Source organism: Pantoea sp. ANP04 (assembly GCF_041982285.1).
Lineage (GTDB): Bacteria > Pseudomonadota > Gammaproteobacteria > Enterobacterales > Enterobacteriaceae > Pantoea > Pantoea eucalypti.
Window position 1 is genome coordinate 57,672 of the sequence record NZ_JAUTYS010000016.1, and the last position, 57,671, is coordinate 115,342.

Annotated in this window: 53 protein-coding genes and 7 tRNA genes (2 of these 60 cut by a window edge); 25 read left to right on the top strand and 35 right to left on the bottom strand. The window is 54.5% G+C overall.

Translation table 11 applies throughout. The annotated features are described in order from the left end of the window. The 8 genes from mrdB to leuS form a co-directional block, all read right to left on the bottom strand. Positions 1-235, bottom strand: partial view of a peptidoglycan glycosyltransferase MrdB gene (gene mrdB / locus Q7C21_RS19105; RefSeq protein WP_033743010.1) — the start only. The gene continues 878 nt to the left of window position 1, outside the view; only the first 235 of its 1,113 coding nucleotides appear in the window; the start codon lies at positions 233-235; its stop codon lies beyond the left edge, outside the window. Positions 236-243: 8 nt separating this feature from the next. After that, a complete protein-coding gene (gene mrdA / locus Q7C21_RS19110; RefSeq protein ID WP_003854026.1) occupies positions 244-2,148 on the bottom strand; it encodes a peptidoglycan DD-transpeptidase MrdA in 1,905 nt (634 codons plus the stop codon). Positions 2,149-2,182: 34 nt separating this feature from the next. After that, positions 2,183-2,653, bottom strand: a complete 471-nt coding sequence (rlmH, locus tag Q7C21_RS19115; RefSeq protein ID WP_003854025.1) for a 23S rRNA (pseudouridine(1915)-N(3))-methyltransferase RlmH — start codon at positions 2,651-2,653, stop codon at positions 2,183-2,185. Between the two features lie 3 nt (positions 2,654-2,656). Further along, positions 2,657-2,974 carry a ribosome silencing factor gene (rsfS, locus tag Q7C21_RS19120; RefSeq protein ID WP_003854023.1) on the bottom strand — a complete coding sequence of 106 codons (318 nt, stop codon included), beginning with the start codon at positions 2,972-2,974 and terminating at the stop codon, positions 2,657-2,659. Between the two features lie 92 nt (positions 2,975-3,066). Then, positions 3,067-3,711: a nicotinate-nucleotide adenylyltransferase gene (nadD, locus tag Q7C21_RS19125; protein WP_003854019.1), complete on the bottom strand. Its 645-nt coding sequence runs from the start codon at positions 3,709-3,711 to the stop codon at positions 3,067-3,069. Further along, positions 3,704-4,735, bottom strand: a complete 1,032-nt coding sequence (holA, locus tag Q7C21_RS19130; RefSeq protein ID WP_003854017.1) for a DNA polymerase III subunit delta — start codon at positions 4,733-4,735, stop codon at positions 3,704-3,706. The genes nadD and holA overlap by 8 nt, the downstream gene beginning before the upstream one ends. Continuing rightward, positions 4,732-5,331, bottom strand: a complete 600-nt coding sequence (gene lptE, locus Q7C21_RS19135) for an LPS assembly lipoprotein LptE (protein WP_003854016.1) — start codon at positions 5,329-5,331, stop codon at positions 4,732-4,734. The genes holA and lptE overlap by 4 nt, the downstream gene beginning before the upstream one ends. Before the next feature lie 14 nt (positions 5,332-5,345). Continuing rightward, on the bottom strand, positions 5,346-7,928 hold the full coding sequence (gene leuS, locus Q7C21_RS19140; protein WP_140915983.1) for a leucine--tRNA ligase: 2,583 nt from the start codon (positions 7,926-7,928) through the stop codon (positions 5,346-5,348). 222 nt (positions 7,929-8,150) lie between these two features. Between leuS and Q7C21_RS19145 the strand changes: the two genes are divergently transcribed. Continuing rightward, positions 8,151-8,633, top strand: coding sequence for a zinc ribbon-containing protein (locus Q7C21_RS19145; RefSeq protein WP_003854013.1), 483 nt, complete (start codon positions 8,151-8,153; stop codon positions 8,631-8,633). A gap of 45 nt (positions 8,634-8,678) precedes the next feature. Here the strand turns inward: Q7C21_RS19145 and Q7C21_RS19150 are convergent, their stop codons facing one another. From Q7C21_RS19150 to miaB, 9 genes are all read right to left on the bottom strand, one after another. Then, positions 8,679-9,404 carry an amino acid ABC transporter ATP-binding protein gene (locus Q7C21_RS19150; protein ID WP_003854011.1) on the bottom strand — a complete coding sequence of 242 codons (726 nt, stop codon included), beginning with the start codon at positions 9,402-9,404 and terminating at the stop codon, positions 8,679-8,681. Further along, on the bottom strand, positions 9,405-10,082 hold the full coding sequence (gene gltK, locus Q7C21_RS19155) for a glutamate/aspartate ABC transporter permease GltK (protein WP_375151031.1): 678 nt from the start codon (positions 10,080-10,082) through the stop codon (positions 9,405-9,407). Beyond that, a complete protein-coding gene (locus tag Q7C21_RS19160; RefSeq protein ID WP_003854005.1) occupies positions 10,082-10,822 on the bottom strand; it encodes an amino acid ABC transporter permease in 741 nt (246 codons plus the stop codon). Before Q7C21_RS19160 ends, gltK begins: the two co-directional genes overlap by 1 nt. 285 nt (positions 10,823-11,107) lie before the next feature. Beyond that, entirely contained in the window at positions 11,108-12,004 is an 897-nt protein-coding gene (locus Q7C21_RS19165; RefSeq protein WP_003854004.1) for an amino acid ABC transporter substrate-binding protein, read from the bottom strand. Positions 12,005-12,632: 628 nt separating this feature from the next. Next, positions 12,633-14,156: an apolipoprotein N-acyltransferase gene (gene lnt, locus Q7C21_RS19170; protein ID WP_375151032.1), complete on the bottom strand. Its 1,524-nt coding sequence runs from the start codon at positions 14,154-14,156 to the stop codon at positions 12,633-12,635. 4 nt (positions 14,157-14,160) lie between these two features. Continuing rightward, positions 14,161-15,042, bottom strand: coding sequence for a CNNM family magnesium/cobalt transport protein CorC (corC, locus tag Q7C21_RS19175; protein ID WP_008925004.1), 882 nt, complete (start codon positions 15,040-15,042; stop codon positions 14,161-14,163). Positions 15,043-15,124: 82 nt separating this feature from the next. Then, positions 15,125-15,598: an rRNA maturation RNase YbeY gene (gene ybeY, locus Q7C21_RS19180; protein WP_039659164.1), complete on the bottom strand. Its 474-nt coding sequence runs from the start codon at positions 15,596-15,598 to the stop codon at positions 15,125-15,127. Beyond that, positions 15,595-16,656 (bottom strand): PhoH family protein, encoded by a 1,062-nt coding sequence (locus Q7C21_RS19185; protein WP_013357113.1) that lies wholly within the window; start codon positions 16,654-16,656, stop codon positions 15,595-15,597. Before Q7C21_RS19185 ends, ybeY begins: the two co-directional genes overlap by 4 nt. A 209-nt stretch (positions 16,657-16,865) precedes the next feature. Then, positions 16,866-18,290: a tRNA (N6-isopentenyl adenosine(37)-C2)-methylthiotransferase MiaB gene (gene miaB / locus Q7C21_RS19190; RefSeq protein WP_003853992.1), complete on the bottom strand. Its 1,425-nt coding sequence runs from the start codon at positions 18,288-18,290 to the stop codon at positions 16,866-16,868. Positions 18,291-18,462: 172 nt separating this feature from the next. Here miaB and ubiF point away from each other — a divergent pair, with 172 nt between their 5' ends. Continuing rightward, positions 18,463-19,635, top strand: coding sequence for a 3-demethoxyubiquinol 3-hydroxylase (gene ubiF, locus Q7C21_RS19195; RefSeq protein ID WP_039659165.1), 1,173 nt, complete (start codon positions 18,463-18,465; stop codon positions 19,633-19,635). 112 nt (positions 19,636-19,747) lie between these two features. On the opposite strand, the gene Q7C21_RS19200 is transcribed toward ubiF, so the two are convergent. The 12 genes from Q7C21_RS19200 to nagB form a co-directional block, all read right to left on the bottom strand. Next, positions 19,748-19,822, bottom strand: a tRNA-Gln gene (locus tag Q7C21_RS19200). 29 nt (positions 19,823-19,851) lie between these two features. Then, positions 19,852-19,926 (bottom strand) — tRNA-Gln (locus Q7C21_RS19205). Positions 19,927-19,932: 6 nt separating this feature from the next. After that, positions 19,933-20,009: transfer RNA gene (locus tag Q7C21_RS19210), tRNA-Met, on the bottom strand. Between the two features lie 24 nt (positions 20,010-20,033). Continuing rightward, a tRNA-Gln gene (locus Q7C21_RS19215) sits at positions 20,034-20,108 on the bottom strand. A gap of 35 nt (positions 20,109-20,143) precedes the next feature. Then, positions 20,144-20,218, bottom strand: a tRNA-Gln gene (locus Q7C21_RS19220). Positions 20,219-20,240: 22 nt separating this feature from the next. Next, positions 20,241-20,325: transfer RNA gene (locus Q7C21_RS19225), tRNA-Leu, on the bottom strand. A gap of 9 nt (positions 20,326-20,334) precedes the next feature. Further along, positions 20,335-20,411, bottom strand: a tRNA-Met gene (locus Q7C21_RS19230). A 218-nt stretch (positions 20,412-20,629) separates the two neighbouring features. Beyond that, on the bottom strand, positions 20,630-22,297 hold the full coding sequence (asnB, locus tag Q7C21_RS19235; protein WP_375151033.1) for an asparagine synthase B: 1,668 nt from the start codon (positions 22,295-22,297) through the stop codon (positions 20,630-20,632). A 308-nt stretch (positions 22,298-22,605) separates the two neighbouring features. After that, complete coding sequence (locus Q7C21_RS19240; RefSeq protein WP_003852790.1) at positions 22,606-23,358, bottom strand: HAD-IIA family hydrolase; 753 nt, start codon at positions 23,356-23,358, stop codon at positions 22,606-22,608. A 39-nt stretch (positions 23,359-23,397) separates the two neighbouring features. Then, positions 23,398-24,618, bottom strand: a complete 1,221-nt coding sequence (locus Q7C21_RS19245; protein ID WP_003852792.1) for an N-acetylglucosamine repressor — start codon at positions 24,616-24,618, stop codon at positions 23,398-23,400. A gap of 7 nt (positions 24,619-24,625) precedes the next feature. After that, positions 24,626-25,774, bottom strand: coding sequence for an N-acetylglucosamine-6-phosphate deacetylase (gene nagA, locus Q7C21_RS19250; RefSeq protein WP_182630015.1), 1,149 nt, complete (start codon positions 25,772-25,774; stop codon positions 24,626-24,628). Between the two features lie 62 nt (positions 25,775-25,836). After that, a complete protein-coding gene (nagB, locus tag Q7C21_RS19255) occupies positions 25,837-26,637 on the bottom strand; it encodes a glucosamine-6-phosphate deaminase (RefSeq protein WP_003852796.1) in 801 nt (266 codons plus the stop codon). Between the two features lie 327 nt (positions 26,638-26,964). Here nagB and nagE point away from each other — a divergent pair, with 327 nt between their 5' ends. From nagE to Q7C21_RS19270, 3 genes are all read left to right on the top strand, one after another. Beyond that, positions 26,965-28,992 carry an N-acetylglucosamine-specific PTS transporter subunit IIBC gene (gene nagE / locus Q7C21_RS19260; RefSeq protein ID WP_375151034.1) on the top strand — a complete coding sequence of 676 codons (2,028 nt, stop codon included), beginning with the start codon at positions 26,965-26,967 and terminating at the stop codon, positions 28,990-28,992. Between the two features lie 152 nt (positions 28,993-29,144). Beyond that, positions 29,145-30,812 (top strand): glutamine--tRNA ligase, encoded by a 1,668-nt coding sequence (gene glnS, locus Q7C21_RS19265; protein WP_008925009.1) that lies wholly within the window; start codon positions 29,145-29,147, stop codon positions 30,810-30,812. Positions 30,813-31,046: 234 nt separating this feature from the next. Further along, the gene (locus tag Q7C21_RS19270; RefSeq protein WP_003852803.1) at positions 31,047-31,442 is read left to right on the top strand and encodes a hypothetical protein; all 396 of its coding nucleotides are present in this window, start codon (positions 31,047-31,049) and stop codon (positions 31,440-31,442) included. 64 nt (positions 31,443-31,506) lie between these two features. Here the strand turns inward: Q7C21_RS19270 and fur are convergent, their stop codons facing one another. The 4 genes from fur to ybfF all read right to left on the bottom strand — a co-directional run bounded on the left by fur (position 31,507) and on the right by ybfF (position 34,170). Then, the gene (gene fur, locus Q7C21_RS19275) at positions 31,507-31,950 is read right to left on the bottom strand and encodes a ferric iron uptake transcriptional regulator (protein WP_003852805.1); all 444 of its coding nucleotides are present in this window, start codon (positions 31,948-31,950) and stop codon (positions 31,507-31,509) included. A 348-nt stretch (positions 31,951-32,298) separates the two neighbouring features. Continuing rightward, positions 32,299-32,829: a flavodoxin FldA gene (fldA, locus tag Q7C21_RS19280; RefSeq protein WP_003852808.1), complete on the bottom strand. Its 531-nt coding sequence runs from the start codon at positions 32,827-32,829 to the stop codon at positions 32,299-32,301. Positions 32,830-32,961: 132 nt separating this feature from the next. After that, a complete protein-coding gene (ybfE, locus tag Q7C21_RS19285; protein ID WP_003852811.1) occupies positions 32,962-33,237 on the bottom strand; it encodes a LexA regulated protein in 276 nt (91 codons plus the stop codon). Between the two features lie 168 nt (positions 33,238-33,405). After that, the gene (gene ybfF / locus Q7C21_RS19290) at positions 33,406-34,170 is read right to left on the bottom strand and encodes an esterase (RefSeq protein WP_375151035.1); all 765 of its coding nucleotides are present in this window, start codon (positions 34,168-34,170) and stop codon (positions 33,406-33,408) included. Positions 34,171-34,420: 250 nt separating this feature from the next. On the opposite strand from ybfF, the gene seqA reads away from it, so the two are divergent. Together seqA and pgm are read left to right on the top strand one after the other, a co-directional pair. Beyond that, entirely contained in the window at positions 34,421-34,966 is a 546-nt protein-coding gene (gene seqA, locus Q7C21_RS19295; RefSeq protein ID WP_008925010.1) for a replication initiation negative regulator SeqA, read from the top strand. Between the two features lie 27 nt (positions 34,967-34,993). Continuing rightward, on the top strand, positions 34,994-36,634 hold the full coding sequence (gene pgm / locus Q7C21_RS19300) for a phosphoglucomutase (alpha-D-glucose-1,6-bisphosphate-dependent) (protein ID WP_008925011.1): 1,641 nt from the start codon (positions 34,994-34,996) through the stop codon (positions 36,632-36,634). Positions 36,635-36,908: 274 nt separating this feature from the next. Here the strand turns inward: pgm and kdpE are convergent, their stop codons facing one another. Beyond that, the gene (gene kdpE, locus Q7C21_RS19305; RefSeq protein ID WP_003853190.1) at positions 36,909-37,583 is read right to left on the bottom strand and encodes a two-component system response regulator KdpE; all 675 of its coding nucleotides are present in this window, start codon (positions 37,581-37,583) and stop codon (positions 36,909-36,911) included. Positions 37,584-37,839: 256 nt separating this feature from the next. Between kdpE and Q7C21_RS19310 the strand changes: the two genes are divergently transcribed. The 11 genes from Q7C21_RS19310 to nei all read left to right on the top strand — a co-directional run bounded on the left by Q7C21_RS19310 (position 37,840) and on the right by nei (position 47,068). Continuing rightward, entirely contained in the window at positions 37,840-38,040 is a 201-nt protein-coding gene (locus Q7C21_RS19310) for a YbfA family protein (protein WP_003853189.1), read from the top strand. A gap of 154 nt (positions 38,041-38,194) precedes the next feature. After that, complete coding sequence (locus tag Q7C21_RS19315) at positions 38,195-39,151, top strand: YbgA family protein (protein WP_375151036.1); 957 nt, start codon at positions 38,195-38,197, stop codon at positions 39,149-39,151. Positions 39,152-39,163: 12 nt separating this feature from the next. Then, positions 39,164-40,588, top strand: a complete 1,425-nt coding sequence (gene phrB / locus Q7C21_RS19320) for a deoxyribodipyrimidine photo-lyase (protein WP_375151037.1) — start codon at positions 39,164-39,166, stop codon at positions 40,586-40,588. Positions 40,589-40,606: 18 nt separating this feature from the next. After that, positions 40,607-41,350, top strand: coding sequence for a type 2 GTP cyclohydrolase I (locus Q7C21_RS19325; RefSeq protein WP_003853180.1), 744 nt, complete (start codon positions 40,607-40,609; stop codon positions 41,348-41,350). 160 nt (positions 41,351-41,510) lie between these two features. Further along, positions 41,511-42,167: a 5-oxoprolinase subunit PxpB gene (pxpB, locus tag Q7C21_RS19330; RefSeq protein ID WP_375151038.1), complete on the top strand. Its 657-nt coding sequence runs from the start codon at positions 41,511-41,513 to the stop codon at positions 42,165-42,167. After that, entirely contained in the window at positions 42,161-43,090 is a 930-nt protein-coding gene (gene pxpC, locus Q7C21_RS19335) for a 5-oxoprolinase subunit PxpC (protein WP_078804198.1), read from the top strand. The genes pxpB and pxpC overlap by 7 nt, the downstream gene beginning before the upstream one ends. After that, complete coding sequence (pxpA, locus tag Q7C21_RS19340; protein ID WP_375151039.1) at positions 43,080-43,817, top strand: 5-oxoprolinase subunit PxpA; 738 nt, start codon at positions 43,080-43,082, stop codon at positions 43,815-43,817. The genes pxpC and pxpA overlap by 11 nt, the downstream gene beginning before the upstream one ends. A gap of 52 nt (positions 43,818-43,869) precedes the next feature. Then, complete coding sequence (locus Q7C21_RS19345; RefSeq protein ID WP_008925018.1) at positions 43,870-44,598, top strand: DUF969 domain-containing protein; 729 nt, start codon at positions 43,870-43,872, stop codon at positions 44,596-44,598. Further along, complete coding sequence (locus tag Q7C21_RS19350) at positions 44,598-45,614, top strand: DUF979 domain-containing protein (RefSeq protein WP_033762882.1); 1,017 nt, start codon at positions 44,598-44,600, stop codon at positions 45,612-45,614. Before Q7C21_RS19345 ends, Q7C21_RS19350 begins: the two co-directional genes overlap by 1 nt. Positions 45,615-45,620: 6 nt before the next feature. Continuing rightward, entirely contained in the window at positions 45,621-46,268 is a 648-nt protein-coding gene (gene pcp, locus Q7C21_RS19355) for a pyroglutamyl-peptidase I (protein WP_008925020.1), read from the top strand. A gap of 11 nt (positions 46,269-46,279) precedes the next feature. Then, on the top strand, positions 46,280-47,068 hold the full coding sequence (nei, locus tag Q7C21_RS19360; protein WP_105099405.1) for an endonuclease VIII: 789 nt from the start codon (positions 46,280-46,282) through the stop codon (positions 47,066-47,068). A 347-nt stretch (positions 47,069-47,415) separates the two neighbouring features. Here nei and Q7C21_RS19365 read toward each other — a convergent pair whose 3' ends face one another. Then, entirely contained in the window at positions 47,416-48,699 is a 1,284-nt protein-coding gene (locus Q7C21_RS19365) for a citrate synthase (RefSeq protein WP_003853167.1), read from the bottom strand. 633 nt (positions 48,700-49,332) lie between these two features. On the opposite strand from Q7C21_RS19365, the gene sdhC reads away from it, so the two are divergent. The 7 genes from sdhC to sucC form a co-directional block, all read left to right on the top strand. Beyond that, positions 49,333-49,722: a succinate dehydrogenase cytochrome b556 subunit gene (gene sdhC / locus Q7C21_RS19370; RefSeq protein ID WP_033742984.1), complete on the top strand. Its 390-nt coding sequence runs from the start codon at positions 49,333-49,335 to the stop codon at positions 49,720-49,722. Then, positions 49,716-50,063 carry a succinate dehydrogenase membrane anchor subunit gene (gene sdhD, locus Q7C21_RS19375; RefSeq protein WP_008925023.1) on the top strand — a complete coding sequence of 116 codons (348 nt, stop codon included), beginning with the start codon at positions 49,716-49,718 and terminating at the stop codon, positions 50,061-50,063. Before sdhC ends, sdhD begins: the two co-directional genes overlap by 7 nt. Further along, positions 50,064-51,830: a succinate dehydrogenase flavoprotein subunit gene (gene sdhA, locus Q7C21_RS19380; protein ID WP_039659182.1), complete on the top strand. Its 1,767-nt coding sequence runs from the start codon at positions 50,064-50,066 to the stop codon at positions 51,828-51,830. 14 nt (positions 51,831-51,844) lie between these two features. Beyond that, the gene (locus Q7C21_RS19385) at positions 51,845-52,561 is read left to right on the top strand and encodes a succinate dehydrogenase iron-sulfur subunit (RefSeq protein ID WP_003853156.1); all 717 of its coding nucleotides are present in this window, start codon (positions 51,845-51,847) and stop codon (positions 52,559-52,561) included. A gap of 200 nt (positions 52,562-52,761) precedes the next feature. Beyond that, positions 52,762-55,569, top strand: coding sequence for a 2-oxoglutarate dehydrogenase E1 component (gene sucA, locus Q7C21_RS19390; protein WP_003853155.1), 2,808 nt, complete (start codon positions 52,762-52,764; stop codon positions 55,567-55,569). Between the two features lie 15 nt (positions 55,570-55,584). After that, positions 55,585-56,808 carry a 2-oxoglutarate dehydrogenase complex dihydrolipoyllysine-residue succinyltransferase gene (gene odhB / locus Q7C21_RS19395; RefSeq protein ID WP_003853153.1) on the top strand — a complete coding sequence of 408 codons (1,224 nt, stop codon included), beginning with the start codon at positions 55,585-55,587 and terminating at the stop codon, positions 56,806-56,808. 67 nt (positions 56,809-56,875) lie between these two features. Further along, positions 56,876-57,671, top strand: partial view of an ADP-forming succinate--CoA ligase subunit beta gene (gene sucC, locus Q7C21_RS19400; protein ID WP_003853151.1) — the 5' portion only. Its footprint extends 371 nt past the window's final position; only the first 796 of its 1,167 coding nucleotides appear in the window; it begins with the start codon at positions 56,876-56,878; its stop codon lies beyond the right edge, outside the window.

Here is a 57,671-nt window from a genome sequence, read left to right on the forward strand (position 1 = left end):
AGAGATAGGGCGCCCAGCCTTCATAAACGCGCGGCGGCACCTGCGCCAGCACAATCATGATCACCAGACCCATCGCGATCTGCCCGAGTTTACGCTCCATCATGCCAGGATCCTGTCCGCTGGCACTCCAGATCACCACGGCGCTGTAGGTCAGCAGCGCGAGAATGATCAGCATAAACATCGGATCGATGTGGATGCGCATCCAGATCGATCGTTTCTGCGGACTATCTTGCATCGACATGTTTATTCACCTTCATAACCGGGCGGCACAGGGGCGGCGTCCGGCAGAACTGTATTGTTATCACCCAACATAATGTGATCCAGAATCTGGCGCATGACGGTGCCGACAGCCGGACCGGCGCCACCGTTTTCCAGGATAATGGTCACAGCGACCCGAGGTTTGTCATAAGGGGCAAACGCGGTCATTAATTTATGGTCGCGTAATCGTTCAGCAATTTTATGGGCGTTATACGTTTCGTTCTCTTTCAGGCCGAAGACCTGTGCGGTACCGGACTTGGCGGCGATTTTATAGGGCGCATCAGCAAAACTCTTGTGCGCGGTACCATTAGGGCGATTCGCCACGCCGTACATGCCATCTTTGGCGATTTCCCAGAAGCCGGAATGGATATCACCAATAGGGGCCTCAGGCGGCTGACGATAGGGCACCAGGGTACGACCTTCGCGGGTAGCACGCAGCATATGCGGCACCTTGACGACACCGTCATTGATTAAAATCATCATCGCTTTGTTCATCTGCAGCGGGGTTGCCGTCCAGTAACCCTGACCGATCCCCACCGGAATGGTATCACCCTGATACCACGGCTTTTTAAACCGTTTCATTTTCCAGTCGCGGGTAGGCATATTACCGGCGCTCTCCTGCGGCAAATCGATGCCGGTACGGCTGCCATAACCAAATTTGTTCATCCACTCCGACAGGCGGTCAATACCCATGTCGTAGGCGACCTGATAGAAGAAGGTATCAGCAGACTCTTCCAGTGCTTTGGTGACGTTCAGACGGCCGTGGCCCCACTTTTTCCAGTCACGAAAACGCTTTTCTGAACCCGGAAGCTGCCACCAGCCGGGATCAAACAGACTGGTGTTACGGTTGATCACGCCCGCACTCATGGCAGAAACCGCGACATAAGGTTTGACTGTGGAAGCCGGTGGGTAAGCCGCCTGAATGGCGCGGTTGTAGAGCGGGCGGTTTTCATCTTCCAGCAGTCCACGGTAATCCTTACTGGAAATACCGTCGACAAATAAGTTGGCATCGTAGCTCGGCGTAGAGACCATGGCGAGAATTTCGCCGGTGCGCGGGTCGCTGACCACCACTGCTGCGCGACTTCCCGCCAGCAGAGTCTCGACATATTGCTGCAGTTTGAGATCGATCGTCAGATAGATATCACGTCCAGCCTGAGGTGACTCCTCATGCAACTGGCGAATAACGCGGCCACGATTGTTAACCTCTACCTCTTCAAAGCCGGTTTTGCCGTGCAGCAAACTCTCGTAATACGCTTCAATCCCCAGCTTACCGATATCGTGTGTTGCGGCATAGTTCGGCCATATGCCCTCTTTATCGAGGCGGGCAACGTCACGGTCGTTGATTTTTGACACGTAGCCGACGACATGCGTCAGCGTGGCACCGTAAGGATAGTAGCGGCGCTGATAACCTTTCACTTCCACGCCGGGGAAACGGTACTGATTAACCGCAAAGCGCGCCACCTGCACTTCATTCAGACCGGTTTTAACCGGGATAGAGGTGAAACGACGTGAGCGTTTACGCTCTTTCTGGAAATTCTCGAGGTCTTCATCCGTCAGCTCAAGAACCGGACGTAAGTTTTCCAGCGTCTGTTGCAGGTTATCGACTTTTTCCGGGACAAGTTCAGCCTGATAGATGGTGCGGTTCAGTGCCAGCGGGGTGCCGGTACGATCGTAAATTATGCCGCGACTGGGCGCGACAGGCACCAGTTTGATGCGGTTCTGGTTAGAGCGGGTGCTGTAATCATCAAAGCGAAGAATCTGCAGGTGGTAGAGGTTAACCACCAGAATTGACGAGAGCAGTAAGATACCGACGAAGGCGATAAACGCCCGACGGACAAAGAGTTTCTGTTCGGCGCTGTAATCGCGAAAGGCGTTGCTTTGTAATTTCATCCGCTACTTGTCATGTCTGATGTGGGCTGATCGGTCATTCACGATGATAAGGATGATTTGTCGTTATACTCCAGGCACGATACAGACTTTCGGCTACCAGCACGCGCACCAGCGGATGGGGCAACGTCAATGCTGACAGTGACCAGCTCTGTTCTGCCGCCGCTTTACAGGCGGGGGCCAGGCCTTCGGGCCCGCCAATCAGCAGGCTGACATCGCGACCATCAAGCTTCCAGCGTTCAAGCTGCTGTGCCAGCTGCGGGGTTTCCCACGGTTGGCCCGGAATATCCAGCGTGACGATGCGATTACCTTTGCCGACCGCCGCCAGCATCGCTTCACCCTCTTTTTCAAGAATGCGTTTGATATCAGCATTTTTACTGCGCTTACCTGCGGTAACTTCGATCAGCTCAAACGGCATATCTTTCGGGAAGCGGCGCAGGTATTCCATAAAACCGGTCTGCACCCAGTCAGGCATTTTGGTGCCGACGGCAACGAGTTGCAGTTTCACCGATTAGCTCCAGAGTTTTTCCAGCTCATACAGCTGGCGACTCTCTTCCTGCATCACATGCACGATGACATCGCCCAGATCAACCACGACCCAGTCTGCCGCGCTTTTACCTTCAATGCCTAATGGCATCAGGCCAGCTAAACGGGATTCCTGCTCAACGTGTTCTGCGATCGAAGTCACATGACGCGTGGAGGTACCGGTGCAGATGATCATGTAATCGGTGATGCTGGATTTGCCCTGAACGTCGATGGTAACAATGTCCTGGCCTTTAAGATCATCAATCTTATCAATAACGAACTCTTGGAGTGCTTTACCTTGCAAAAGGTTCCCCTTGGAATCTGGTAGTAACGAGCCGGCTGTAAGCCCGGAGAGTGCAGCCAAAAAATTAAGCGGCGCAGTATAGCATGCCCGGATCAGTCGCGATATAAGCCTTCGCGGTCGATATAGTCGATAACCGCAGCGGGTAACAGGTCATCGCAGGGCTGATTTTGATGGCGACGGCGGCGAATTTCGGTCGCCGAAATATCATAGAGTGGGGTTTCCGCCAGCCAGATATGCCCCGCGGGCTGCTGATGCAGCTGCCGGATATCCTGAGCGACGTGTTGCTCAAGCCACGCCTGCATCTCTGGAGAGTCGAACCGGGTCGGATAGCCGGGACGCTGGCAGACCAGCAGATGGCAGAGTGACAGCAGATCCTGCCAGCGATGCCATTTGGACAGGCTCAGCAGGGAATCCTGACCAATGATAAAGGCCAGCGGCTGCTCTGCACTGCGTTCTGCGCGCCAGGCTTCCAGGGTGGTCACGGTCCAGGAGGGTGTGTCACGTTCCAGCTCCCGGGTATCAATTTCAAACAGCGGTAAGCCACGGATAGCGCAGCGCAGCATAGCAACCCGCTGAGACGCGCTGGCTTCCGGTTGTGGACGATGCGGGGGCACATTATTGGGCAGCAGCGTCACACGCTGTAAGCCGGTCTGCTGAGCCAGCGCTTCCACCGGGCGCAGATGGCCAAAATGGATCGGATCGAAGGTGCCACCAAACAGTGCGTGTAACTCAGACATGGGCAAAGCTCGTCGGAAAAGCGCGACTGCTGAGCAGCAGCGTCAGGGTTTGCAACTGCGGCCACACTGACTGACCATAATCCTGCTTCAGGGTGATCTCAATCTGACTCAGCAGATGGATGGCGCGTTGCAGACGGGTGGCATCCAGTCGCTGGAGTGCGTCGGTGAACAGCGCGCGGCGGTTTTGCCAGATACGCTGCTGATCCATCAGCGTGCGCAGTGGTTGCCGGGCCTGATGGCGTTGCAGATGCAACAGCGTCAGCAAATCGCGCTGCAGCGTACGCAGCAGAATCACGACTTCGCTCTCTTCTTTCTCCAGCTGATGCAGGATATGCAGCGCGCGACGACTTTTACCTGCCAGCAGGGCATCCACCCAGTGGAAGGGCGTGAAGTGCGCGGCATCACTGACTGCTTCTTCGACCCGTGGCAGTGTCAGCTTGCCGTCCGGCCACTGGAGTGAGAGCCGCTCCAGCGCCTGCGCCAGCGCCAGCAGATTACCCTCATAGCAGTAACACAGCAGCTGTACTGCCGCGTCATCCACGGATAATTTCAGCGCTTTCGCGCGATTTACCACCCAGCGTGGCAATTGTGCCTGCTCTGGCGTCTGGCAGGGCACGACAACCGCAGAGGCAGCCAGTGCCTTAAACCAGGCGCTGTTTTCCTGCGCTTTGGTCAGCTTTGGCATCCGGCAGATCAGCAGAATATCGGCGTGCAGCAGCTGAGAGAGCTTAACCAGCTGCTCGGCCATGGCGGCGTTGGGGCCATTCTCGGGGAATTGCAGTGTCATCGTCTGACGCTGTGCAAACAGACTCAGTGACTGGCAGCTGACGAACAGGCTCTCCCAGTCGGTCTGGGCATCCAGCGTAAAACTAAAATGTTCGTCGAATCCCTGTGTGGTTGCGGCGGCACGGATGGCATCCGCGCTTTCCTGCAACAGCAGCGGTTCGTTACCGGCTAACAAATAACAGGCGCGCAGCCCCTCACGGAGCTGCGCGCTGAGTTGCTCAGGATAAATCCTGATCATTGCAGGCTGGTAGCAGAGGAAGAGGGCGCTTCCTGTGAACCCTGACCCGGCACCGAAATCACTGACGCTGGCAGAGTATCTTTGCTGTTCATCTGCGCGGCATGCACCGACAGCAGCTTACGAACCAGCTGTTCAGCTGCACGCTGACGCATCTCCTGCGTAATCAGGTCCTGCTCGGCATCTTTTGCCAGCGCCGCATTCGGGTTATCGAAGAACGAACGATAAACCGTGGTGCTGATGGGATAGATACCTTTGCCCGGCAACAGCACCTGCGCAGTGAGGGTCATCACCAGCTGATACTCGGCAGTGGTGCCGCTGATAAAGACCGAGGCTGTGTTACGCCCTGACATTTCAGGACCCAGACGCAGTGTCGGAATATCGGTACGGGTCTGCTTGCTGTCTTCAACAATGGTGACATCGTTGATGCGCAGTTGCTGACGTACAGTACGTGCCAGCGGACCATAAGGATCGCCGGTTGAAACAATCAGGGTTTTCAGTTCGCTGGGCACCTGCGTGGTGCCGCGCGGATGAAAACCACAGCCAGCGGTGATCACCACCGCCAGCATGACAAACAGCCTGATAATCGGATGTCGCACAGTTCCTCCTGAACTTAACCTACGACCAGGTTAAGCAGTTTGCCCGGTACATAAATGACTTTACGGATAGTCACGCCGTCCAGGTACTTCGCCACCAGATGCTCCTGCGCAGCGCGTGCCTGAACCTGTTCCTGTGTTGCATCGGCGGGTACGGTGATTTTGCCGCGCACTTTACCGTTAACCTGTACCACCACCAGCAGTGAATCTTCAACCATAGCGGCTTCATCAGCAACCGGCCAGCTCGCTTCATCAATGGTGCCTTCGCCGCCCAGCGTCTGCCACAGAACATAGCAGGCGTGCGGGGTAAACGGATAGAGCAGACGGACGATAGCCAGCAGCGCTTCCTGCATCAGGGCGCGATCCTGCTCGCTCTCCTGCGGAGCGCGGGCCAGCTTGTTCATCAGCTCCATGATTGCCGCAATAGCGGTGTTGAAGGTCTGACGACGGCCGATATCATCCGCCACTTTGGCGATGGTTTTGTGCAGGTCACGACGCAGCGATTTCTGCTCGTCATTCAGGCTGTCCACATCCAGTGCCACGGTCGCACCCTGTGAGGTGTGCTCGTAGACCAGCTTCCAGACACGTTTCAGGAAGCGGTTAGCCCCTTCAACGCCCGATTCCTGCCACTCCAGCGTCATATCTGCTGGCGAAGCAAACATCATAAACAGACGTACGGTATCGGCGCCGTAACGCTCAACCATCAGCTGTGGATCGATGCCGTTGTTTTTCGACTTCGACATTTTGCTCATGCCCGCGTAGATCACGTCGCGGCCCTGCGTGTCGGTCGCTTTAATAATGCGGCCTTTCTCGTCACGCTCAACTTCAACGTCAACCGGGGAAACCCAGTTACGTTCGCCGTTGTTGCCCAGGTAGTAGAAGGCATCAGCAAGTACCATGCCCTGGCACAGCAGACGTTTTGCTGGCTCATTAGAGTTCACCAGGCCCGCGTCACGCAGCAGCTTGTGGAAGAAGCGGAAATACATCAGGTGCATGATGGCGTGTTCGATACCACCCACATACTGATCGACCGGCAGCCAGTAGTTTGCTGCGGCCGGGTCCAGCATGCCTTCCTTGTAGCTGGCGCAGGTATAACGCGCATAGTACCAGGAGGACTCCATAAAGGTGTCAAAGGTGTCCGTTTCACGCAGCGCTGGCTGACCGTTTACTGTGGTTTTCGCCCACTCCGGATCCGCTTTGATCGGGCTGGTAATGCCATCCATCACCACATCTTCCGGCAGGATAACCGGCAGCTGGTCTTCAGGTGTCGGCATCACAGTGCCATCTTCCAGCGTCACCATCGGGATAGGTGCACCCCAGTAGCGCTGACGGGAAACACCCCAGTCGCGCAGACGGTAGTTCACTTTACGTACGCCCACGCCTTTTGCCGCGAGTGAATCCGCGATAGCGTTAAAGCCAGTTGCGTGATCCATGCCGTTGAACTCACCCGAGTTGAACAGGGCGCCTTTATCCGTCATCGCCGCAGCGCTGACGTCAGGAATGGAGCCATCCAGGTTGAGTATGACCGGCTTGATCGACAGATCGTATTTAGTGGCAAACTCCCAGTCACGCTGGTCGTGTGCCGGAACCGCCATCACGGCACCGGTGCCGTATTCCATCAGGACGAAGTTGGCGACCCAGACCGGAAGCAGCTCACCGGTCAGCGGATGAATAACAGACAGGCCGGTCGCCATGCCTTTCTTCTCCATGGTCGCCATATCGGCTTCGGCCACTTTGGTATTACGGCATTCAGCAATAAAATCGGCCAGTGCCGGATTATTTACCGACGCCTGAGTCGACAGAGGATGGCCTGCTGCGACAGCCACATAGGTTGCGCCGATAAAGGTATCCGGGCGGGTGGTGTAGACAGTAACTTTCTCTTCGCTCTCTGCCACGTCGAAAGTGATTTCGACGCCTTCAGAACGACCAATCCAGTTACGCTGCATGGTTTTGACCTGTTCAGGCCACTCTTCCAGCGTATCCAGATCGTTCAGCAACTCTTCCGCATAATCGGTGATTTTGATAAACCACTGGGGGATCTCTTTACGCTCAACCTTGGTGTCGCAGCGCCAGCAACAGCCATCGATCACCTGCTCGTTCGCCAGCACCGTCTGATCGTTCGGGCACCAGTTCACTGCGGAGGTTTTTTTATAGACCAGGCCTTTTTCATACAGTTTGGTAAAGAACCACTGTTCCCAGCGGTAGTACTCAGGCTGGCAGGTGGCCAGTTCACGACTCCAGTCATAGCCAAAGCCCAGCAGTTTGAGCTGGTTTTTCATGTAGGCGATGTTGTCGTAAGTCCACGGGGCAGGTGCAGTATTGTTTTTAACCGCAGCGCCTTCCGCAGGCAGGCCGAAAGCATCCCAGCCAATCGGCTGTAGTACGTTTTTGCCGAGCATACGCTGATAGCGCGCGATTACGTCGCCGATGGTGTAGTTACGAACGTGACCCATGTGCAGGCGGCCAGAAGGATAGGGCAACATGGAGAGGCAATAGTATTTCTCTTTACCTTCCTGCTCAGTCACTTTAAACGTTTCGTTTTCATCCCAGTGCTGCTGCACACGGGATTCAATTTCTTCCGGGCGGTATTGCTCTTGCATGGCTGCCTGTGGTCCTTTATGAAAAACATTTTTCTGGCTCTAAGATCCGCATAGCATACCCATAAGGCCGCGTATCAACAACACTTCCCACTTTTGCTGGCACGATTTCTGCCGAAAGCGTCAGCCTCTTCACCCTTTTGTAATTCACTGTACAGACGACACGGCAAAAGCAACATTACGACTAAACTTAAGTCAGCGAGGGTCTGCATAAAGGAGAACAAAATGAATAAAGTGGCTCAGGAGTATCGCGAGTCGTTAGCCGTATTGACTGAACGTCTTCGTCAGGGCGATCGTAACCTTGATGAGCTGATTGCCGGGCGGCGAAGTCAGTTGCTGGTGCGCGATGATATGTCAGAAAGTGAGATTGACCAGGCGCTGCGTTCGGTGCGCCGTGATTTAGGCGAGTTTGCCCGAAGTTACAGCGATGCTGAAGAACCGCTGGCGGACTCACTGTTTATGCGCATTATCCGCGAGAGCGTCTGGAAAGAGCTGGCGGATATTACGGATAAAAGTCAGCTGGAGTGGCGTGAGGTCTTTCAGGATCTGCATCACCATGGTGTCTATCAGAGCGGTGAAGTGGTCGGTCTTGGCAATCTGGTGTGTGAAAAGTGCCAGTTTACCCGGGCAATCTATACGCCTGAGACCTTATCCCGTTGTCCGGAGTGCGGCCACGATCAGTTCCAGCGTCAGCCTTTTGAACCCTGATAACAAACATTATGCGGGCCACATTGAGTGACCCGCATACGTTGTTTAGTGCAGAATTTTAGCGAGGAAATCTTTAGCGCGGTCAGACTGCGGATTATTAAAGAAGTCATCTTTGTTGGTGTCTTCGATAATTTTCCCTTCATCCATAAAGATCACGCGATTGGCGACTTTACGGGCAAAGCCCATCTCGTGTGTCACCACCATCATCGTCATCCCTTCCTGCGCCAGTTCAACCATCACATCCAGCACTTCATTGATCATTTCCGGATCCAGCGCGGAGGTCGGTTCATCAAACAGCATCGCAATAGGATCCATGCAGAGCGCACGCGCAATGGCCACGCGCTGCTGCTGACCGCCGGAGAGCTGGCCAGGAAACTTCTCCGCATGGGCTGACAGTCCCACACGCTTCAGCAGCTTCAGCCCTTTATCGCGGGCCGCCGCTTTGTCTCGCTTCAGCACTTTTACCTGCGCCAGCACCAGATTGTTAATAATGCTCAAATGCGGGAACAGCTCGAAGTGCTGGAACACCATTCCGACCTGACTGCGAAGCTGCGCCAGATTGGTTTTTTTGTTGTTCACTTCGGTGCCGTTGACGGAAATCACACCCTGCTGAACGGGCTCAAGTCCGTTCACGGTTTTGATGAGCGTCGATTTACCGGAGCCGGACGGGCCGCACACTACCACCACTTCACCGGTTTTGACTTCGGTTGAGCAGTCGGTCAGCACCTGAAAGTGACCATACCACTTAGAAACATTTTTCAGGCTAATCATTTAAACCGTCCTTTTTCTTTTTAGATAGCTGACCAACAGCGATGCGCTCAGGCTGATAACGAAGTAGACCAGACCTGCAAACAGAACCATTTCAACCTGGGTGCCGTCGCGCTCACCGATAGTCGACGCGGTACGGAAGAAGTCCGCCAGGCTTAACACATAAACCAGAGAGGTATCCTGGAACAGCACGATACCCTGCGTCAGTAACAGCGGAACCATGGCCCGGAATGCCTGCGGCAGAATAATCAGTTTCATGGCCTGCCACTGCGTCATACCCAGCGCCAGCGCGGCATTACCCTGGCCGCGTGAGATACTGATGATGCCGGCACGAATGATCTCTGAGTAGTACGCCGCTTCGAACAGTGAAAAGGCGACCATGGCTGAAATCAGGCGGATATCGGTTTTAGGCGACAGGCCCAGCACCTGTTGCAGGAAACTCGGCACCACCAGATAGAACCACAGCAGCACCATCACCAGCGGTACTGAGCGGAACAGGTTGACATAAATTTTGGCGAACCAGCTGATGGGCTTAAAGGTCGACAGACGCATTACCGCCAGCAGGGTGCCCCAAAGAATGCCGAAAACCACGGAGGTAATCGTGATCTTAAAGGTAATCACTAAGCCGTTAAGCAGATAGGGCAGGCTGGGCGCAATCGAACTCCAGTCAAAGTCGTACATTACTTGCCTCCCGCATTGCCTGGCAGCCGGACTTTGCGCTCGACCAGACTCATCAACAACATAATCACCAGGTTAATCGCGACGTAGGCCAGCGTAATGGCGGTAAAGGATTCATAGGCGTGAGCAGAATAGTCGAGCAACTTGCCCGCCTGTGCTGCCATATCCACCAGACCAATGGTGGAGGCGATAGCGGAGTTCTTGACCAGGTTCAGCATTTCCGAGGTCATCGGCGGAACAATCACGCGATACGCATTCGGCAGCAGTACATAGCGGTAAGTCTGCGGCAGGGTTAATCCCATCGCCAGGCCAGCATTCTTCTGTCCACTCGGCAGTGACTGAATCGCCGCGCGCACCTGCTCGCAAACGCGGGCGGCGGTAAACAGGCCGAGACAGATCATGGAAGAGAGGAAGAACTGAATGTTGGGGTCCAGCTCAGACTTAAACCACATGCCGAGATTCTCGCCCACCAGCTCGGGCGCCACCAGATACCAGAAGAAGAACTGGACGATCAGCGGGATGTTACGAAACAGTTCGACATAGCAGGTGCCAATGGTCGACAGCAGGCGATTCGGCACGGTGCGCAGAATGCCAAAAAATGAACCCACGCAGAAAGCGATAATCCAGGCGCAGCAGGAGACGGCTATCGTCACCTGAAAACCGGACCACAGCCAGCCGAGGTAGGTCGTGTTACCGAACGGGGCCTGTTCGAGAAATATGCCCCAGTTCCAATCGATACCCATAACGAGCTCCGGAAAAAAAGGGTAGCTAAGCTACCCTGAAGATTGATGAACGGCGTTTTATGTCCTGACGCAGGGGAACGACCCGTGTCAGTCTGTCTGTCCATGCCGCGGTTTCAGCAATCGAGAGGGCAGCCAGGCCGCCCTTGTTATACCCGCCGTCTTTCAGGCTGCATTTTGTTGGCTATGTATGTCCACGCACCCGAATCATCTACCTGAGTAAGTTCCCCGGGATGCATGCTCTCCTGCCGACTCAATGTGACCTGAAATCCATTGGGTATTTTTTTGTTAATTGAGTGCTTTGTCGTTTGGCGTTTTGAACAGCGCTTTCATGTCATCAGACAGCTCAAAGTTCATGTTCAGGTTCTTAGGCGGAATAGGCTTTTTGAACCAGGTATCGAACCATTTTTCTGCCTGACCCGACGTCTGGGCTTTGGCGATGGTTTCATCTACCAGCGCTTTGAACTGCGGATCATCTTTACGCAGCATGCAGCCATAGGCCTCTTTAGACTGTGGCGTGCCTAAAATTTCCCAGTTGTCCGGCTTTTTGGCTTTAGCGCGTTCGCCAGCCAGCAGGGCATCATCCATCATAAAGGCCACGGCACGGCCGGTTTCCAGTGTACGGAACGAGTCGCCATGATCTTTTGCGCTGATGATGCGCATATCCAGTTTTTGTTCATCGTTGAGTTTGTGCAGCAGCACTTCAGACGTGGTCCCTGAGGTTACCACCACGGTTTTGCCTTTCAGGTCGGCGAAATCTTTGATCGGGCCATCTTTCTTAACCAGCAGACGGGTGCCAATAACAAAAATTGTGTCAGAGAAAGCCGCCTGTTTCTGGCGCTCAAGGTTATTGGTGGTGGAGCCACACTCATAATCGTAGGTGCCGTTTTGCAGCAGTGGAATACGGTTTTGTGAGGTGATTGGAATCATTTTGACCTGCAGGTCAGGCTTGTTCAGCTTCGCTTTGATGGCTTCCACAATGGCGTTTGAGTAATCCTGTGAATAGCCGACGACTTTTTGCTGGTTGTCATAATAAGAAAAGGGAACTGATGATTCGCGATGCCCGACCACAATGACGCCATTGTCATTGATTTTCTTCAGGGTGCCGCTGAGATCTTCCGCCTGGGCCGCTCCCGCCGCTGCACCGATCAGCAGAAGAGATAATGCCACTTTGCGTAGTTGCATGTTCCAACTCCTTCGTATGAAAAAGGCACAGGATATAACCTGCGCTGATTATGATGTTGTGTCTGTTTTGTGCTGCGTTTCTGCTCATTCTGCGGATTAAATGGGCGCAGAAGAGTCACTAACATAGCGGATTGTTAACGCAATGAAACAAAAAAGTTTCTTTTTTGCGAGGTGATCCGCACCAAAAAAAGGCAAATTTCTCACACTGCGCGTTTACGGTGCAGGAGGTGCGACAGTTTTGGTGCAATCCGCCTCGCGGCAGCGTCTGCAATCAGGCCGTTAGCGAAAAACAGTGAAACATTTTGCAATCATCGTGCCAGATTGCAATCATCGTGCCAGAAAGCGGTGCAGGGTGAGAAAGGCAGCAGAGTATGCGGTCAGGGAGTGGGAGTATCAGAAAATAACAAGGAGAAAAGGCGAAACTTGCACCTCGCACCTACGGCAGACAAACGTCAAGCGAGGGGAGCTTTCGCCTGTAGCAGCGCATCGCGGGCCATAGATGGCCCGCGATGCGCAAGGCAGGGATGGCGGTGTTTGCGTCTCTGCGTAAGGCGTTTACTCCCTGAGCACCGCGCGTTTTCAACAACCTCAGGCGAAGCATTCGCTTCGCCATGACGCCTCTGCGCTGTTATCGGCGTCGGCGCAGCAGGGCAATCAACGCCGCCAGCAGCGTCAGTGACCAGACAGGCCAGATGCCAGCCCGCGCGTACGGGGTTTCTCCCTGCGTAGGCGTAACTTTGCTGGTCAGGACATCGCGCGTAAATTGCGGCAGCATGGCTTCCACATCACCACTGGCATTCACCACTGCAGTTACGCCATTGTTGGTACTGCGCAACAGCGGACGACCCAGTTCCAGCGCCCGCATCCTCGCCATCTGGAAGTGCTGCCACGGGCCGATAGAGTGGCCAAACCAGGCATCGTTCGAAACGGTCAGCAGGAAGTTGGTGTCGGGATGGAAGTTGGCCCGCACCTGTTCACCCAGCACGATCTCATAACAAATGGCGCTGGTCAGGTTATAGCCCGCCACGCGGAGTTGCGGCTGGAGATAGTTGCCACGGCTGAACGCCGACATCGGCAGATCAAAGAACGGAGCCAGCGGACGCAGCAGATCGGCCAGCGGCACAAATTCGCCAAATGGCACCAGGTGATTTTTCTGGTAACGATTGCCGCTGAAGTAGTTGTACGGCGTCTTGCCACCCAGCACGATCACGGTGTTGTAATCGTGATAGCGGTTCTGCTCCAGTCGGGAGTCTACGATACCCGTGACCAGCGAACTGCCGCGTTCACGCAGTTCATCATCCAGTGAATGCAGGAACGGCTGCTGATTACTTTCCAGATCGGTAATCGCCGATTCAGGCCAGATAATAATCGGCGCTTTGCCCATGAGCGGCTGGCTCAGACCGTGATAAATGCGCAGGGTGTTGAGCAGTTGCTGCGGATCCCACTTCATCGACTGCGGGATGTTTCCCTGCACCAGCGCCACTTCGACGGCACGCTCGGGCATCGGCTGAACCCACTGGATATAGCGCAACGGCCACGGCAGGGCCAGCAGCAGCAATGCTGCGACCAGACTTCTGACGTTGCGCTGCTGCAGGGCATATGCCAGCAGGCCAGCCACCACCATCAGCAGGAAGGTCAGGGTCTCGACCCCCGCCAGCGGGGCCAGACCTTTTAACGGGCCGTCAATCTGGCTGTAGCCAAACTGCAGCCATGGAAAGCCGGTCAGCACCCAGCCGCGCAGGAATTCCGTGATCTGCCACAAAGCCGGTGCGGCCAGCGCCAGTCGCCACAGCGTTGTGCGCGGCCAGATGCGATTCAGTACACCGGCAAACAGCGCCGGGTAGATCGCCAGATACGCCGCCAGCAATGCCACGATAAAGACATTCACCGGGCCAGGCATGCCACCAAAGGTGGCGACACTGACATAAACCCAGTTGATGCCGCTGCCGAATAAGCCCACTCCCCAGACAAAGCCGATTGCCGTAGCCTGCGGACTTGAGCGGTTCAGGGTCAGGAGCTGTAAGCCGCACAGCGACAGCAGTGCGGCGGGCCAGAAATCGTAAGGAGAGAAGGCGAGGGTGCCCAACGCACCCGTCATTAAAGCCAGCAGCAGGCGAACCCGCTGGCGCGGGTAGAGTGAGGCTAAAGCCATAGACTTATTCGTCTTCCAGTTGAGGTTGTGGCGAGTTTTCCGGAATGGTCACGTGAACCTGGATGATGCGGCGGCTGTCAGCCATTGCTACCTTGAACTGGTAACCCTCAATCTCAATGCTTTCACCGCGCGCGGGCAGATGGCCGAAGCCCTGCATCACCAGACCACCAATGGTATCGACTTCATCGTCACTGAACTGCGTGCCAAACACCTCATTGAAATCTTCAATGGCGGTCAGAGCGCGCACCGTAAAGGTGTGACGGTTGAGCTGACGGATATCACGATCTTCTTCATCGTCATACTCATCTTCAATCTCACCGACAATCAGCTCCAGAATATCTTCAATGGTCACCAGACCAGAGACACCACCAAACTCATCGATAACGATCGCCATGTGGTAGCGCTGGGAGCGGAACTCTTTCAGCATCCGGTCAACGCGCTTACTTTCAGGCACAACCACCGCAGGACGCAGGACTTTCTCAATGCTGAAAGGCTCAGATTCGCTGCTCATAAACGGCAGCAGATCTTTCGCCATCAGAATCCCTTCCACATGATCTTTATCTTCGCTGATCACCGGGAAGCGGGAATGGGCGGATTCGATAATGACATCCAGACACTCTTCGAGGCTCTGATTACGTTTCAGGGTGATCATTTGCGAGCGCGGGATCATGATGTCACGCACGCGCTGCTCCGCAATATCCAGAACCCCTTCGAGCATGTCGCGGGTGTCCTGGTCAATCAGCTCTTTGTTATTCGAGTCGCGGATCAGCTCCAGTAGCTCATCACGGCTTTTCGGTTCACCGTGAAAAAGTTGGTTGATCAACAGGGAGAAAAATCCCTTTTTACTACTGGGTGCATCGCTGTTTTGAGAATGGTCGTCGCTCATGGCGGTTTTTATAGATCTCTCTGGTGAGGAATAGGTGCTGTCAGCAAACCGTGCTGACAGCCGGATAGCCAGAATTCGGGATTCAGGCGTCTTCTTTCTCCGAAATGTACGGATCAGGATACCCAAGAGCAAGCATTATCTCGGTCTCCAGTCCTTCCATCTCGTCCGCTTCGTCGTCTTCAATATGGTCGTAACCCAGCAGATGCAGCGTGCCGTGTACCACCATATGCGCCCAGTGGGCTTCAACGCTTTTGCCCTGTTCTGCGGCTTCCTGCTCAACCACCTGGCGGCAGATGATCAGATCGCCCAGCAGAGGTAACTCAATACCCGGTGGCGCTTCAAACGGGAAGGAGAGAACATTTGTCGGCTTGTCTTTGCCGCGATAAGTCAGATTTAACTCATGACTCTCCGCTTCATCGACCAGACGGACGGTGACTTCACTTTCGGGCTGAAAAGGGGTAACAGCCGCGGAAAGCCAGCGATGAAACAGGCTTTCATCCGGCAGGTCCGCCGTGTTCTCACAGGCGACCTGCAGGTCGAGAATGACCTCACTCATTTGCTCTCCTGCGTGGCGCTCTGTGCAGCCAGTGCTTCACGTTTACGCTCTTCAGCCTGCTGATCGCGACGGGTCTGATCGGCCGCTTCCCAGGCTTCATAGGCGGTAACAATGCGGGCAACCACCGGATGGCGCACCACATCTTCACTGTGGAAGAAGTTAAAGCTAATCTCTTCAACGTCTGCCAGCACTTCAATGGCATGCCGCAGGCCCGACTTAACGTGACGTGGCAGGTCAATCTGGGTGACGTCGCCGGTAATTACCGCTTTGGAGTTAAAGCCGATGCGCGTCAGGAACATCTTCATCTGCTCGATGGTGGTGTTCTGGCTCTCATCAAGAATGATAAATGCATCGTTCAGGGTACGACCACGCATGTAAGCCAGCGGAGCCACCTCAATAACGTTGCGCTCCATCAGCTTTTCTACCCGCTCAAAACCGAGCATTTCAAATAGGGCATCGTAGAGCGGACGCAGATATGGGTCGACTTTCTGGCTCAGATCGCCAGGCAGGAAGCCGAGTTTTTCACCCGCTTCGACGGCAGGGCGCGTCAGCATGATGCGGCGAATCTCCTGACGCTCCAGGGCATCCACTGCGGCTGCCACCGCCAGATAGGTTTTACCGGTACCCGCCGGGCCGACGCCAAAGGTGATGTCATGGTCGAGCACATTCGCGATGTACTGCGCCTGGTTCGGCGTGCGTGGTTTAATCACACCACGCTTGGTCTTGATATTGACCGCTTTGCCGTACTCCGGCACGCTTTCGGCGGTTTGTTCCAGTACCCGGCTCTCTTTGATGGCCAGGTGAATCTGGTCAGGCTCAATATCCGGGATCTCACCACGCATCGGCGCGGTGTCGACATAGAGGGTTTTCAGAATATCTGCGGCGGCATTGACGCACAGTGGACGTCCCACCAGCTTAAAGACATTGTCGCGACGATTGATCTCAATGCCCAGACGACGCTCAAGCTGTTTCACATTATCGTCGAACGGCCCGCACAGGCTCATCAGTCGACGGTTATCAGCCGGTTCAAGGGCGATTTCACGAGTTTCGATATTCAAACGAATCCTTTGGGTCACTCAGGGCCAGTTATGGGATGTGTCTGACGCACCGTTGGGCTTAACCGTGTGCACCATAACGAAATTATTTATGCCGTAACGCCTGGGCGCAAGCTTAAGGAGAGATATTTGGGCGACACTTTCAGAAACCAAGTGTCGCGGCGTGAAATTGGCGGCAACGCGCTGCGCGCTGCCGCCCGGTAGTGCAGGGATCACGGCTGGAACAGGCTCACGCCGATTTCGTTTTCTTTGCGGGTACGGGCAATCACAGAGGCCGGGCTTTCCGCCATACGCAGGCCCATCTCTTCTTCGGTACGCACCAGTTTGCCGCGCAGCGAGTTGGTGTAGACATCGACAATTTCAACATCCACAAAACGGCCAATCATCTCAGGTGAGCCTTCGAAATTAACCACACGGTTATTTTCGGTGCGGCCGGAAACTTCCATGACGTTCTTGCGGGAGATGCCTTCCACCAGAATACGCTGCACGGTGCCCACCATGCGGCGACTGATCGCCTGCGCCTGCTGGTTAATGCGGTCCTGGAGGATCCACAGACGCTGCTTTTTCTCCTCTTCGCTGACATCATCCGGCAGGTCAGCGGCTGGCGTGCCAGGACGGGCAGAGTAGACAAAGCTGAAGCTGACATCGAAATTGATCTCGGCGATAAGCTTCATGGTCTGCTCGAAATCCTGCTGCGTTTCACCCGGGAAGCCGATGATGAAGTCAGAACTGATCTCAATATCGGGCCGCGCTGCGCGCAGCTTGCGGATAATCGCCTTATATTCCAGCGCGGTGTGCGCACGCTTCATCAGCGTCAGAATACGGTCCGATCCACTCTGAACGGGCAGATGCAGGAAACTCACCAGCTCCGGGGTATCGCGGTAGACCTCGATAATGTCGTCAGTAAACTCAATCGGGTGGCTGGTGGTGAAACGAATACGGTCGATACCGTCGATAGCAGCGACCAGGCGCAGCAGCTCGGCGAAGGTACAGATCTCACCGTCAAAGGTGGCGCCACGATACGCGTTGACGTTCTGGCCAAGCAGGTTAACTTCACGCACACCCTGCGCCGCCAGCTGCGCGATTTCCAGCAAAATGTCATCGCTGGGACGGCTCACTTCCTCGCCGCGTGTGTAAGGAACCACGCAGAAAGTACAATATTTGTTGCAGCCTTCCATGATAGAAACAAAGGCTGTGGGACCTTCTGCGCGCGGATCCGGCAGGCGATCGAATTTCTCAATTTCCGGGAAACTGATGTCGACCACCGGACTTTTGGTGCCGCGCACGGTGTTAATCATTTCCGGCAGACGATGGAGTGTCTGCGGACCAAAAACGATATCGACGCAGGGAGCACGCTGGCGAATATGGTCCCCTTCCTGCGACGCGACGCAGCCGCCAACGCCGATAATGACATCCGGATTGCGCTCTTTGAGTTTTCTCCAGCGTCCCAGCAGGTGGAACACTTTCTCCTGCGCTTTTTCACGAATAGAACAGGTGTTAAGCAGCAGGATATCCGCCTCTTCAGGGACCTCGGTCAGCGTGTAGCCGTGCGTCGTGTTCAGCAGATCAGACATCTTGGATGAATCATACTCATTCATCTGACATCCCCAGGTTTTGATATGCAGTTTTTTTGTCATCGCGCTAGCCATTGATTCAGTGCAGTGAAGTGAGGGGCGCGTATTGTAATGCTTTGATGCTGTTGTGACCAGCCTGAGGGCTTTTCTGCCAGCCTTCGGGTTTTCCGGTACACTTTGCTCTATTCAGACCCGTGTTGCGCAGGCTGGCGGGAATAAGAGAGGGATATAAGCAATGCAGGATAATCAGTTTGATGTCGTGATTGTCGGCGGTGGCATGGTCGGTGCTGCGCTGGCCTGTGGACTGACACAGCAACATTTTCGCGTGGCGGTCATTGAGCGTGCCGAACCCGCTCCATTTGAGGCCGACAGCGATCCCGATTTGCGAATTTCAGCGATCGGATCCTCCTCGGTGGCGTTACTGAAGCAACTTAACGTCTGGCCGCGGGTAGACGCGATGCGCAGCGCGCCCTATCGGCGACTGGAAACCTGGGAGTGGCAAGCGGCGCAGGTAAGTTTTGATGCTGCCTCGCTGGGCTTACCTGAACTGGGTTTTATGGTTGAGAACAGCGTGCTTCAGCGGGCGTTGTGGGAGGAGATGCAGTCGCTGGGCGTGACCTGCTATTGTCCGGCCACGCTGGAAAATCTGCAGCCAGAAAATGGCGGCTGGCGCGTTGATCTTAACGACGGCGTGGCCTTACACACCCGGCTGGTGGTTGGCGCAGATGGTGCGAACTCACAGGTGCGGCAGATGGCCGGCATCGGGATTCATGGCTGGAGCTATGCGCAGTCCTGTTTACTGATCAGCGTGACCTGCGAACATCCGGCAGGAGATGCCACCTGGCAGCACTTTACGCCGCAGGGGCCGCGCGCCTTCCTGCCGCTGTATGGCAATCGCGCCTCGCTGGTCTGGTACGACGCGCCTGCAAGAGTGCGCCAGCTACAGGCGATGCCGATGGCCCAGCTGGAAAAAGAGATTGCCAGCCACTTCCCGGCGCGGCTGGGACGTTTCAAAGCCCATGCGGCAGGGGGTTTTCCGCTGGTGCGTCGCCATGCTTCACGCTATGTCCTGCCAGGACTGGCGCTGGTTGGCGATGCCGCGCATACCATTAACCCGCTGGCCGGGCAGGGCGTGAATCTGGGCTATCGCGATATTGATGCGTTGATTGAGGTGCTGGTCAGCGCACGCGGTGCGGCGGAAGACTGGGCGTCAGAGCGGATATTGCAGCGCTATCACCGGCAGCGTCGTAAAGACAATATGCTGATGCAGGGCGGAATGGATCTCTTTTACTTTGCTTTCAGCAATCAGCTGGCACCACTGCGCTTCGCGCGTAATCTCGGACTGATTGCTGCCGAGCATTCCGGTGTCCTGAAGCGACAGGTATTACGATACGCACTGGGTTTATAGACCATTGCGCATTGAGGCTCGCCGCAGGGCGGGCCGGCAATCAGGAAGCGTGGAACGTTTCAGAAGGGACAAAAACAACAAAGCCCGCAAAAGCGGGCCTGGTTGTGCAATTTGGCTGGGGTGCAGGGATTCGAACCCCGGAATGCTGGTATCAGAAACCAGTGCCTTACCGCTTGGCGACACCCCAATAATGGTGTTTTTCAAATTGTCTTTGTATGGCTGGGGTGCAGGGATTCGAACCCCGGAATGCTGGTATCAGAAACCAGTGCCTTACCGCTTGGCGACACCCCAATTATATGGTGGCTACGACGGGAATCGAACCTGTGACCCCAGCATTATGAGTGCTGTGCTCTAACCAGCTGAGCTACGTAGCCTAATTGTACTGCATTTTTCAATGATGGCTGGGATACCTGGATTCGAACCAGGGAATGCCGGTATCAAAAACCGGTGCCTTACCGCTTGGCGATATCCCATTCGTCCGTTCTCAGCATACAAGAATCATCGAAATTGGCTGGGATACCTGGATTCGAACCAGGGAATGCCGGTATCAAAAACCGGTGCCTTACCGCTTGGCGATATCCCATCCACGCTGCCGAATAATGAAATGGTGCGGGAGGCGAGACTTGAACTCGCACACCTTGCGGCGCCAGAACCTAAATCTGGTGCGTCTACCAATTTCGCCACTCCCGCAAAAAAAGATGGTGGCTACGACGGGAATCGAACCTGTGACCCCAGCATTATGAGTGCTGTGCTCTAACCAGCTGAGCTACGTAGCCATCTTTTTTTCGCGTTACCTTCATCGGCGTTGCGGGGCGCATTATGCGGAGTTGACCAGACAGCGTCAACAAGTTTTTTACCGTTTTTTGCCAGATAATTGCTGTTTGACTGGCTTATAACCAGCCTGGCGGTTTATTCGGCAATTTTTCAGTGAATACAACGCTAATCGTAAAAAAAATGGGCCGCAGCGGGCCCATTCTGACGGCTCTCTGCCTGCTTATTTGTAAGCTGACTGATGCACACCGACGGCACGTCCGGATGGATCGTCCATGTTTTTAAACGCTTCATCCCACTCAATTGCTTTGGCAGAAGAACAGGCGACCGATGGACCACCAGGCACACATTCTGCCGCGCTCGCTAATGGGAACAGCTCTTCGAAGATCTCACGATAAAGATACGCTTCTTTCGAACCTGGCGTGTTGAACGGGAAACGGAAGTGGGCGGTTGCCAGCTGCTGATCGCTGATTTGCTTCGCCGCGACTTCTTTCAGTGAGTCGATCCAGCTGTACCCCACGCCATCCGAGAACTGCTCTTTCTGACGCCACGCCACGCTCTCTGGCAGGTAAGAGGAGAAACATTCACGCAGAATGTGCTTCTCCATTTTACCGTTGCTGCCACACATTTTGTCGGCCGGGTTAATCCGCATCGCCACATCCAGGAATTTTTTATCCAGGAAGGGTACACGTGCCTCAACGCCCCAGGCTGACATCGCTTTGTTAGCACGGGCGCAGTCGAACATATGCAGCGCCTGCAGTTTACGCACGTTTTCTTCGTGGAACTCTTTGTCGTTTGGCGCCTTATGGAAATAGAGATAGCCGCCGAAGACTTCATCTGCGCCTTCGCCAGACAGCACCATCTTAATGCCCATCGCTTTGATTTTACGCGACATTAAATACATCGGCGTAGAGGCGCGAATAGTGGTGACGTCATAAGTTTCAATGTGATAAATCACATCGCGAATCGCATCCAGTCCTTCCTGAACGGTGAAATGAATTTCGTGGTGCACGGTGCCCAGATGTTCCGCTACGGTTTTCGCCGCTTTTAAATCGGGTGAACCTTCCAGTCCGACTGCGAAGGAGTGCAGTTGCGGCCACCAGGCATCACTTTTGTCCTGATCCTCAACCCGCTTTGCTGCAAAACGCTTGGTCACAGCTGAAATGATGGAGGAGTCCAGACCGCCTGACAGCAGCACACCGTAAGGTACATCTGACATCAGGTGGCTTTTCACGGACTCTTCCAGCGCATGCTTCAGGCCAGCGGCGTCGGTGGTGTTGTGCTCAACGTTTTTGTATTCCATCCAGTCACGCTGCCAGTAACGACGGATTTCACCATCGGTGCTGGAGAGATAGCTTCCCGGCGGGAATTCTTTGATGGAACGGCAGGCTGGCACCAGCGCTTTCATTTCTGAAGCAACAAACAGGTTGCCGTGCTCATCGTTACCCATATAGAGCGGGATGATGCCAATGTGGTCGCGACCAATCAGCCAGGTTTTTTTAACGGTGTCATAGAGGATAAAGGCGAACATGCCTTCCAGCTCGTCGAGGAAATCGACACCTTTCTCCTGATAGAGCGCCAGAATGACTTCACAGTCAGAGCCGGTCTGAAATTCGTAGCGATCGCTGAGTTCAGCGCGCAGTGCCTGATGGTTGTAAATTTCGCCGTTAACCGCCAGTACGTGGGTGTGATCGGCGTTGTACAGCGGCTGTGCGCCATTGTTAACGTCAACAATTGAGAGGCGTTCATGCGCCAGAATAGCATGATCATCGGCGAAGACGCCTGACCAGTCCGGGCCGCGATGACGCATTAAGCGTGAACATTCCAGCGCTTTTTTGCGCAGCTCAACAGGATCGGTTTTCAGATCCAGCACACCAAAAATTGAACACATAACTGACTCCTGAGCTCACCTTACGGCGATGTTATCTTTTACGTTTGTCCGGCAGCCTGTCGCTGCGTGATACATAAGAAAATGCGCTATTTAGTGCATTCAATGCAAGAGGAATCGTGATTTACTGATAAAAATATTGTTCACATGGCAATAATTTTGAATAAACGATAATTTAAACGTTGTTTTGTTGATGGATCAGCAATGGAATGGCTTTTGTGAACAAAAAACAGGCAGTGAAACCTGCGGGAACAGGGGAAAAAAAGGGGGACGCATCACAGATTAGCCGGATGCGTCATAAGAGAAATGAATCAGAACAGGTCAATATCGGCAACAGAAGGGTAGATCCAGTCCGGGCGGAACGGCATAGCATCAATATCCGTCAGCGTGGAGACGCCAGAGAGAACCAGCACCGTTTCCAGACCCGCCTGAAAACCGGCCAGAATATCGGTTCGCAGATTGTCGCCAACAATGACCGTCTCTTCAGAGTGAGCCTGCATTTTGTTCAGCGCGGCGCGCATGATGTAGGGGCTGGGTTTGCCAACAACAAACGGGCGACGACCAGAGATTTTCTCGATACCCGCACAAAGCGCGCCACAGGCAGGAATAAAACCGCGCGCATGCGTATCCGGGTTAGTGGCAATGAAGCGAGCGCCGTTAGCCACGAAAAAAGCCGCTTTATGCATCATGTCCCAGTTAAACGAGCGTGTCTCACCGACAATCACGAAGTCGGGATTCACATCAGTAATCGTAAAGCCCGCTTTGTAGAGTTCGTGAATCAGCGCGCCCTCACCAATGACATAGGCCTTTTTGCCTTCCTGACGGCGCAGGAAATCGGCTGTGGCCATTGCCGAGGTATAGAAAACGGATTCAGGAACCTCAACACCGGCCGAGGCAAAACGGTTAGCCAGATCCTGCTCGGTTTGCGAGGGATAGTTTGTCAGCACCACCAGCGGCATCTCTTTGGCCAGAATGCGCTGTAAAAATTCCTGCGCGCCGGGAACGGCCGTGTTGTCGTGCATCAGCACGCCATCGATATCACAAATTACGCTTTTAATGGTCATAGTCAGATCCGATGTGGCCCGCCACAGCAGCGGGTTAGCTTAGTCTTCCAGAAGATGTTGCAGCAGAATGCCGTTAAGCATGGCACGTTTGGCGAGCGCAAACGCGCCAATGGCAGAACGATGATCCAGGGTGGAGCGCACAACCGGCAGATTTTTGCGAAAGGCGGCTAAGGCCTGGGTATTGATGCAGCCTTCGATAGCGGGCAGCAGCACTTTTTCGGCCTCTGTGATCTCACCCGCCAGCACCACTTTTTGTGGATTAAACAGGTTGATTGCGATTGCGATAGCTTTGCCAAGATAACGGCCAACATGCTCGATCACTTCACACGCCAGCGCATCCCCCTGATTGGCCGCTTTGCAGATATGGGACATCTGGCTCGCCTCCAGCGTCAGTGTGCTGGGATGGCCCTGACTCAACAGATGTCGTACGCGATTTTCAATGGCGCCGTTGGCGGCAATGGTTTCAAGGCAGCCAAAGTTGCCGCAGTGGCAGCGTTCACCAAGGGGATCGACCTGAATATGGCCGATCTCGCCGACGTTGCCGTTGCTGCCAAGAAAGATATGGCCGTTAGCAATAATGCCGGCACCGGTGCCACGGTGTAAGCGCACCAGAATTGAGTCTGCACAGTCACGGCTTGCACCGAAGTAGTGCTCGGCCAGGGCCAGACTGCGGATGTCGTGACCGACAAAGCTCGTGACGTTGAAACGTTTTTTCAGACTGGCGACCAGCGGCCAGTGGCTGACGGAAATATGCGGCATATAGCGGATGACGCCGTTAATCGGATCGACCAGCCCTGGCAGGATAACGGAAATCGCGATCAGCTCGCGTATTTTGCGCTGGTGCTGCTCAATGAAGCTGCTGATGGCGTTAAACAGCGCATGTTCCAGCGTCTCCTGAGTGCGTTCCGGCAGGGCGTAATCTTCCTGTGCCAGTGATTTACCACTGAGGTCGAAAAGGGTCAGGGTGGCATCATTGCGTCCGAGACGGACGCCGATGGTATGGAAATGGCGGGTTTCAGTAATAATCGAAATGGCGCGGCGACCACCGGTAGAGGCCTGCTGGTCTACCTCTTTGATCAGGCCGCGCTCAATCAACTGGCGGGTAATTTTGGTGACACTGGCGGGGGCAAGCTGACTGAGTTCAGCAATCTGAATGCGCGATATCGGCCCCTGTTGATCAATCAGCCGGTAAACCGCTGCGCTATTGAGTTGCTTAACAAGATCGACATTTCCTATTTGTGACTGGCCGCCAGTGGTCATTCAGTGCTTACTCGCTCAGGACGTCGTCTCCGTTGACAAACGTCTTAATGATTTTAAAGTCGCGCGTAAACACAGTCAGGTTCGCGATTTTTCCTGCTTCGATCGAGCCCAACTGCCTTTCCACGCCCATCGCCCGTGCCGGGTAAAGTGATGCCATGCGCAACGCTTCATCCAGTGCGATACCCACATGCTCGACGCTGTTTTGTACCGCTTCGATCATCGTCAGGGCAGAACCACTTAATGTGCCGTTTTCGTCGACACAAAGCCCATCACGATAATAGATTGTTTTGCCTGCAAAAATAAACTCGCTGATGTCAGCACCAGCGGGGGCAGTGGCATCCGTTACCAGCACCAGTTTGTCGCCTTTAATGCGCTTTGCATTCCGTACGTTAGCGTAATGTACATGTAAACCATCCGCAATAATGCCGCAGTATACATCAGGTGAATCAAACAGCGCACCGATAAGCCCGGGTTCACGGCCGGCAAATGTCGGCATGGCGTTGTAGAGGTGCGTTGCGAAACGCACACCAGCAGAAAAACCCGCTTTCGCCTCTTCATAAGTCGCATTCGAGTGACCCGCTGAAACGATGATTCCGGCGTCTGTCAGCTGACGAATCACCTCGCTGCCGGCGTTTTCCGGTGCCAGCGTGACTTTGGTGATGACGTCTGCGTTGTCACAAAGATACTGCACCATCGCAGCATCCGGCAGGCGAATCAGCGCCGGATCGTGGGTGCCTTTTTTCGCCTTACTCAGCCAGGGCCCTTCCAGATGCAGACCCAGGGCCTGATGCTGATGTTTCTGCAGATAGGCGCGCATGGTTTCAATCGCACGCGTCATCAGGGCATCGCTGCTGGTAATCAGCGTCGGTAAAAAGCTGGTGCAGCCAGACTTCTCATTGGCGCGCTGCATCGTTTCCAGGGTTTCGATACTCAGTGCATCCAGGCTGTCATTGAACTGCACACCGCCGCAGCCGTTGAGCTGAAGATCGATAAAACCTGGCGCAATCATCGCGCCCGCCATATCCCGCTGCTCAATATTGGCCGGGAGCGATTCACGCGGGCAGACGCGTGCAATAAGCCCGTCAGCCACCACGACGGCATGATTGTCCAGAACCTCATGGCCACTGTAAATTCGACCGTTTACTAATGCGTACATCTCTTTTCTCCCGTCCTGGCCTGCTGTCACTCAGCGTAACAGCAGGGCACGACAATGTTCTGTTACACGCCTTTCATATTTTCCGCTTCCATTTCGCGGAAATATTTCACGGTTTTCACTTTCAGTTCCATGGTGGCGGGTTCATCACAGACCACCACCGATTTGGCATGCAGCTGCAGACAGCTGATTGTCCACATATGATTCACATTGCCTTCGACCGCCGCCTGCAGTGCCTGCGCTTTAACATGGCCGGTAACCAGAATCATCACTTCTTCTGCATCCAGCAGCGTACCGACGCCCACGGTAAGGGCATATTTAGGCACCTGATCAACATCGCCGTTAAAGAAGCGAGAGTTTGCCACGCGGGTGTCATGCGTCAGGGTTTTAATGCGGGTACGGGAGGCCAGTGAAGAAGCCGGCTCGTTAAAGGCGATATGACCGTCGTTACCGACACCGCCCATAAACAGGTGAATTTTACCCAGCGTGCGAATTTTCTCTTCGTACTGACGACATTCTGCGTCAATATCCGGCGCATTACCATTCAGCAGGTTGATATTTTCCGGTTGAATATCAACGTGATCAAAGAAATTGCGATACATAAAACTGTGATAGCTTTCCGGATGCTCTTTCGGCAGGCCAACATATTCGTCCATATTGAAGGTGACGACATGCTTAAAACTGACCTGGCCCGCTTTATGCATATCAATCAGGTGCTTGTACGCCTCCAGGGGTGTGCCGCCGGTCGGCAGACCCAGAACAAAAGGTTTATCCGCCGTCGGATTAAATGCATTGATGCGGTTAACAATATGTCGGGCGGCCCATTTGCCTACCTGAGTTGGCGTCGCTAAAGGAATCAGTCTCATGTTTCACCTCATTAGAAAATGGAAAGGGGATCGCTAAACCGTTGCGTTACTCATCAGCCTGAGCAGATTTTCTATTCTCGCCACGGGCGGAGCGCAATTCAATATTTCGGATCATAAAATAAGTTTGCAGTCATTGCCAGATGTTGCCGTATGACACGATGTTTTTTAGTGATAAAAATCACATCTGGCAGGGTTTTAATTTGCGAAGCGAATTAATTTATTATTACACTTCGCTGCGTGATATGAAGTGTATTAACGATCTTTGCAGCTGACACAACAACATTAAGCAGCGCAAAGCGACAAGTCAGGCTCATAGGGGGAAGGGTTATGTTAGGTTACTTACAAAAGGTGGGGCGTGCACTGATGGTGCCGGTCGCTACCCTGCCAGCAGCAGCAATACTAATGGGGGTTGGCTACTGGATTGATCCAGACAGCTGGGGTGCAGGCAATGCGCTGGCTGCCTTACTGATCAAATCAGGTTCTGCCATCATTGAGCACATGTCAGTCCTGTTTGCGATTGGTATCGCCTATGGCATGTCAAAAGATAAAGATGGTGCGGCAGCCCTGACCGGCTTTGTCGGATTCCTGGTGGTCACCACGCTTTGCTCACCGGCCGCGGTGGCCATGATTCAGAAAATTCCTTTAGCTCAGGTACCTGCAGCGTTTGGCAAAATTGAGAATCAGTTTGTCGGTATTCTGGTCGGTATCCTGTCAGCAGAAGTCTATAACCGCTTCAGCCATGTTGAGCTGCCTAAAGCGCTCTCCTTCTTCAGCGGACGGCGGCTGGTGCCGATTCTGGTCTCGTTCCTGATGATCTTCGTCGCTTTTATCCTGATGTACATCTGGCCAGTGGTGTTTAACGGCCTGGTCAGCTTTGGTGAACACATCCAGAAGCTGGGCTCTGTCGGTGCCGGCATCTATGCCTTCTTCAACCGCCTGCTGATTCCGGTCGGTCTGCATCACGCGCTGAACTCCGTGTTCTGGTTTGACGTTGCAGGTATTAATGACATTCCTAAATTCCTTGGCGGTGCGCAGTCACTGGCTGACGGAACCGCAACCGTAGGGATTACCGGTCGTTATCAGGCGGGCTTTTTCCCGATTATGATGTTTGGTCTGCCGGGTGCAGCACTGGCTATCTACCACTGTGCGCGTCCAGAGAACCGCGTCAAAGTGGGGAGTATTATGCTGGCTGCTGCGTTTGCTGCCTTCTTTACGGGTATCACCGAACCGCTGGAATTCTCCTTTATGTTCGTGGCGCCGGTGCTCTATCTGATCCACGCCGTTCTGACCGGTCTCTCTGTCTTTATCGCTGCCAGTATGCACTGGATTGCCGGATTTGGTTTCAGCGCCGGGCTGGTGGATATGGTGCTGTCGACCCGTAATCCTCTCGCGACACACTGGTACATGCTGATTCCGCAGGGGCTGGTCTTCTTCGCTATCTACTATGTCGTGTTCCGCTTCACGATTAAAAAATTCAACCTGATGACGCCAGGCCGTGAGCTGGCGGTTGACGGTGATGAAAGTGATGGTTACGACGTCAACGTGGATAAAACCGACAATGGTGAAACGGCGACTGAATCACTGGCGCGCCGTTACATCGGTGCAGTGGGTGGTTCAGAGAACTTAACCAGCATCGATGCCTGTATCACCCGTCTGCGTCTTAATGTGAATGATTCCGCTCAGGTTAATGAAGGTGTGGCGAAGCGTCTTGGTGCGTCCGGCGTGATTCGTCTTAACAAACAGAGCGTGCAGATCATCGTGGGCACCCAGGCAGAAAGCATCGCCTCGGCCATGAAAAAAGTGCTGACCAAGGGTCCGGTTGCTGCAGCGACAGCCAGCAGCGCACCGGCTGAGCCGGCTGTGGCACCGCAGGCGGTGCTGAACAGTGAGAAGCGTGTCATCGCAACCCTGCTGGCACCAGTCAGCGGTGAAGTCGTGGCACTGGATGATGTGCCGGATGAAGCCTTCGCCAGCAAAGCGGTGGGTGACGGTCTGGCGATCAAACCCAGCGACAAATGGGTCGTGGCACCGATAGCGGGTACGCTGGTTAAAATCTTCAACACCAATCACGCCTTCTGTCTGGAAACGGACAATGGTGTAGAGATAGTGGTACACATGGGACTGGATACCGTGGAGCTGGAAGGTAAAGGCTTTACCCGTCTGGTTGACGAGGGGGCCACCGTGGTCGCTGGTCAGCGGGTGCTGGAGATGGACCTTGAATTCCTGAACGCGAACGCCCGCTCAATGGTGAGTCCGGTCGTGGTCAGTAACAGCGATGACTTCGCAGGGCTGACATTACTGGCTCGCGGCCAGGTGGTAGCCGGTGAAACCCCGCTATACGAAGTGAAAGGCTAATCCCCGCAACAGAACCCCACAGGCAGGAAGCGATTCCTGCCTTTTTTGTTTTAAAGGCTTAACAAACGGTTGTTTCCCTCAGACGCTTTGTGGATCATACTCCGTTACTTCGTGGTACAAATCACCCGTTATTCGTATTGAGGATTTTTGAGATGAGTGAGGCTGAAGCCCGCCCAACTAACTTTATTCGTCAGATCATTGACGAAGATTTGGCGAGCGGTAAGCACAGCAGCGTGCATACCCGTTTCCCGCCAGAGCCCAATGGCTATCTGCATATTGGTCATGCGAAATCGATCTGTCTGAATTTTGGCATCGCCCAGGATTATCAGGGGCAATGCAACCTGCGTTTCGACGATACCAATCCGGTTAAAGAGGATATGGAATTTGTTGAATCCATTAAGCGTGACGTCCAGTGGCTGGGTTTTGAGTGGAGCGGTGAGGTCTGTTACTCATCAAACTATTTTGATCAGCTCTACAATTATGCCATCGAGCTGATTTCTAAAGGTCTGGCTTACGTTGATGAACTCAGTCCGGATGAGATTCGCGAATATCGCGGCACCCTGAAAGAGCCTGGCAAAAACAGCCCTTATCGCGATCGCAGCGTGGAAGAGAACCTGGCGCTGTTTGAGAAAATGCGCAACGGTGAGTTTGCCGAAGGCAGCGCCTGTCTGCGTGCCAAAATCGACATGGCCTCTAGTTTCATCGTGATGCGTGATCCGGTGCTGTATCGCATCAAGTTCGCAGAACACCACCAGACGGGTAACAAGTGGTGCATCTATCCGATGTATGACTTTACCCACTGCATCTCCGATGCGCTGGAAGGCATCACGCACTCACTGTGTACGCTGGAGTTTCAGGACAACCGCCGTCTCTATGACTGGGTGCTGGATAACATCACCATTCCGGTTCATCCGCGCCAGTACGAGTTCTCGCGTCTGAATCTGGAGTATGCGGTGATGTCGAAACGCAAACTCACTCAGCTGGTGACCGAGAAGCACGTAGAAGGCTGGGACGATCCGCGCATGCTGACCGTTTCAGGTCTGCGTCGTCGCGGTTACACCGCAGCCTCTATCCGTGAGTTCTGCCGTCGTATTGGCGTGACCAAACAGGATAACATCGTGGAGATGGCCTCGCTGGAATCCTGTATTCGCGATGATCTTAACGAGAATGCACCACGTGCCATGGCGGTGCTCGATCCGCTAAAAGTGGTGATCGAAAACCTGCCAGCGGGTCACAGCGAAACCCTCACCATGCCCAATCATCCGGGTAAGCCGGAGATGGGCACGCGTGAAGTGCCGTTCAGCCGCGAGATCTGGATCGACCGTGCAGATTTCCGTGAAGAGGCGAACAAGCAATATAAACGTCTGGTGCTGGGCAAAGAAGTTCGCCTGCGCAACGCCTACGTGATTCGTGCTGAGCGAATTGCTAAAGATGAAGCGGGCAACATCACCTGCATCTATTGCACCAGCGATGTTGATACGCTGAGCAAAGATCCTGCTGATGGCCGTAAGGTCAAAGGCGTGATTCACTGGGTCTCTGCCGATCACGCGCAGCCTGCTGAGTTCCGTCTGTATGACCGCCTGTTCAGCGTGCCAAACCCGGGTGCGGCTGAGGACTTCCTGGCGGTAATCAACCCTGAGTCACTGGCGATTAAACAGGGCTTTGTGGAACCGAGCCTGCGCGATGTAGAACCGACCACACCGTTCCAGTTTGAACGTGAAGGTTATTTCTGCGCCGACAGCGTTTACTCTACGCCCTCGCAGTTGGTATTCAACCGTACCGTTGGTCTTCGTGATACCTGGACGAAAGCCGGCGAATAACGTGGTGAGGCTGACCTCATAAAATGACAAAAGGGCGATTTATCGCCCTTTTTTATTGTCCCTATTTCGACCATTACCGACGTTTGTTCTGAACTAACTGCAATCCATTAAATGCCATACTGTGAGAGAAATCTGAGTTTAAAAAAATTAATCAATTTCAGGATGTGAATTAGCAGCTTTCAGGTAGGCTATGCGCTCTCAGAGGTCGCACAGCGGGTTACAGAAGGAAAAAATATGACCGTTCTCGCCCAGGAAGCCAAACACAGTGTCGTCGTTTTACATCAGCTCATTGAACGTATTTTTAATAAGCCCGCCGGATCAGACGACAGTTTTGAGCTGCTGATGTCCTATTTTCATCCTGAATTCCGCATGGTGACCCCTAAAGGCAAAGAGTACAATCTGAACGAGGTCGAGGATCTTTTCCGGCAGTTGCAGGGGCAGCGGGAAGGGATGCGCATTGCCACCTGCGAACATGTGATCCTCTCTCATCATGATAAAGAGATCACCGTGCAGTATCGCGAAATGCAGATGATGAATGGCAATAACAATAGCCGCATCTCGCTGGCCATTCTCGATTGCAGTAGCTCTATTCCGCGCTGGCGTTATCTGCAGGAGACGCTGGTCGCCTGACTGACAGCAGACATCAGACGAAAAAAAACCGGTGAATTCACCGGTTTTTTTATTTCAGCTCGCGTTACTGGTCGTGCAGGGTTTCATTTTCCCGGCAATCGCCCAGTGTGCAGTGTCCGTAAAGATAGAGGCTGTGGTTAGTGAGCTTGATGCCGTGGCGGGTTGCGATTTCACGCTGACGCGTTTCGATAGACTCGTCGCTGAACTCAATAACCTTGCCGCAATCCAGGCAGATCAGGTGATCGTGATGATGCTGCTGCGTCAGTTCGAAGACCGATTTGCCGCCTTCGAAATTGTGGCGCGTCACAATACCCGCGTCATCGAACTGGTTAAGCACACGGTAAACGGTAGCCAGTCCAATCTCTTCGCCGATATCAATCAGGCGTTTATACAAATCTTCCGCACTGACGTGATGGCACTCAGGTTCCTGAAGCACTTCCAGAATTTTCAGTCTGGGCAGTGTCACTTTCAGGCCAGCCTTCTTTAATGCGGTGTTGTTGTCAGTCATGCGGATTTTGTCCTGTTACTAATATTCACTTTTGTGGCTTGTCGCCTTGAATGTCGATCTACACTCATTCTCATTTGCGTCTCATTATAGAACTGAAGCGATGAAATGAAAACCAGAGGGCGTGCCTGAATCATCATGGGCTGCTGGGGAGGCGTCACCGGGCCGGGGAGAATTCTGGCAGATGTCTGTTTGTACATCGCTTAGTCTTGCCGCGTGAGAAAATAAGCGGAAGATCGATGCGGGTATTCTACAGATTAAACGGAGAAAGTTAAAAAAATGTGGCTATTATTTCTATAGGAATTTCCATTACCTCAATGTGAGCTGGCGCTCACATTGAGTCAGACACCATCACGCTTCGATGATCTCTTTCAGTTGCAGTTCATCAAAAATCTGCTTAACCCACTGATCAACTCGCTGGTTAGTCAGTTCAGGCTGACGATCTTCGTCGATAGCCAGACCCAGGAAGTGGGTATCATCCGCCAGACCTTTTGAGGCTTCGAAATGGTAGCCCTCAGTTGGCCAGTGTCCGACAATCACGGCACCGTGTGGCTCAATAATGTCGCGGATAGTGCCCATCGCATCACAGAAGTACTCTGCGTAATCTTCCTGATCGCCGCAGCCAAACAACGCCACCAGCTTGCCATTAAAGTCGATCTCTTCCAGCGTCGGGAAGAAGTCATCCCAGTCACACTGTGCTTCACCGTAGTACCAGGTTGGAATACCCAGCAGCAGGATATCAAATGCTTCCAGATCTTCTTTTGTGCTTTTCGCGATGTCATGCACTTCTGCAACGTCTGAACCCAGCTGTTTCTGGATCATTTTTGCAATGTTTTCGGTATTACCGGTATCGCTGCCAAAGAAGATGCCTACGAGTGCCATGAGTAAAATAACCTCTTAAATCCTGATGATGAGATGTGTGCCGCAGCACATTTCAGCGAATAATAGCAGACGAGAGAAAACCGGTGAACGGTTAAAGCCCCGACATTTGCTCCTGCGTGCGATTTGCCCGCATCAATCCAGTTTGAGCTGCGCCAGCAGCATCTGTTCAATCAGTTCGCTGCGGCTGAGATTACGCTGTTCTGCCAGCGTATTAAGTGCATCGACGGCTTCACTGTTCATTTTCAGTTCGACACGACGAAGTCCGCGTCCTTTGTCACGTTTAAGCTGGTTGCGCTTGTTGATGCGCAGCTGTTCATCACGCGAAAGCGGACTGGTTTTGGGTCGACCGGGGCGGCGCTCATCAGCAAAGAGATCGAGCGTCGTGCGGTCAGTCTGTTCTTTTGCCATGGCTTAGTAAAACTGAATGGGGGCGGGCGCCAGACACTCACCGCGCAGATTATAAATTATTGGCCATTGCCGCAGCAAAACTGACCAGCGGCAAAATTTTAGCGCGCCATCATACTTCACGCGTACTCCCGACGCCAACCCTAAACTTTTACCGCCATCTATTTGCTTTTAAAGCGCAAAAAAACGACGAATGCTGCGCAAAACGGCATCAGGTTTCTCTGCATGAACCCAGTGCCCGGCGCCGCCAGTGACATGTGCCTGAGCCGCCGGAAACTGTTGAAGTAACACGTCGCGGTAGCGGTTATCCAGATAGTTTGAGTCGCCGCCACGAATAAACAACGCGGGATGATCCCAGGCAGGAACCGGCTGCCAGCCAGAAATCGTGGTGTAGTTATCCCACAGTACCGGCACATTGAAGCGCCACTCACCCTCCTGAAATGACTTCAGCAGAAACTGGATAACCCCTTCTTCATCAATCAGCGTGCGCATAATGCGGGCTGCCTCGCTGCGGGATGAAACGCCCGCATCAGTGACGGCACGAATACCGGCAAAAATCTCATCGTGGCGGCGGGTCTGGTAGTCCACCGGTGCGATATCGATCATCACCAGTCGCTCAATGCGATCCGGCACCAGCGCGCTCATGGTCATCGCGATTTTACCGCCCATCGAGTGACCGATAACCGCGACGCGTTCGATGCCCTGTGCATCCAGCGTGTCGACCATATCCTGCGCCATTACAGCGTAGTTCATCTCGTCGGATCGTGGCGAAAGACCGTGGTTACGGACATCAACCTGCAGCAGGGGACCGGCATCTTTCAGCCCGCGCGCCAGCACACCAAGGTTATCCAGGCTGCCAAACAGACCATGGATAAGGAGGATGGGCAGGGAATCAGGAGGGGATTGTTCAGTTTGCAGACGGGCGTTCAAAATCATAGCAAAGTTCTTAAGTTTGAGACCTGAGCTTAGGTTATCATGGTTTCACCTTTTCAGGTGCGCCGGTTCCGGTGGCATTAGGACATATTCTGACTTTTGCCCGTAAACCGTTTGATTGCTAACAACCCGCCTGAATTTAACTTTATAATCCTGATGTTAGAACCCACACACCTTTTGAATTGCCTGACTATACTCAGTGCTTTTCAGGAAACAGGTGGTTCTGTCATGAGAAAGAACCGTACGGAATAAGATGAAAACGATTGAAGTTGACGAAGAGCTCTACCGTTATATTGCCAGCCATACGCAACACATTGGTGAAAGCGCATCCGACATTCTGCGTCGTATGCTGAAATTCACGGCCGGTCAGACTGCACCTGCTTCGCCTGCTCAGCCAGCGTCAAAAGAGGCAGCGAAAGAGTCCCAGGCCTCTGTGGGTTCCCGCCCGCAGGATCGTGTTCGCGCGGTGCGTGAGCTGCTGCTTTCCGATGAATATGCGGAGCAGAAGCGGGCGGTGAATCGCTTTATGCTTATTTTGTCAACGCTCTATCGTCTTGATACCGCAGCCTTTGCTGAGGCTACTGCATCGCTGCAGGGGCGTACCCGCGTCTATTTTGCAGGCGATGAGCATACGCTGTTGCAGAATGGCACCCATACTAAGCCGAAGCATGTGCCCGGCACGCCGTACTGGGTGATCACCAACACCAATACTGGTCGTAAATGCAGCATGGTTGAACACATCATGCTCTCGATGCAGTTCCCTGCGGAACTGACCGAGAAAGTTTGCGGCACCATTTAAAAACTTAAGCGTCAGGGAGCAGCGCCAATGGCCAATCACCCACGTGCCGGGCAACCCGCCCAGCAGAGCGATTTGATTAACGTTGCACAATTAACGTCACAATATTATGTCCTGCAGCCCGATGTGGCGAACCCGGAACATGCGGTGAAATTTGGCACCTCTGGCCATCGCGGCAGTGCAGGGCGCCAGAGCTTCAACGAGATGCACATTCTGGCCATCGCTCAGGCAATTGCCGAAGAGCGTAAAAAGAACGGCATCACCGGACCTTGCTACGTCGGTAAAGATACTCATGCGCTGTCAGAACCGGCGATTCTGTCTGTTCTGGAAGTCCTGGCGGCGAACGGCGTTGATGTGATTGTTCAGCAGGATAATGGCTATACGCCAACCCCTGCGATTTCCAACGCCATTCTTGAGCACAATAAAGCGGGTGGCCCGCTGGCAGATGGTATCGTCATCACACCTTCGCACAACCCACCGGAAGATGGCGGCATTAAGTACAATCCACCTAACGGTGGACCGGCGGATACCAACGTCACTAAAGTGGTGGAAGATCGCGCTAATCAGCTGATCAAAGATGGGCTGAAAGAGGTGAAACGTCTGCCACTTGAACAGGCTATGGCGAGCGGTCACGTGGTCGAGAAAGATCTGATCCAGCCTTACGTTGAAGGTCTGGCAGAGATTATCGATTTCCCGGCAATTCAGAAAGCTGGCCTGAAGCTGGGTGTTGATCCACTGGGCGGTTCAGGTATTGCTTACTGGCAGCGTATTGCTGAGCATTACAAGCTGGATCTGACGCTGGTAAACGATGCAGTCGATCAGACCTTCCGCTTTATGCATCTGGATAAAGATGGCGTTGTGCGCATGGACTGTTCGTCCGAAAGCGCAATGGCAGGCCTGCTGGCTTACCGCGACAAGTTCGATCTGGCGTTCGGCAACGATCCCGATTATGACCGTCACGGCATCGTGACCCCGGCGGGTCTGATGAATCCAAACCACTATCTGGCGGTTGCGATCAACTATCTGTTCCAGCATCGTCCACAGTGGGGCCAGGATGTTGCCGTGGGTAAAACCCTGGTGTCCAGCGCCATGATTGACCGTGTGGTCAACGACATTGGTCGCAAGCTGGTGGAAGTGCCGGTTGGTTTCAAATGGTTTGTTGATGGTCTGTATGACGGCAGCTTCGGTTTCGGCGGTGAAGAGAGCGCGGGCGCTTCATTCCTGCGTTTCGACGGCACGCCGTGGTCAACGGACAAAGATGGCATCATCATGTGTCTGCTGGCGGCTGAAATTACAGCGGTGACCGGTAAAAATCCGCAGCAGCATTATGATGAACTGGCTGCGCGTTTTGGCGCACCAAGCTACAACCGTCTGCAGGCATCCGCCACTTCAGCGCAGAAAGCTGCACTGTCGAAGCTGTCACCAGAGATGGTGAGCGCGGATACGCTGGCGGGTGATCCTATCACCGCGCGTCTGACGGCGGCACCAGGTAACGGTGCCTCAATCGGCGGTCTGAAAGTGATGACGGAGAATGGCTGGTTTGCTGCCCGTCCTTCAGGCACCGAAGATGCCTACAAAATCTACTGTGAAAGCTTCCTGGGCGCAGAACATCGCGAGCAGATTGAGAAAGAAGCCGTAGAGATTGTCAGTGAAGTGCTGAAAAACGCCTGATAAGTCAGGATGAGAAAAGGCGCCTCTGGCGCCTTTTAGATTGCTGACAAATTCTACCCCGGTTAGTTGCGGGATCGTGCCAGCACAGGAAACAGGGTCAGATCGGAAAGACGCAAAAGCCGTCATCCATGACACGCTCGGCCCACGCCATCCATGGCGTGGGACGCTTTCCTCCTCTGACCCTGTTCCCTGTGCCTCGGGTTTATCCGTTGCGGTCAGATTCAGTATGATTTGAGTTTGTTTGCAGTCATGAAAGGCGCCTCTGGCGCCTTTTTTATGGCATAAAACGGTAGCCGATCCCGGTTTCGGTCAGCAGATGGGCAGGTTGTGTCGGATTCGCTTCCAGCTTCTGGCGCAGATGGCCCATATAGATGCGCAAATAGTGGCTGTGCTCCACGGCATTGGGTCCCCACACCTGGCTCAGCAGCTGTCGCTGTGTCAGCACCTTTCCTGCGTTATTCAGCAGAATACTCAACAGCCGAAATTCTATTGGAGTGAGGTGAATCTCATTGCCGCCGCGCTGCACCCGCCGTGCGGCGAAATCGACACTGACGTCGGCAAAGTGAACTCTGGCATCAGGTTGCTGGCCACTATGACGACGCAGCGCAACCCGGACGCGCGCCAGCAGTTCGCCAATACCAAAAGGTTTGGTCAGATAGTCATCCGCGCCTGCATCCAGTGCGGCGATTTTATCCTGCTCATCGCTGCGCGCTGACAATACAATTACCGGGATGGCGCTCCACTGGCGCAGGTCACGGATAAAATCGGTGCCATCCCCATCTGGCAGGCCAAGATCGAGGATCACTAAATCGGGCTTACGGGTTGCCGCTTCAATCAGTCCGCGCTGCAGCGTATCGGCATCAAACACCTTAAGATCTTCATTTTCCAGCGCCAGCCGGACAAAGCGACGGATCTCTTTTTCATCTTCAACGATCAAAACCGTGGTCACGCAATACCTGCCTTGGATAGGGGCCGAACTACCATTTTATCAATATTACAGGCTGCCGTCCGTGAGCTTCACCTTCCGGGCGTTTAAACCCTCATGTAACCAGACGATAACTTATCTGTAACTTAATTACAGGCTGATTCTTAAACCGTGTAAATAGCGGCAAATAAGTGGTCAGATGAGTAGTAAAATTACACAACCTGGCGTAAAGTCAGACACAGATCACATTCAAACACTTTTGCTTACCGGGAGGAGAACCATGTATCAGGCTTATCCACGTTACAAAATTATCGCGCGTCGTACGCTGGTGGTTTTTCTCGGCGTGCTGGCGCTTCCTGTCATGCTGTTTCGACAGGACCGGGCACGTTTCTACAGTTACCTGCACCGTGTCTGGTGCAAGACCAGCGCAAAGCCGGTCTGGCTGGCGCAGTCTGAAGCCGGTGGCGGCGCGTTCTGGTAAGTCGTACTGCCACAAAACAGGCCTGGTCAATTGACCGGGCTTTTTTTTGCGTTTTTTCTGAGTATAAGCAGATCTGAACCGCGTTTTCCTCCTTTATTCCTGACCATTTTGCGCTACACTTAAACCTCTACAAGATTTCTGAGGTTGTACAAGTATGAGCAAAAAAATCCCCGTTGGAATCAGTGCATGCCTGCTCGGCGACCGCGTCAGATTTGATGGTGGGCACAAGCGTCTTACTTTTGCGACCGACGATCTTACCCCGTTTGTGCGTTTTGAACCGATCTGTCCGGAAATGGCGATCGGTTTGCCAACGCCGCGCCCGGCATTACGCCTGGTAAAGCAGGGCGACGATGAGCTGCATCTCTGCTTCAGCAAAGATGGTGGAGAAGAGGTCACCACGCAGATGCGTGACTGGTCTGCCGAGCGGGTAAAATCGCTGCATCATCTCTGCGGCTATATTCTGTGCGCCAAGTCCCCCAGCTGCGGCATGGAGCGTGTGCGGGTCTATGAGCCTGACAACAATAACAACCGCAAAGTGGGCACTGGTATTTTTGCTGAATTCCTGCAGCGCGAAATGCCCTGGCTGCCGCTGGAGGAAGATGGTCGTCTGCACGATCCCGCTCTGCGTGAGAACTTTATTGGTCGTATCTGCGCGCTGCACGAGTTCAATCAGATTTGGGAAAATGGCCTGACCCGTCAGGCTTTAATCGCCTTTCACAGCCGCTACAAACTGATGATGCTGGCACATTCGCAGGAGAAGTATCGCGAACTGGGACCGTTTGTCGCCTCAATGAGCCAGTGGGAGTCGCTCGACGCCTTTGCCTTCGAGTACCGCAATCGTATGATGGAACTGATGTCACGCCCCGCCTCACGTCGCAATCACACCAATGTACTGATGCATGTGCAGGGCTACTTCCGCACCCATCTGAGCTCACCGCAGCGCCAGGAGCTGGCAACCCTGATTGACCGCTATCGTCAGGGCACACAACCCTTGCTGGTGCCGATCACCATTCTTAAGCACTACATGGCCGAATACCCGCATCCGTGGCTGGCACAGCAACGTTATTTTGATCCCTATCCCGAAGCCTTGTGCTTACGCTACGGACAGTAATTCAGGAGGAGTATGACCACCCATCTGGTCTGGTTGCGTAACGATTTACGCATCAACGACAACCTGGCGCTGCACGCCGCCTGCCGCGACAGCGATGCAAAAGTGATTGCGCTCTACCTCTCCACGCCAGAACAGTGGCAGCAGCATGACATGTCCCCAAAACAGGCGGCGTTTATTCACGCCAGTCTGCTGGAAGTCCAGAGCGCCCTGGCTGAGCGGGGCATTCCACTTCACTATCAGGCCTGTCATGCCTTCAGCGACAGTATTGATGCGCTGGCAGAATTCTGCGAAAAGCAAAAGGTCGATCAGCTTTTCTACAACTATCAGTATGAGGTCAACGAGCGCCAGCGCGATGCCCGGGCTGAAAAGCGTCTTGATGATGCGGGCGTCATTTGTCAGGGTTTTGATGACAGCCTGTTGCTGCCGCCCGGCAGCGTGCAGAGCGGCGACCGCTCGATGTATAAGGTTTTTACGCCGTTTAGCAAAGCGTTTGTCCGCCGTTTGCAACAGAGTCTGCCGGAGTGCGTGCCAGCGCCGAAACCGCGTGAAGGCTCGCCGCTGAAAGTCACCCCGATTCCTGCTTTTGACTACCCGACCGAGGCTTTTGATGAGGACTTGTTCCCGGCAGGCGAAGCAGCTGCGCTGAAACGTTTACGTCATTTCGCCACTAAACCGGTTATCGATTATCCTGCGAAGCGTGACCTGCCGGCGCTGGATGCCACCAGCCGTCTGTCGGTTTATCTGGCGACCGGCGTGCTGTCACCCCGCCAATGCCTGCATCGTGTGTTGCATGAGCACCCCGATGCACTGGACAACAGCCGCGCATTTACCTGGCTGAACGAGCTGATCTGGCGTGAGTTCTACCGCCATCTGCTGGTTGCCTACCCGGAGCTGTGTCGGCATCAGCCGTTTATCGACTGGACGCGTAACGTTGAATGGCAGCGTAACGACGCACACTTTGACGCCTGGAAAGCGGGTAGAACGGGTTACCCGATTGTCGATGCGGCGATGCGTCAGATGAAGGCGCTGGGCTGGATGCACAACCGCTTAAGAATGATCACAGCCAGTTTCCTGGTCAAAGATCTGCTGATCGACTGGCGTGAAGGCGAACGCTATTTTATGCAGCAACTGATCGATGGCGATCTGGCCGCGAACAACGGCGGCTGGCAGTGGGCAGCATCGACGGGCACTGACGCGGCTCCCTATTTTCGCATCTTTAATCCGACGACACAGGGCGAGCGCTTCGACGAGAAGGGGGATTTTATCCGCCACTATCTGCCGGAACTGGCCGACGTCCCTGACAGCGACATTCACCAGCCCCACGTCTGGGCGGAGAAGCATCACAAGAAACTCGATTATCCGGCACCGATCGTGGATCATAAGGCCGCCCGTAAAAAGACATTAGATGCCTTTGAGCGCGCCAAAAGCGCTGCCTGAGGCCTCGAAGGAGCCTGAATGAACCATTACGAATTAGAGACGCTGATCAATCAGCACCTCGACAGCCACAGCTTCAGTGACTACGCCCCCAACGGTTTACAGGTTGAGGGACGCAGCGAGGTCAAAACGATTATCACCGGCGTGACGGCCTGTCAGGCACTGCTGGACGAGGCGGTGGCACGTCAGGCCGATGCGATTATTGTCCATCATGGCTATTTCTGGAAAAGTGAACCGGCCGCGATTAAAGGTATGAAGCGTCGTCGTCTGCGCACTCTGCTGGCTAATGATATTAATCTCTATGGCTGGCACCTGCCGCTCGACGCGCATCCTGAACTGGGCAACAACGCCCAGCTGGCAAACTTGCTGGATATTGAAATAAAGGGTGAAGTGATGCCGCTGGTGTTCTGGGGTGAGCTGGCTGAGCCGATCTCCGGTGAGCAGCTGGCACGTCGAATCGGTGACCGACTGGGACGTGAACCGCTGCATTGCGGCGACAACGCGCCCGCGCTGATTCGTCGTATCGCCTGGTGCAGCGGGGGTGGCCAGGGCTTTATCGACCAGGCCGCTGCCGCAGGCGTCGATGCTTATATCACTGGAGAAGTCTCTGAACAGACCATTCACAGCGCACGTGAGCAGGGGCTGCACTTCTTTGCTGCAGGCCATCACGCTACCGAGCGCGGCGGCGTAAAAGCGCTGGGCGAGTGGCTGGCGCAGCACCACGAGCTTGATGTGACTTTCATTGATATTCCCAATCCTGCCTGATCCCCTTCCCAGGTCCTGTGCGCATGCGCAGGACCTAAATCTATTGACACTTTCCTGTCACTTTCGCATAACTATTTGCTTTATGTAGATAAGCCATCGGCTGATTCGGGCATCCGGCACGGTCAGCCGGTCGCGATCTCAACTGAGCGGGAGGTAGCTGTTGCAACGAGCACGGTGTTATTTATTGGGTGAACGCGCTGTCGTGCTGGAGCTGGAACCCCCGGTCTCACTGGAGAGTCAGCAACGTATCTGGGGACTTAACCAGCGATTGCAGTCCTCTGCGAGCGTGCTGGAGGTCATTCCCGGCATGAACAACATCACCTTGATTTTGCGTGATCCCCAGCAGAGTGCGCTGGATGCGATTGAGCGACTTCAGCGATGGTGGGAAGAGAGTGAAGCGCAATTACCTGAGTCGCGTCTGGTAGAGATCCCGGTGATCTACGGCGGTGAGGCCGGTCCCGACCTGACGGCGGTGGCTGAACATGCCGCGCTGACGCCTCATCAGGTGGTTGAGCTGCACAGCAGCAGCGAATACGTCGTGTTTTTTATTGGCTTTCAGCCGGGTTTCCCCTATCTGGGCGGACTGGATCCGCGCCTGCACATTCCGCGTCGTAGTGAGCCCAGGGTGGCCGTGCCCGCGGGATCCGTGGGTATCGGTGGCAGCCAGACCGGCGTCTACCCTCTGGCGTCGCCCGGCGGCTGGCAGTTGATCGGCCAGACACGCACCGCGCTGTTTGATCCGCTGCAGCAACCGCCCACGCGGCTCCGTCCGGGTGACAAAGTGCGCTTTGTGCCGCAACAGGAGGGCGTATGTTAAACATTCTGCGGGCCGGGCTGGCGGCCACTATTCAGGATGCGGGTCGATACGGCTGGCGTCAGTTCGGTATCAGCCCCGGCGGTGTGCTGGATTATCCCGCCATGTTCACCGCCAACGTACTGGTAGGCAATGCGCCCGACAGCGCGGTGCTGGAGATGGTGCTCGGCCAGTTCAAAGCAGAGTTTACCCGCGACGGCTGGTTTGCGCTGACGGGTGCAGGCTGTCATGCGGAGCTGGACGGCCAGCCGGTCTGGACGGGTTGGCGCACGCCAGTGAAACGCGGACAGGTCCTGTCGCTGGCGATGCCGCAGCGTGGTATGCGCAGCTATCTGGCGGTGCAGGGTGGTTTTGACATCCCCGCGGTGCTTGGCTCTGCCAGTACCGACCTGAAAGCAAAATTTGGCGGATTTCATGGGCGCGCCTTGCAGGATGGCGATCAGGTCCCGCTGGGGAAACCGACGCGTCAGTTCGACCGCAAAGTCGGGGTACGACAACTGCTGTGGGGCAACCGCATTCGCGCCTTGCCTGGTCCGGAGTATCACGAATTCAGTCCCGAAGCGCAGCAGGCGTTCTGGCGCACCGCATGGAAACTCAGCCCGCAAAGTAACCGGATGGGATACCGGCTGGAAGGACGTGAGCTTAAACGTGAGCGCCCGCGCGAGCTGCTGTCACACGGCGTGATGCCAGGTGTGATTCAGGTGCCGCCGAACGGACAGCCCATCGTATTGATGGCGGATGCCCAGACTACCGGTGGTTATCCGCGCATCGCTTCTGTTATCGAAGCCGATCTTTATCACCTGGCGCAAATCCGTCTGGGTGAGCCGATTCACTTTATTCACTGCACCCTGCCGGAAGCGATGCTGGCCCGTCAGCATCAGCAACGCGCTCTGGACCAGATGAAATGGGGACTCAATGAAAATTGATTTAAACGCCGACCTGGGTGAGGGCTGCGCCAGCGATGAAGCGCTGCTGCAACTGGTGAGCTCTGCCAACATCGCCTGTGGCTTTCACGCCGGTGATGCACAGACCATGCTGCAGTCGGTGCGCTGGGCAAAGGCATCCGGCGTCGCCATCGGGGCGCATCCCGCCTTTCCCGATCGCGAGAACTTTGGCCGCAGCGCCATGCAGTTGCCGCCGGAAACGGTCTATGCCCAGATGATCTATCAGATTGGCGCGCTGAAAAGTCTGGCAGAAAGTGAGGGCGCGCGCCTGGTGCATGTTAAGCCACACGGCATGCTCTATAACCAGGCTGCATCTGACCCGGTGCTGGCTGATGCCATTGCCCGCGCCATCAGGGCGGTGGACAGCCAGCTGATTGTGGTCGGGCTGGCGAATAGCGAATCGATCCGTGCTGCGGCGCATTACGGTTTACACACGCGGGAAGAGGTGTTTGCTGACCGTGGCTATCTCAGCAGCGGTGCGCTGGTGCCGCGCAACCAGTCGGGCGCGCTGATTGAGAATGAACAGCAGGCTATCGATCAGACACTGACAATGGTACGGCAGGGCAAAGTGAAAAGTATCACCGGAGAATGGGTGGCGGTGAACGCGCAGACTGTCTGCTTACATGGCGACGGCGCCCATGCCCTGCAGTTTGCACAGCGGTTACGTGATGCGTTAGCCGACCAGCAGATTCGTGTCACCAGCGCCTGAATAATCACACTTAGCCCGGCTTATGCCGGGTTTTTTAACTCGGGGAAAATCCATGGAAACTGCAGTGAATCTCTGGCCACTACTGGGCATTGCCGCGATCATCGTCGGCTTCGTATTACGTTTTAATCCGGTGCTGGTGGTGATTGTCGCCGGATTTGTCACCGGTCTGGCTGCGATGATGCCGCTGGCGGACATTCTGGAAAAACTCGGCGCAGGGTTTCTTAACACCCGGAACCTGCCGCTGATTCTGCTGCTGCCACTGGCGGTCATTGGCCTGCTGGAACGTCACGGGCTAAAAGAAAGGGCGCAGGCGTGGATTGCTCAGATTAAAACCGCCACCGCCGGACGGCTGCTGATCGTCTACCTGTTTGTGCGTGAAATTACTGCGGCGCTGGGGTTAACCAGTCTTGGCGGACATCCGCAGATGGTGCGTCCGTTACTGGCACCGATGGCGGAGGGCGCCACAGAAAATCGCTATGGCGAGATCTCGCCTGAACTGCGCCATAAGCTGCGCGCCATGTCAGCGGCGACCGATAACGTCGGCCTGTTCTTTGGTGAAGATATCTTCGTGGCATTTGGCGCGATTATCTTTATGCACAACTTTATGCAGGCGTCGGCCGGGATTCAGACTGAGCCGCTGCACATCGCCTTATGGGGCATTCCGACTGCCGTTGCTGCGTTCCTGATCCATTCAGCGCGTCTGGTTCGTCTGGATCGTCAGCTGGCACGTGAGCTGCAGCAGCTCAACAGCCAGGCGCTGAAAGCCAAAGGAGGCCAGTAATGTTTCAGCAACAATATCTGATGTGGCTGGCGGGCATTATCCTGCTGGTGGTGGCTATCCTCTCATGGCGTGACCGCGCTAATCCGCGTCGCTTTACCACCGGACTCTTCTGGGCCTTATATGGCCTGGTTTTTCTGGTCGGTGACTGGACGACGGCGCTGATGAGCAGCCTGATGGGCTCGGACGCGGCGGGCACCCGAATGCTGCACATCACCATCGGTGTCATTGTGGTGATCATGGCGCTGATTGCGGGTTTAGGGGGTGTCCGGCTGGGTCGTTATCATCAGCGCACTAATGAAGAGAAACAGGCAAGCGCACAGCGTCTGCGGAATAAGCTGTTTCTGCCTGCACTGGCGATTCCGGTTGTGACCGTGGTCGGTGTGCTGGCGTTCAACAATATTCCGGGGTTGCAGGATGCGGTGTTCGGTCCCGGTAATCACGCCACGCTGGTGACATTGTTTTCAATGATGGCCGGCTGTGTGATTGGCTGGCTGGTGGCGTTAAAACTGACCCATGAAAAACCGGTACAGTCGATGCAGGAGACCCGTCGCCTGCTGGATTCAATTGGCTGGGCGTTTATCCTGCCGCAGATTCTCGCCACCCTGGGACTGCTGTTTACCGCCGCGGGCGTAGGCAGTGCTATTTCGCATCTGACTGAAACCTGGCTGGCGGTGGATAACCGCTTTATCGCCGTCACCGTCTATGCCGTCGGGATGGCCCTGTTAACCATGGTCATGGGTAACGCGTTTGCGGCATTTCCGATTATTACTGCAGGCGTTGGCATTCCGATTCTGGTGCTGCAGCACGGCGGAAATCCGGCGGTAATGGCGGCGATTGGTATGTTCTCCGGTTACTGCGGCACGCTGATGACGCCGATGGCGGCCAACTTCAATATTGTTCCGGCGGCGCTGCTGGAGCTGCCCGATCGTAACGCGGTCATTAAGGCTCAGATTCCAACCGGTGTGCTACTGTTAATCGTTAACATTTTCCTGCTCTATTTCCTGATGTTTCTGTGAGGCTGCATGAAAACTGTCCTGATGACCGCTTTTGAACCCTTTGGCGGTGAAACGATTAATCCCTCGTGGGAAGCGGTGCGCGCGCTGGAAGGCAAAAAGATTGGCGGAGCGACGATCGTCATCCGACAGCTGCCGGTGGTATTCAGTGAGGTACTTAATGTGCTGAATCAGGCACTGGAAGAGGTTAAACCGGACGCGGTAGTGTCAGTCGGGCAGGCGGGCGGTCGCAGCGACATTACCGTGGAACGTATCGGTATCAATGTCGATGACGCCCGGATCCCGGACAACGCCGGCCAGCAGCCTGTAGACGAACCGATTGTGGCAGGCGGCCCGGCAGCCTATTTTTCCCGTCTGCCCATCAAAGCGATTGTGGCGGCAGTGCGCGACGCGGGGATCCCCGCGTCGGTCTCACAGACCGCCGGGACCTTTACCTGCAATCGGGTGATGTATGGTCTGCTGCACTGGCTTGAGCAGCAGGGGAGTCCGGCGCGGGGTGGCTTTATTCATATTCCTTACCTGCCTGAACAGGCAGCGCAACATCCTGGTGCGCCGAGCATGGCGGTCGCGACCATTATTCAGGCGCTGGAGATTGCGGTGAAGGTGACGCTGGAGACCGGCGAAGATATTAAACAGGCTGGCGGCGCCACCCATTAAGAGGAAGAACGATGCCAGAAGGACCGGAAATTCGCCGCGTGGCGGATAAGCTTGAAGCCGCCATTGTGGGTCAGCCCTTAACGGAAGCGTGGTTTGCGTTTCCTCAGCTCAAGACCTATGAACCTTCACTGATTGGTGAGCAGGTGCAGGCGATTGAGACGCGGGGTAAAGCGCTGCTGACTCATTTCAGCAATGGTCTGACGCTCTACAGTCATAACCAGCTTTATGGTGTCTGGCGCATTGTGAAACCCGATACCGAACTCAATACCACGCGTCAGTTGCGGGTGCGGCTTGCTACAAAGGGTAAAGCGATTCTGCTTTACAGCGCGTCAGATATTGAACTGCTTAACGCTGATACGCTGGCGGCACATCCGTTTCTGACCCGCATCGGACCGGATGTGCTGAACAGCGCGCTGACGGTTGAAGAGGTGCGAGAGCGGCTGCTGTCACCCCGTTTTCGGCGGCGTCAGTTCAGTGGTCTGCTGCTGGATCAGGCTTTTCTGGCCGGGTTGGGAAACTATCTGCGTGCCGAGATTCTCTGGCTGGCGCAGTTGCTGCCAAATCATCGGGCGCAGGATCTCAGTGACGATCAGCTGACTGCTTTCAGCGAGGCGCTGCTGTCAGTGCCGCGTCATGCTTATCGGATGCGTGGAACCATGAAGAAATATCATGAGGAAGCGGCGTTTCAGTTTGAGGTGTTTCATCGGCAGGGCAAAGAATGCCGGCGCTGTGGCACGGCGATTGAGAAGGGCACGCTGTCATCACGGCCGTTTTACTGGTGTCCGGGGTGTCAGAGATAGACAGTAAAGTCAAAAGGGTAAAATGCTCTTACGGCTGACAGAGCCAGGCCCGTGTGAATCTTATAACAATAAAATAGCTTAACGCGCAGGGAACACGGTCAGAGGAGGAAAGCGTCCCGCGCCATGGACAAAAACGCCGGGAGCGTTTTTGAACAACGCAAAGCGTTGGCCCGGAAACGGGCGCACCTCTCGGATGAGGTGCGTAATCGCGCGGGCCGAGCGTGTCATGGATGACGGCTTTTGCGTCTTTCCGATCTGACCATGTTCTCTGCGCAGGCGCGGTATCACAGCCAACCGCCCCCGGTTTTTAAGCAACATCAAGCGGAGAAATCTCCGCCCTCCGAATCTTACTTCTTCAGCTGTGAACTGAATTCGCGCTCGGTATAACCGGTGTAGAGCTGACGCGGACGGGCAATCTTCATGCCTTCGTCGTGCATCTCTTTCCAGTGTGCAATCCAGCCAACAGTACGGGCCATCGCGAAGATCACCGTAAACATGGAGGATGGAATGCCCATCGCTTTCAGAATGATACCGGAGTAGAAGTCCACGTTTGGATAAAGTTTACGCTCGATAAAGTACGGGTCGTTCAGCGCAATGTGTTCCAGCTCCATCGCCACTTCCAGCAGGTCATCCTTCATACCCAGCTCATTCAGCACTTCATGGCAGGTATCGCGCATTACGGTCGCACGTGGATCGTAGTTTTTGTAAACGCGGTGACCAAAGCCCATCAGACGGAATGAGTCATTCTTGTCTTTGGCGCGTTTAACAAATTCCGGGATGTGCTCAACGGTGCTGATCTCTTCCAGCATACGCAGGGTCGCTTCGTTGGCACCGCCGTGCGCCGGTCCCCACAGGGAGGCGATCCCGGCGGCGATACAGGCAAACGGGTTCGCGCCGCTTGAACCGGCGGTACGTACGGTAGACGTCGAGGCGTTCTGCTCATGGTCAGCATGCAGGATCAGGATGCGGTCCATGGCGCGTTCCAGCACCGGATTCACTTTGTACTCTTCGCACGGGGTAGCAAACATCATGTGCAGGAAGTTACCGGCATAGGAGAGGTCGTTGCGAGGATAAACAAATGGCTGGCCGATAGAATATTTGTAACACATTGCTGCCATGGTCGGCATTTTGGAAAGCAGACGGAATGCCGCGATTTCGCGGTGGCGCTCAATGTTTACATCCAGCGAATCGTGGTAAAACGCAGCCAGAGCACCCGTAACACCGCACATTACCGCCATCGGATGTGAGTCACGACGGAAGCCGTGGAACAGGCGGGTAATCTGCTCATGAATCATGGTGTGGCGGGTAACAGTGGTGCGGAACTCATCAAACTGTTTCTGGTTCGGTGCTTCGCCATTCAGCAGAATGTAGCAGACTTCCAGGTAGTTAGAGTGGGTCGCCAGCTCAGAAATAGGGAAACCACGGTGCAGCAGGATACCTTCATCACCATCAATAAAGGTGATGGCAGATTCGCAGGACGCAGTAGACGTAAAACCGGGATCGAAGGTGAACAGGCCACTTGAACCCAGAGCGCGGACATCAACCACATCCTGGCCCAGCGTACCTTTCAGCACGTCCAGTTCAATAGATGTTCCATCTTGCAGGGTTAGCGTTACTTTTTTATCTGTCATTTTCGTCTCCATAGCGCCTTATGTAGGTAAGGATCTTTAGACACCTGAAACGCGTTCATGTTGCGGTTGGCAAAACTACACAGTATCACTCTGCGGGGATAAAGCGGGTGCAGGGTACAGAGTGAGCGGCGCGTTCCCAGCGGGAACCGGTGAGCCATGGACATGCTGCATATCGCGGTTGTTAAAGATCCGGTCAGGACATAACTTCTTGGTAACCAATAACCTGATGCTTTTTAAAGCTCATTATCGCAATGTTACATAACTTGCGCTTAGGGGAAAGTGTATCCCCATAACTTTTGTGCATCATAGGAATTTATAGGCTTAGTTTGTAACTGAATTGTTGAACTATTGTCAAATCAGATAATTAAAATTGTATCAATTGTGAAAATCGTGAGTATGATCACTGTTCTACCTAAAATATACCAAAGAGTTTGTAGGGGAATTGTAATCAGAATGTGATCCTCCTATACTCCAGGCAGGTCTCCGGAACACCCTGACACCAGGAGCCACCCAGCGTTTACTACCGCGTCAATTAACACTGGATGTTGCTTTATTGGTGACGGTTAAAGTCTGCCACGCGTTGTGATTAGACTCCGCCTCAGGTCCGGAGGAAGCAAAATAAAAAAGAGCTGTGTGGGCAAAACCGTGAAAAAACAAAGACCTGTCAACTTGGATCTCTCGACGATCCGGTTTCCCGTTACTGCAATAACGTCCATTCTTCACCGCGTCTCCGGCGTAATCACATTGGTTGCTATTGGCATCCTGCTGTGGCTACTCGGTCTCTCTCTCTCTTCTCCTGAAGGTTTCCAGCACGCTGCATCCATCATGGACGGCTTCTTCGCGAAGTTCATCATGTGGGGCATTTTAACGGCGCTGGCCTATCACGCGGTGAGCGGGATTCGTCATATGTTGATGGATTTTGGTTATCTGGCCGAAACGCTGGAATCAGGTAAGCGTTCCGCTCATATGACTTTTGTGATCACTGTCGTGCTGGCAATTCTGGCGGGAGTCCTCGTATGGTAAGCAATGCATCCGCGTTGGGTCGCAACGGCATTCAGGACTGGCTGCTGCTGCGTGCAACGGCAATCCTCATTACGCTCTACATCGTCTACATCCTCGGTTTCGTTGTGATGACAGACACGCTGACCTATGACCTGTGGCGTGGCTTCTTCGCGTCCGCATTCACCAAAGTGTTCACGCTGCTGACGCTGTTCTCCATTCTGGTCCATGGCTGGATCGGGATGTGGCAGGTGTTAACAGACTACGTCAAATCGCTGCCGGTTCGCTTGCTGTTGCAGTTTGTGATTGTCGTGGCGCTGTTGTGGTATGCGATTTATGGCTTTGTTGTGGTGTGGGGTGTGTAAATGAGTTTGCCAATCAGAGAGTTCGATGCCGTGGTAATCGGCGCAGGTGGCGCAGGAATGCGGGCCGCACTGCAAATCTCCCAGGGCGGCCAGACCTGCGCTCTGTTATCTAAAGTTTTCCCGACCCGTTCCCACACAGTATCTGCGCAGGGCGGTATTACCGTTGCGCTGGGTAATACCCATGAAGATAACTGGGAATGGCATATGTACGACACCGTCAAAGGGTCCGACTACATCGGTGACCAGGACGCGATTGAATATATGTGCAAAACCGGCCCGGAAGCGATTCTGGAACTGGAGCACATGGGCCTGCCTTTCTCGCGTCTGGAAGATGGTCGTGTTTATCAGCGTCCGTTTGGTGGTCAGTCGAAGAATTTCGGTGGCGAGCAGGCGGCACGTACCGCGGCCGCAGCTGACCGTACTGGTCACGCGTTGCTGCACACGCTTTATCAGCAGAACCTGAAAAACAAAACCACCATCTTCTCTGAGTGGTATGCACTGGATCTGGTGAAAAATGCCGATGGCGCAGTCGTTGGATGTACCGCAATCTGCATCGAAACCGGCGAAACCGTTTATTTCAAAGCGAAAGCGACCATTCTGGCAACCGGTGGTGCAGGCCGTATTTACCAGTCCACCACCAATGCGCATATCAACACCGGTGACGGCGTCGGTATGGCACTGCGTGCGGGCGTGCCGGTGCAGGATATGGAGATGTGGCAGTTCCACCCAACCGGTATCGCCGGTGCGGGCGTGCTGGTCACAGAAGGCTGTCGTGGTGAAGGCGGCTATCTGCTGAACAAACATGGCGAACGCTTCATGGAGCGTTATGCGCCGAATGCCAAAGATCTGGCGGGCCGCGACGTGGTTGCGCGTTCAATGATGATTGAGATCCGTGAAGGTCGCGGCTGTGATGGCCCGTGGGGTCCGCATCTGAAGCTGAAACTGGATCATCTCGGTAAAGAGGTGCTTGAGTCACGTCTGCCAGGCATCCTTGAGCTGTCTCGCACCTTTGCCCATGCTGACCCGATTAAAGAGCCAATCCCGGTCATCCCGACCTGCCACTACATGATGGGCGGTATTCCGACCAAAGTGACCGGTCAGGCACTGCGCGTGAATGAGCAGGGCGAAGATGTGGTGATTCCAGGCCTGTTCGCTGTCGGTGAAATTGCCTGCGTATCGGTCCATGGTGCCAACCGTCTGGGCGGTAACTCACTGCTCGACCTGGTGGTCTTTGGCCGTGCAGCCGGTCTGCATCTGCTGGAGAGTATTAAAGAGCAGGGCGACCTGCGCGATGCTTCTGAAGATGAAATCGCCGTGGCGATGGCGCGCTTCAACCGCTGGGAAAACAATACTACCGGTGAAGACCCGGTTGAGATTCGTAAAGCGCTGCAACGCTGCATGCAGAACAACTTCTCTGTATTCCGCGAAGGCGACGCAATGGCGCAGGGTCTGGAAGAGCTGAAAGAGATTCGCGAGCGTCTGAAGTCAGCGCGTCTGGATGACCGCTCACCAGATTTCAATACGCAGCGTATTGAGTGCCTTGAGCTGGATAACCTGATGGAGACGGCTTTTGCCACGGCGGTAGCGGCTAACTATCGCACCGAGAGCCGCGGTGCACACAGTCGCTTCGACTTCCCGGATCGTGATGATGAAAACTGGCTGTGCCACAGTCTTTATGTCCCGGAAACCGAAAGCATGACGCGCCGTGAGGTGAACATGCAGCCGAAACTGCGCGCGGCGTTCCCGCCGAAAGTGCGTACCTACTAATTTCGGAGACGATCATGAGACTTGAGTTTTCAATTTATCGCTACAATCCGGACGTCGATGACAAGCCGCGCATGCAGGATTACACCCTGGAGTCGGAAGACGGTCGCGACATGATGCTGCTGGATGCGCTGATTCGCCTGAAAGAGAAAGATCCAACGCTGGCGTTTCGTCGCTCCTGCCGCGAAGGCGTCTGCGGCTCTGATGGCCTCAACATGAACGGTAAAAACGGACTGGCCTGTATTACGCCCGTCTCGGCACTGGGTAACGGCAAACAGAAAATTGTTATCCGTCCGCTGCCAGGTTTACCGGTAGTGCGTGACCTGGTCGTAGACATGAGCCAGTTTTATGCACAGTATGAGAAAATTAAGCCTTTCCTGCTGAATGATGGAGAGAACCCGCCAGCACGTGAGCATCTGCAGTCACCGGATGAGCGTGAACACCTGGATGGTTTGTATGAATGTATTCTCTGTGCCTGCTGCTCAACCTCATGCCCATCTTTCTGGTGGAACCCAGAGAAGTTCATCGGTCCTGCTGGCCTGCTGGCAGCATACCGCTTCCTGATTGACAGCCGCGACACGGAAACCGAAGCGCGTCTCGACAATCTGAATGATGCTTTCAGCGTATTCCGCTGCCACAGCATCATGAACTGTGTGAGTGTCTGTCCGAAAGGGCTTAACCCGACGCGCGCCATCGGCCATATCAAGTCGATGCTGCTGCAGCGCGGCGCATAAGTTATCTCCGCCGGGAACCTCAGGTTCCCGGTGTTTTACGGAAGCCTCTGTAAGCGCGGTGACTACCACGTTTACAAAGGTTCCCTTACGGGCCACGCGCGCTGCGCAAAGTGCTCGTATCGCTGAACTCACTACGGCAAACCGCGAAAGCGGCAACAAATGAAACCTCAAAAAAGCATAGCAATGCTTAAGGGATCACAATGCAGAACAGCGCGATGAAGCCCTGGCTGGACTCTTCCTGGCTGGCCGGCGCGAATCAGTCTTACATAGAGCAGCTCTATGAGGATTTCCTGACCGATCCTGACTCTGTCGATGCAGTGTGGCGCTCGATGTTCCAGCAGTTACCGGGCACCGGAATGAAACCTGAGCAGTTTCACTCCACCACACGTGAGTACTTCCGTCGCCTGGCGAAAGATGCATCTCGTTACACCTCATCTGTCTCCGATCCGGAAACCAACTCCAAGCAAGTGAAAGTGCTGCAGCTGATTAACGCGTTTCGTTTCCGCGGTCATCAGCATGCCAATCTTGATCCGCTCGGCCTGTGGAAACAGGACCGTGTCGCCGATCTCGATCCCGCTTTTCACGACCTGACCGAGGCCGATTTTCAGGAAAGCTTTAACGTAGGTTCATTTGCCATTGGCAAAGACACCATGAAGCTGGCCGATCTCTTCCAGGCGCTGACGCAGACTTACTGCGGCTCGATTGGTGCAGAATATATGCACATCAACAACACCGATGAAAAACGCTGGATCCAGCAGCGTCTTGAGTCGGTTGCGGGCCGTGCAGCGTTCAGCAACGAAGAGAAAAAAGGTTTCCTGAAAGAGCTGACTGCGGCAGAAGGGCTGGAAAAATACCTTGGGGCGAAATTCCCGGGTGCCAAACGCTTCTCGCTGGAAGGCGGCGATGCGCTGGTTCCGATGCTGCGCGAAATGATTCGTCACGCCGGCAAGAGCGGTACCCGTGAAGTGGTACTGGGTATGGCGCACCGTGGTCGTCTCAACGTGCTTATCAACGTGCTGGGCAAAAAGCCGCAGGATCTGTTCGACGAGTTCGCCGGTAAGCATAAAGAACATCTGGGCACCGGTGACGTGAAGTACCACATGGGCTTCTCCTCTGACGTGGAAACCGAAGGCGGCCTGGTTCACCTGGCGCTGGCGTTTAACCCGTCACACCTGGAGATCGTCAGCCCGGTGGTTATGGGTTCTGTGCGTGCCCGTCTGGATCGTCTGGATGAGCCAGCCAGCAATAAAGTTTTACCGATCACCATTCATGGTGATGCGGCCGTGATTGGTCAGGGCGTGGTTCAGGAAACCCTGAACATGTCACAGGCGCGCGGTTATGAAGTGGGTGGTACGGTTCGCATCGTTATCAACAACCAGGTTGGCTTTACAACGTCCAACCCGAAAGATGCGCGTTCAACCCCTTACTGCACCGACATCGGCAAAATGGTGCTGGCACCGATTTTCCATGTCAATGCTGACGATCCGGAAGCGGTCGCGTTTGTGACCCGTCTGGCGCTCGATTACCGCAACACCTTTAAGCGTGATGTGTTTATCGATCTGGTCTGCTATCGCCGTCATGGTCACAACGAGGCGGATGAGCCAAGTGCGACCCAGCCGCTGATGTATCAGAAAATCAAAAAACACCCGACGCCGCGCAAAATCTACGCCGACCGTCTGGAAGGTGAAGCCGTTGCCACGCAGGAAGATGCGACCGAAATGGTCAATCTCTACCGTGACGCGCTGGATGCGGGCGAGTGCGTGGTGCCGGAATGGCGTCCAATGAGTCTCCACTCCTTTACCTGGTCACCTTACCTGAATCATGAGTGGGATGAGCCTTATCCGGCGCAGGTCGACATGAAACGTCTGAAGGAACTGGCGCTGCGTATCAGCCAGGTGCCTGAAGAGGTGGAAGTGCAGTCGCGTGTTGCCAAGATTTATAACGACCGTCGTCTGATGGCTGAAGGCGAAAAGGCCTTCGACTGGGGCGGCGCGGAAAATCTGGCCTACGCCACGCTGGTTGATGAAGGTATTCCGGTTCGCCTGTCGGGCGAAGATACCGGTCGCGGTACTTTCTTCCACCGTCATGCGGTGGTTCATAACCAGGCGAACGGCTCAACCTATACTCCTCTGCATCATGTGCACAGTGGTCAGGGTCAGTTCAAAGTGTGGGACTCCGTGCTGTCAGAAGAGGCGGTACTGGCCTTTGAATATGGCTACGCCACCGCAGAGCCGCGCATCCTGACCATCTGGGAAGCGCAGTTTGGTGACTTCGCCAACGGTGCACAGGTTGTTATTGACCAGTTCATCAGTTCCGGTGAGCAGAAATGGGGCCGTATGTGTGGCCTGGTGATGCTGCTGCCGCACGGTTATGAAGGTCAGGGCCCGGAGCACTCCTCTGCGCGTCTGGAGCGTTATCTGCAACTTTGCGCTGAGCAGAACATGCAGGTTTGCGTGCCGTCTACACCCGCACAGGTTTACCATATGCTGCGTCGTCAGGCGCTGCGCGGTATGCGTCGTCCACTGATTGTGATGTCACCAAAATCTCTGCTGCGCCATCCGCTGGCTATTTCCACGCTGGATGAACTGGCGAATGGCAGCTTCCAGCCTGCGATTGGTGAAGTCGATGATCTGGATCCGCAGGGCGTTAAACGCGTCGTACTGTGCTCCGGTAAAGTGTATTACGACCTGCTTGAGCAGCGTCGTAAAAATGAGCAGACCGATGTGGCTATCGTGCGCATCGAACAGCTTTATCCGTTCCCGCATCAAGCGGTTCAGGAAGCATTGAAAGCGTATTCTCACGTACAGGATTTTGTCTGGTGTCAGGAAGAGCCACTGAATCAGGGCGCCTGGTACTGCAGCCAGCATCATTTCCGTGAAGTTGTGCCATTTGGTGCCACTTTACGTTATGCAGGCCGCCCGGCCTCCGCCTCACCGGCCGTGGGTTACATGTCCGTACACCAACAACAGCAGCAAGACCTGGTTAATGACGCGCTGAACGTTAATTAATTAAAAGGAAAGATAATGAGTAGCGTAGATATTCTCGTTCCCGACCTGCCTGAATCGGTTGCCGATGCCTCAGTGGCAACCTGGCACAAAAAACCAGGCGATGCAGTCACTCGCGATGAAGTGCTGGTCGAAATCGAAACCGATAAAGTGGTGCTGGAAGTCCCAGCCTCTGCTGACGGTATCCTGGAAGCCGTTCTGGAAGATGAGGGTGCCACTGTTACCTCCCGCCAGATCCTGGGTCGTCTGAAAGAGGGCAATAGCGCCGGTAAAGAGAGCAGCGCGAAGTCTGAAAGCAAAGAGTCTACCCCGGCTCAGCGTCAGACTGCGTCACTGGAAGAAGAGAGCAACGATGCGCTCAGCCCGGCTATCCGCCGCCTGATTGCAGAGCACAATCTCGACGCCTCTCAGATTAAAGGCAGCGGTGTTGGCGGACGTCTGACCCGTGAAGATGTTGAAAAACACCTGGCCAACAAGCCGCAGGCTGCTAAAGCGGCAGCACCTGCTGCTGATGCGGCTACCGCGCAGCAGCCAGTGGCTAACCGCAGCGAAAAACGCGTGCCGATGACGCGTCTGCGTAAGCGCGTTGCCGAGCGTCTGCTGGAAGCGAAGAACAGCACCGCGATGCTGACCACCTTCAACGAAATCAACATGAAGCCCATCATGGATCTGCGCAAGCAGTATGGTGAGGCGTTCGAGAAGCGTCACGGTGTGCGTCTGGGCTTTATGTCCTTCTACATCAAAGCGGTTGTTGAAGCGCTGAAACGCTATCCGGAAGTGAACGCTTCTATCGATGGAGAAGATGTGGTTTACCACAACTACTTCGACGTCAGCATTGCGGTCTCTACACCACGTGGTCTGGTTACGCCAGTCCTGCGTGACGTTGATGCGCTGAGCATGGCGGACATCGAGAAGAAAATCAAAGAGCTGGCAGTGAAAGGCCGTGACGGCAAGCTGACAGTGGAAGATCTGACCGGCGGTAACTTCACCATTACCAACGGCGGCGTCTTTGGTTCACTGATGTCTACCCCGATCATCAATCCACCGCAGAGCGCCATCCTGGGCATGCACGCCATCAAGGATCGCCCGATGGCGGTCAATGGTCAGGTTGTAGTGCTGCCAATGATGTATCTGGCGCTCTCCTACGACCACCGTCTGATCGATGGCCGTGAATCAGTTGGTTATCTGGTTGCAGTGAAAGAGATGCTGGAAGATCCGGCGCGCCTGCTGCTGGATGTCTGATTTTCACCGGGCGCGCCTGGCGCGCCCAACCTCAATACTCTTTTCAGACCTGAATGGATAGAACATCATGAACTTACACGAATACCAGGCGAAACAACTGTTTGCACGGTATGGCATGCCTGCACCAACGGGTTACGCCTGTACTACACCACGTGAAGCGGAAGAAGCTGCCTCTAAAATTGGCGCAGGCCCGTGGGTAGTTAAATGTCAGGTTCATGCCGGTGGCCGCGGTAAAGCGGGCGGTGTGAAAGTAGTTAACAGCAAAGAAGAGATTCGCGCCTTTGCTGAAAACTGGCTGGGCAAACGCCTGGTGACCTATCAAACTGATGCAAACGGCCAGCCGGTAAACCAGATTCTGGTTGAAGCAGCGACCGATATCGACCAGGAGCTCTATCTGGGCGCTGTGGTCGATCGCGCAACGCGTCGCGTCATTTTCATGGCGTCGACTGAAGGCGGCGTGGAAATTGAAAAAGTGGCGGAAGAGACCCCGCACCTGATCCATAAAATGGCGCTGGATCCGCTGACCGGTCCGCAGCCTTACCAGGGCCGTGAGCTGGCATTCAAACTTGGCCTGACTGGCAAGCTGGTTGGTCAGTTCACCAAGATCTTCATGGGTCTGGCGACACTGTTCCTGGAGCGCGATCTGGCGATGGTTGAGATCAACCCGCTGGTGATTACCAAGCAGGGCGACCTGATCTGCCTGGACGGTAAACTGGGTGCCGATGGCAATGCCCTGTTCCGTCAGCCAGAACTGCGTGAAATGCGCGACCCAAGCCAGGAAGATCCACGTGAAGCACATGCGACACAGTGGGAACTGAACTATGTTGCGCTGGAAGGCAACATCGGTTGTATGGTTAACGGCG

Bases quoted from the DNA above. Each gene is read 5' to 3' on its own strand.
- mrdA (WP_003854026.1), bottom strand. From the start codon at position 2,148: ATGAAATTACAAAGCAACGCCTTTCGCGATTACAGCGCCGAACAGAAA.
- nadD (WP_003854019.1), bottom strand. From the start codon at position 3,711: ATGTCTGAGTTACACGCACTGTTTGGTGGCACCTTCGATCCGATCCAT.
- holA (WP_003854017.1), bottom strand. From the start codon at position 4,735: ATGATCAGGATTTATCCTGAGCAACTCAGCGCGCAGCTCCGTGAGGGG.
- leuS (WP_140915983.1), bottom strand. From the start codon at position 7,928: ATGCAAGAGCAATACCGCCCGGAAGAAATTGAATCCCGTGTGCAGCAG.
- Q7C21_RS19145 (WP_003854013.1), top strand. From the start codon at position 8,151: ATGAATAAAGTGGCTCAGGAGTATCGCGAGTCGTTAGCCGTATTGACT.
- Q7C21_RS19150 (WP_003854011.1), bottom strand. From the start codon at position 9,404: ATGATTAGCCTGAAAAATGTTTCTAAGTGGTATGGTCACTTTCAGGTG.
- gltK (WP_375151031.1), bottom strand. From the start codon at position 10,082: ATGTACGACTTTGACTGGAGTTCGATTGCGCCCAGCCTGCCCTATCTG.
- Q7C21_RS19160 (WP_003854005.1), bottom strand. From the start codon at position 10,822: ATGGGTATCGATTGGAACTGGGGCATATTTCTCGAACAGGCCCCGTTC.
- Q7C21_RS19165 (WP_003854004.1), bottom strand. From the start codon at position 12,004: ATGCAACTACGCAAAGTGGCATTATCTCTTCTGCTGATCGGTGCAGCG.
- lnt (WP_375151032.1), bottom strand. From the start codon at position 14,156: ATGGCTTTAGCCTCACTCTACCCGCGCCAGCGGGTTCGCCTGCTGCTG.
- corC (WP_008925004.1), bottom strand. From the start codon at position 15,042: ATGAGCGACGACCATTCTCAAAACAGCGATGCACCCAGTAGTAAAAAG.
- ybeY (WP_039659164.1), bottom strand. From the start codon at position 15,598: ATGAGTGAGGTCATTCTCGACCTGCAGGTCGCCTGTGAGAACACGGCG.
- miaB (WP_003853992.1), bottom strand. From the start codon at position 18,290: ATGACAAAAAAACTGCATATCAAAACCTGGGGATGTCAGATGAATGAG.
- ubiF (WP_039659165.1), top strand. From the start codon at position 18,463: ATGCAGGATAATCAGTTTGATGTCGTGATTGTCGGCGGTGGCATGGTC.
- asnB (WP_375151033.1), bottom strand. From the start codon at position 22,297: ATGTGTTCAATTTTTGGTGTGCTGGATCTGAAAACCGATCCTGTTGAG.
- Q7C21_RS19240 (WP_003852790.1), bottom strand. From the start codon at position 23,358: ATGACCATTAAAAGCGTAATTTGTGATATCGATGGCGTGCTGATGCAC.
- Q7C21_RS19245 (WP_003852792.1), bottom strand. From the start codon at position 24,618: ATGACCACTGGCGGCCAGTCACAAATAGGAAATGTCGATCTTGTTAAG.
- nagA (WP_182630015.1), bottom strand. From the start codon at position 25,774: ATGTACGCATTAGTAAACGGTCGAATTTACAGTGGCCATGAGGTTCTG.
- nagB (WP_003852796.1), bottom strand. From the start codon at position 26,637: ATGAGACTGATTCCTTTAGCGACGCCAACTCAGGTAGGCAAATGGGCC.
- nagE (WP_375151034.1), top strand. From the start codon at position 26,965: ATGTTAGGTTACTTACAAAAGGTGGGGCGTGCACTGATGGTGCCGGTC.
- glnS (WP_008925009.1), top strand. From the start codon at position 29,145: ATGAGTGAGGCTGAAGCCCGCCCAACTAACTTTATTCGTCAGATCATT.
- Q7C21_RS19270 (WP_003852803.1), top strand. From the start codon at position 31,047: ATGACCGTTCTCGCCCAGGAAGCCAAACACAGTGTCGTCGTTTTACAT.
- fur (WP_003852805.1), bottom strand. From the start codon at position 31,950: ATGACTGACAACAACACCGCATTAAAGAAGGCTGGCCTGAAAGTGACA.
- fldA (WP_003852808.1), bottom strand. From the start codon at position 32,829: ATGGCACTCGTAGGCATCTTCTTTGGCAGCGATACCGGTAATACCGAA.
- ybfE (WP_003852811.1), bottom strand. From the start codon at position 33,237: ATGGCAAAAGAACAGACTGACCGCACGACGCTCGATCTCTTTGCTGAT.
- ybfF (WP_375151035.1), bottom strand. From the start codon at position 34,170: ATGATTTTGAACGCCCGTCTGCAAACTGAACAATCCCCTCCTGATTCC.
- seqA (WP_008925010.1), top strand. From the start codon at position 34,421: ATGAAAACGATTGAAGTTGACGAAGAGCTCTACCGTTATATTGCCAGC.
- pgm (WP_008925011.1), top strand. From the start codon at position 34,994: ATGGCCAATCACCCACGTGCCGGGCAACCCGCCCAGCAGAGCGATTTG.
- Q7C21_RS19310 (WP_003853189.1), top strand. From the start codon at position 37,840: ATGTATCAGGCTTATCCACGTTACAAAATTATCGCGCGTCGTACGCTG.
- Q7C21_RS19315 (WP_375151036.1), top strand. From the start codon at position 38,195: ATGAGCAAAAAAATCCCCGTTGGAATCAGTGCATGCCTGCTCGGCGAC.
- phrB (WP_375151037.1), top strand. From the start codon at position 39,164: ATGACCACCCATCTGGTCTGGTTGCGTAACGATTTACGCATCAACGAC.
- Q7C21_RS19325 (WP_003853180.1), top strand. From the start codon at position 40,607: ATGAACCATTACGAATTAGAGACGCTGATCAATCAGCACCTCGACAGC.
- pxpC (WP_078804198.1), top strand. From the start codon at position 42,161: ATGTTAAACATTCTGCGGGCCGGGCTGGCGGCCACTATTCAGGATGCG.
- pxpA (WP_375151039.1), top strand. From the start codon at position 43,080: ATGAAAATTGATTTAAACGCCGACCTGGGTGAGGGCTGCGCCAGCGAT.
- Q7C21_RS19345 (WP_008925018.1), top strand. From the start codon at position 43,870: ATGGAAACTGCAGTGAATCTCTGGCCACTACTGGGCATTGCCGCGATC.
- Q7C21_RS19350 (WP_033762882.1), top strand. From the start codon at position 44,598: ATGTTTCAGCAACAATATCTGATGTGGCTGGCGGGCATTATCCTGCTG.
- pcp (WP_008925020.1), top strand. From the start codon at position 45,621: ATGAAAACTGTCCTGATGACCGCTTTTGAACCCTTTGGCGGTGAAACG.
- nei (WP_105099405.1), top strand. From the start codon at position 46,280: ATGCCAGAAGGACCGGAAATTCGCCGCGTGGCGGATAAGCTTGAAGCC.
- Q7C21_RS19365 (WP_003853167.1), bottom strand. From the start codon at position 48,699: ATGACAGATAAAAAAGTAACGCTAACCCTGCAAGATGGAACATCTATT.
- sdhD (WP_008925023.1), top strand. From the start codon at position 49,716: ATGGTAAGCAATGCATCCGCGTTGGGTCGCAACGGCATTCAGGACTGG.
- sdhA (WP_039659182.1), top strand. From the start codon at position 50,064: ATGAGTTTGCCAATCAGAGAGTTCGATGCCGTGGTAATCGGCGCAGGT.
- Q7C21_RS19385 (WP_003853156.1), top strand. From the start codon at position 51,845: ATGAGACTTGAGTTTTCAATTTATCGCTACAATCCGGACGTCGATGAC.
- sucA (WP_003853155.1), top strand. From the start codon at position 52,762: ATGCAGAACAGCGCGATGAAGCCCTGGCTGGACTCTTCCTGGCTGGCC.
- odhB (WP_003853153.1), top strand. From the start codon at position 55,585: ATGAGTAGCGTAGATATTCTCGTTCCCGACCTGCCTGAATCGGTTGCC.